Genomic DNA, 57,671 nt, shown 5'->3' on the forward strand with positions numbered 1-57,671 from the left:
TTTTTCTTCATTTGTGTTCCTCCTCATTTAACTCCTTTTATGGTAAATGTCCTACGACAACAAGCTTTTACTTCTATTCTTCTGTCATTAAATTATCAGAAACTTTAACTTATAATTTATTTAAGAACAGTTCCTTTGTTTATGATAGCTATAATTTGTCATTAGCTAATTCTCTTATAATTATAATGACGTAAAAGGAATACTAAATGTTTCAAAATTATTTTATTTTTTTTAATAAAATTTAAAAAAACTGTTAGTAAACAGCTTTTCAATGTTACAAATTATGAACTTTTCTATAATCATCATACTTGAATTCGTCAATATTCTTATAATATTTAACATTAATGTACTAGAATCAATCAAAACACCCCAATACCATTCTATACTTCTATTTTTTTAGCTAATCTGATATTATTAAAGTATCTTAATAAATTTAGACAGGGTGGTAATAATTATGGCTGTTAACATTACAAATGATTGGATGGAATTATTGAAGGATGAGTTTGAAAAAGATTATTATAAACAATTACGAATGTTTCTAATAAACGAATATGCTCATAACACAATCTATCCAGATAAGTATGATATATTTAATGCTTTAAACTTTACATCCTATAAGGACGTGAAAGTTGTTATACTAGGTCAGGACCCTTATCATGGACCTAAACAGGCTCATGGTCTCAGCTTTTCTGTTAAGCCTGGAGTACCTGCTCCGCCTTCCTTAGTTAACATATATAAGGAACTCCATGATGACCTGGGCTGTTTTATACCTAACAATGGATATTTAAAGAAATGGGCTGACCAAGGAGTGCTTTTGCTTAATACCTCGTTAACAGTAAGGGGTGGCCAGGCAAATTCTCACAGGGATAAAGGTTGGGAGATACTTACTGATAAAATTATATCTTTACTTAATAAAAGGGAGAAACCTATTGTCTTTATACTATGGGGAAGCAATGCCATTTCTAAGGAAAAGCTTATAACCAGCAAAGTGCACTACATAATAAAATCTGTTCATCCTAGCCCACTTTCTGCATACCGTGGTTTTTTTGGCAGCAAACCTTTTTCAAAGACTAACAAATTTCTACAATCTATAGGTGATAAAATCATTGACTGGCAGATTGAGAATATATAATTAAAATTTAATCTGAGTACATTATATCTTGTTATTTTAATAATTTAGTATTTAAAAATTAGCAATGTCAATATCAAGTTTCTCTATAAATGAATTGATAAAAAACTTCTAGCTGATGATGAGTCCTCTAAGCTTTCATCATTAACTAGAAGTTTTGTTTAGCTTGTGTTGTCTAAATGTTTAGTTTATTATTAACTCTAAGAACCTTTTTCGTATATAGAATTAATTAGCTTCTGCTATACCTACTCCTGTTTCACTACCTGCAAATCCTGTTAATTTCAATACATAGCCTAAATCTACTCCCTCTGCTGTTACTGTAACTGTCGATGATATTCCGGTAGACTTGCTTGTTATAACAATTTTTCCACCTACTGACTCTATATTGGCTATACTATTTAAAGCTTTAGACGAATCATTAATTGCTGTTCCGATAGCAGCTACTAAAGAGTTAATATCTAAAAACTCTGGATGATTATTTAGTGGTAATTTAAATGTATGAGCTGCGTCTGTGCCATCAACTTTTATAACTATTGAACCAGTTTTTGCAGTCATTGAAGTGGTTAAATCTGCTACATTTGTCGATGTTACTTTACCAGATGTAGCTTCCACATAATCTTTTACAACTGCTGCTGCATCAATAAATTTAATTGCCTTCCCACTAGTATCCACTTCAGCGATTCCAATATGCGTACCATTAGCAACTGGAATTGTAGTGCCATCTATAACAGTTATCCATGCTGATAAATTATCTCCTACTTTCGGAGTTGGAACTGGATTACCTGTTGTTGATACAATATATTTAAATATATCCGACGCGTTTACCTTTTGGACTCCATTTAAATTAAACAGTGTTTTTCCATTATTTGTAAAACCTACAGCATCAACTAAATACGCTCCTTCTAAAATACTTACATTTGTATTGGTAATCTTAGTAACTACAAAGTCTGTTGCTGCAAATTGAGCTTTTGTGAAAGTTCCATCAATCGCTGCTCCAAAAGTATTCGTTGCTGGATTAAAGGTTGAATCTATTCCTTTTACTTTTACTGTGTAGTTTTCTGGATCTGCAACATTTAATTTGAATGTTGCTATAGTTACATATGGTACTGAAGCCATATCAACTGCTAAAGTTGATAAATCAACTGAACCTACAGGCGTTACAACAGTGTTATTAGTTATATTTATAGTTCTCTTCCTTAAATCATCACTTGATGGTTCATAATCAGCATTATTTCCATCAGCATCCTTTTCAGTTCTAAGTGATACAGAACTTCTGGCTCTTATATCAAGTGTACTACTATTAAATGCTTTGTAATCTTTGTTATCAGTATCAAAGCCAAATATAAGAGTTGTTCCATCTACCCTAACTGAATCAGCCACAATAGTTGTTCCGTTGTTACCTACAAAAGTGAAATCGTCTGTCTTAATGCCGCTATTTGAATCAAGTATCGTATCAAAGGTTATATATACTTTTCCGCCATCTGCATCTTTTGTCGCAGTCCAATAATCTGCATCAGAATCTTCTGAGCAAGTAGTTCGTGGAGCAGCTTCGTAATCATATATTTTACTCTGATCATATGAAAGATCTATTGCGTTGTCATTCTCATCTCTAGATACTCTAGCGCCAATCTCATCTATGGTTCCAGTAGAAACTATATCTAGTCTAGCTCCTTGTCCTTGAGCTTTTACAAGTTCTATCTTAGTTGGATTTTCGTTCACCTTTCCATTAGCATAAATTAATGGATGCTCTTCTTTCTCCTCTGCTGTAGCTTTTGCTCCTTCTTTGAATATTAGTGTTACCTTATCTCCATTAATACTTGCAGTACTTGGTTTAATTCCACCTATGGTAAAATCTGATGAAGTAATTTCTTCTATTGCTTTATCGAATTGAACATCGGCCTTAAGGTCGTCTCCATCATAGTAAAGTCTAAGCGTTTTACTTTTAACTTTAGCTCCACCTATTGCATTATCAATTTTATTATCATTATTATATGCAACACCTTCTAATTCATTTCCTTCTTCATCTTCAACATTAAAGACTGTTACAGCAGTTACATCATTAGAAGATCCGGAAGTAGTCTTGCCATTGGTTTTTACGTGATAGTTTGATGGGAATTCGATTATAGCACTCTTATCGTCTCCTCCAGCTGAAATATTTGTGCCACTTGGTAACGGTTTAGTATCCCCTTCTCCATTTATAAATTTGTAGTTATCTTTATCTGTAATTGTTGCTGTGTCCATTGGTTCGCTAAAATAAATAATCACTTTATCTCGATTTGTTGAATCATCTCTAAGTTTTGCATATATACCTACTCCCTTTGGAGAAACATCGTCATTTCCATTTATTGTATATGTGTAATCATCCATTGTATTTGGAGAAGATGCTGTATCTATTATATTCTTTATTGTTAAGGTATACTTAGAGCCAGTTAATCTCCAATCATCATTTGAGTCATCAGGGTCATATTTATATAATTTTATATTATAGGTGTCTGTATTTCCGCTATCATCTTCACCGGAAGCGCTGTATATATCTTTAATGTGATTAGTTATATCTATGCCTTTGCTATCTTTTAATTTGTAATTTGATATATTAGTAGCATAGCCGTAATCAACATCTTTGCTGAATCTTACACGGATAGTCTCACTGTCCACGATTGAAATACTATCAACTTCAGGTTTAGTTTCATCTCTGACATCTTCAAAGCTTATTCTAGTATCTTCCTCAACTTTATTTCCAAAAGCATCTTTAACATCATCACTTATATATAGTATATTTGACCCAGTCTCAATGGTTCCATCACTTATATGCTTTAATTTTATTACAGTATCATCCTCATCTGTTTCAATATATGCTCCATCAATTTCGCTTAATTTCTTATTATTTATTTTATAATTTGAAAGTTCCTTTGCGGTTTGAATATCCATAGGTCTATCAAACGTAACATAAACTTTTCCACTGGATACTTCCTTTACAGATTTGACTCTTGGATTACTATCCATATCATCTACATCAAAATCTTCTGTTGTTTCCCTTAATGTAAATCCAGCTGCATCTGATAACACTCCATTATCATTGTCTCCTTCTGATATTGTGAGCGTATGACTTCCACTTTCAATAGATGAATCAAAGTAGAACACAACCTTATTTGACCATGTTCCAGTTGGTCCATAGGAACTGTTTTTTACTTTTACGCCATCTTTAATTTCGCTATACTGTGAATTTACTCCGTAGTTTCCAATACTATGTCCATCAATCTTAAATTTGCTTTTTAATTCACCTATAGTTTTCATATTAACAGCTTCTGAAAATTCTACTGTTAGTTGACTATTACCTTCTACAGATACTTTTTTTAAGGTAGGAACTGTAGTGTCTGAAAATGTAACATCTTCTTCAAATCCATCAATAGAATCCTCTTTATCTTCAGTCATAATACCTCTTTTAACTGTAACTGTGACATCATCATATTGCTTTCTTGGATTTGCAAGTGTTATTAAAACAGTATTATCATCAACTTTAGTAGCACAGGCTCCATTTTCATCTTCAGCCACACCATCATCAAGTTTAGTTAGCTGTGTTCCATCTATTTTGTAATTTGTTACATCTTCAGCTGAATCCTCATCAACATCTTCATTAAAGTGAATCTTTATTTGATTCAAGCTTATTGCTTCTATTGACTCGACTGTCGGATCATTGTCTCCAGAATTTATTGGACCTTTGTTACCAACCGCATCATTTATATCATACACTATTGATTCCGAAACAACACCAGTTCCTCCTAGAACATTTAGATCGGTTTCTTTAGTTGCCTTTGTCCTAATATAATCTATAGCATTATTTGTAGAGGAAGTCCCATCTTTATCAACTAATACTAATGGGGCAACCGATTTACCTGCTAAAGCTGATGCTACCAGTGCATCTGCGTATCCATCACCACTTGCGTTAGTAACAAACAACTTATCAGATTTTAAATCTGAATCAAATTCATGCAATACATTCATATTAGTTTCAAATCTATTAGATCCACCATTAACCCTATTAGTGGCATCTAGAGCATTATACATATAGTCATTTATGACATTGTCAGTTCCAACTACTGTAACTCTTGAATTATTAGTCTTTACAAAGTCTATTACTGGTCTCATCGAATTGATGTCATTGTTTCCTAATAATAATATTTGACCTTTAGCTGCTGCAACTGGAGCTACTGATAAAGCATCGGAAAATCCTCCGCCCCCAACTAAAAGAACATTGCTCGCATCTACTCCTAAATCAACTAATTTTTTGGCTACTGCTACGTTAGTTTCATATCTATTTGATCCTTGAAGCTCTATTAAATTATAGCCATAGTTTCGTAAACTATTTCTTACCCACTGACTTATAGAGGCATCTCCACCTATGATATATATATTTGCTGGTCTTAATGAATCCAATGCAGACTTAGCATCATCATTTAACACCTTAGAATTTGTTAAGATTATTGGTGCATCTAATTGTTTTGCTAGTGGTGATGCACTTATTGCATCTGCATAACCTTCACCTGAAACTAGTATTACGTCCTTCGCACCATCAGGCCAGTTTGCTTTTGCAACTTGAGCCGCAGTTGCATATCTATTTTCACCACTTGTCCTTGTAACTCGCCCTGCTGACGCATAAACAGGACTAGCTACTGAAGTTGAAGCTAACACTAAAGATGTTAGAGTAGCACTAGCAAGTGCTCTTGTACCTTTTTTACCCATATTACAGCATCCCCCCAGATACAAAAATTTTGATTTCTATGGTACAAAATCAAAAATATAACCAAGATTTTTTATATATTGCTTGGATTCTTTTCTAAATTATACCACTTAATCCACAATATATCTATATGGATAAAAAATCTTCTTTCTATGGCTTATCTTTTTCAGATTTTATTAAAGTTGAAGGCCGTGCTAATTAATTCAGCACAGCCTTCACATAATGATTTTTATTCAATCGTAATTAAAATATTCTCTTCATTACTATCAACAATTACAGTGCACCCATCATAGACTTCCCCAGCGATTATCTTTCTAGCAATGCTTGTTTCCAAAGTATTTTCAATATATCTTCTTAGTGGTCTAGCTCCATAAACCGGGTCATAGCCCTCTTCAGCTAAAAGTTCCTTTGCAGCTTCAGTAATCTTCATAGTGATATTTCTATCGTGGAGTCTCTTTCTCACATCTTGAAGGAATATATCTATTATTTTCTTAATTCCCTCACTATTTAACGGTCTAAATAGTATTATATCATCTAATCTATTTAAAAATTCAGGCTTAAATCTTCTCTTCATTTCATTCATTACATCAGTTCTAATATTTTCGTCTATAGAATTCTCGCTCTTGTTTTCAAGGAGATAGTTACTCCCTATATTAGAAGTCATGATTATTATTGTGTTCTTAAAATCTACGGTTTTTCCTTTGTTATCGGTCAGTCTTCCATCGTCCAATATTTGAAGAAATACATTAAACACGTCTTCATGAGCTTTTTCTATTTCATCAAATAGGATTACTGAATAAGGTTTTCTTCTAACCGCTTCTGTTAACTGTCCGCCTTCTTCATATCCTACATATCCTGGAGGCGCTCCTATAAGTCTTGATACTGAATACTTTTCCATGTATTCAGACATATCTATTCTTATAATATTTTCTTCACTATCAAAAAGGTTTCTAGCTAAGGTCTTTGCAAGTTCAGTTTTTCCAACTCCAGTTGGTCCAAGGAATATAAAGGAACCTATTGGTCTTTTTTCGTCCTTCATTCCAGCTCTTGCTCTAATAACTGCATTCGATACACTTCTTGTTGCTTCATCCTGACCTATGACCCTCTTTTGCAAATCTTCTTCTAGTTTTAATAGTTTTTCCCGTTCTCCTTCTACAAGCTTAGATACTGGAATTCCAGTCCATTTAGCTACTATTTCAGACACTTCATTCTCCGTTACTTCTTCTTTTAGTAGAGCTACTTCATAATTTTCCTTCATTTCTGTTTCTTTTTGACTTATTTCTGCCTCAAGTTTTGGTATAAGTCCATATCTTAATTCTGCTACTTTATTTAAATCATATTCTCTTTCATATTTTTCAATATTTCCTCTTGCCTCATCCAATTGTGCTTTTAGATTCCTTATCTCAAGAATATGGCCTTTTTCTTTATCATACTTAGCAGTCATTTCATCATTTTTTTCTTTAAGCTCTGCAAGTTCCTTATTTAACATTTCAAGTCGTGCTTTCGATGCATCATCAATTTCCCTTGACAAGGCTTCTTTTTCCGTTTCTAATTGGAATAGCTTTCTTCTAACCATATCTAATTCAGTTGGAAGGGAATCTATTTCACTTCTTATCATTGCACCAGCCTCATCTATTAAATCAATAGCCTTATCTGGCAGAAATCTCCCTTGAATATATCTATCAGAAAGTTTTGCTGCTGCTACAATAGCAGAATCATGTATTCTAATACCATGGTGTATTTCAAATCTTTCCTTTAAACCTCTTAGTATAGAGATAGTATCTTCTACAGTAGGTTCATCTACTGATACTTTTTGAAATCTCCTCTCTAATGCCTTATCTTTTTCAATATATTGCCTATATTCATCAAAGGTAGTTGCACCTATACAGTGAAGTTCTCCTCTTGCAAGTAATGGTTTAATAAGATTACCTGCATCCATGGCTCCTTCAGTTTTTCCCGCTCCAACTATTGTATGAATTTCATCTATAAATAATATTATTCTCCCGTTAGAGCTTTGTACCTCTTTAAGTACAGCTTTTAATCTTTCTTCAAACTCTCCTCTGTACTTAGCACCGGCAATTAATGCTCCCATATCTAATGAGAATATTATCTTATCTTTTAATCCCTCTGGTACATCTCCTCTTACAATTCTTTCAGCGAGTCCTTCTACTATAGCAGTTTTACCTACTCCCGGATCTCCAATTAATACTGGATTGTTTTTAGTTCTTCTCGAAAGGATTCTGACAGTCCTTCTTATTTCTTCGTCTCTTCCTATAACAGGATCTAATTTATGTTTCTTAGCTAACTCAACTAAGTTTGTTCCGTACTTAGATAATGCATCATAAGTTCCTTCAGGATCTTGAGTGTCAACTCTTTGACTTCCCCTCACTTGAGATAATATTTTCATAAACTCGGAATCTTTTATGCTAAATTTAGCTAATATACTTCCTACTACACCTTTTTTATCTATATCCATAATGGCTAACATAACATGCTCTACACTTATATAGGAGTCTTTAAATTTTTCAGCTATTAAGTTTGCATTAACTAAAACTTCTTCTATTCTTCTAGTTGCATATACTCCAGAGCTTTGCGCCCCTTCACCTAAAATCTTAGGTATTTTATTTAATTGAAGATGTATATCTTGCTTCAATTCTTTTAAATTTACACCCATTTTTTCAAATATATTAGGTACTAATCCATCTTCTTGATTTACTAATGCCGAAAATAGATGAATTACATCTAATTGTTGGTGATTGTATTTTACCGCTGTTAATTGAGCGTCATTTAAACTTTGCTGTACTCTTATAGTCATTTTTTCTATATTCATAATTCATCTTCCCTTCTTATGTAGTTATTTTACTTCTTAATTAGATAATAATACAAAAGTCAAAGAAAGTCAAAGTTCAATTTTTATTATCTATTTCTATTTTAATTTTTATGTTTTTGTGATTTTTAGTTTACTTTAGATTAACTTTACATAATATTATAATTGTAATCTTAAACTATAGTACGTGCTCTTCCTTTTTTAGTTTTGTGAGAAATGAAGAGTTTATACGTTTACCGGTAGTTATAAGTCTCATAGACTTAAAAACACCTAAAAAGCATACCATACTTTCTAGGTGTTTTTAATTTCGTAATCTAATTACCTTTGTTATTTTAACCAAAGAGGACACTCAATCCTATACCATTAATTTATAAGTATTTTTGAATCTCAGAATTCTATTTTTCCCCACTATACCATTTTTTAATAATTACTACACTTTCATCACTTGGATAATAAAGCTTATCAGTACTGTTATCTCCTATAGCAAAAATAGAGATTCCTAAAAGCCAAGGCTCATTTTCAAAGGTTTTTCTATAGGCTTCAAAGCAATTAGCTTGCTCAACGTTGTTTAAAACAGTATTTGATGTTGGATCCCAAGGGTGAAATGATGCATTATTAACCCTCGGAAAACCAAGTTCTCCAAAGAAAATTGGTTTTTTCCATTTATCATAGAAATTTTTTATTTCCTGTTTTACATTTTGCTTTCTATTATTTATTTGTGTACTTTCTATAGCACTTATTAGATTATCTACTGTATCTGTTCCTACAGTTGTATTATTGTCTGTAAGTTCAAAATAAGCTGCAATAGAGATAAAATCTAACTTTGAGAATAGTCTGTTATTTAGTTTGCTTTGATACTTACTAGTTAACTGTGGATCCCAATCAGCAGTATACCAAAAATTAGTTCTATACGTTACTAATCCTCTATAATTGCTTCTAACAAAATCTATGGTATCACACCAACTATTTTCTTCAGGCTCTATCATGACAAAGTTTGATCCTATATTTAATGCTTGTACATTATAGGGATTTGCAACATCATCTATTAGTGTTTTTAAAACACTTGTTTTCCAGTTAGAAAAGAACTTTTTCATGTCCTTTGGAGTCCATTCTGTTTCATTTTTATTTCCTCCATCTATCCATGGGTAGGGCTCTAGTATTACATTTATATTTTTATCCTTCAACTGATTAATTAAACTTATGGCTTTATCTTCGCTTAACTTATCAATAGTCATTTCACTTGTATCACTGCTGATATTTATAAATACAGGAATATTTAAGGTATTAAGCTGGAGCTTATCTATGTCACTTAATACCTGATCAATACTATAACCGTAAGACAAGTTACCAGATTTAATCTTAGTTTGAAATTTTTCATTTAAAGATTTACTATTATTTCTAATATTAAAATGTAATTTATGTTCGTTTTTTAATTGCTTGCCATTATTAGAATGAACTTCATTTCCTATATTTAATATGTAATCTTCACCTAAGGTATATCCACTTTCAGGAGCTGTTACCATAACTGTTTTATTATCCTGACCTAATTGAATTTCTGCATTGACTTTGCTACCTTTACTGTCGGTTACTGTAATAGCCTGCTTAGTTAAATCATCATAACCTAGTTCTTTACTAAATTTAATTGTCCAAGTTTTCTTTGAATCTACTGTTTGATTATCCGTAAAATCTGCAGCTTGTACCTTATTAAAAGAAAGTACAAGTACACTACAAATAACTGTAATTAAAATTTTATTTTTCAATTTTTTTATCCCCCTATTCCCTAAGTTCCATATATATTATAAATGTTTTAGTTAAATATGTCCATTTATTACAAGGTAATGCAATTAATCATAAATCCCTCAAGTTTTAAATTCATTACTTAATTCTATAAATTATTCAATTTGTTTTTATCTTGACTAAAAACACAAATGATTATTACTTATTAAATTTTCTATATCTAGCCTCTACCTTTAAATAATTTAACAGCTTTCTATTGAGCTATATACTATTACAAAAATGATCAAATTACTCTTTCTATCGAATATCTAATGTTTTTTAATTTTATTTTTGTTTACTTTTAAATTACTTTACATAATATTATAATTGTAAATATAATTCCGCGAATATTCTTATAGTAATTTTCTAAAAACACCTACAAGTCTCGCTACAGAGTATTTTCATGTAATTAGATTCATCTATTTTTATTATGTCTTCTTTACTATTAAAAGGTAACAAATTTGAAATATATACATAGAATAGAATTATAATTTTGTTCTAGGAGGATATTTATGTATCGATACCCTTACTTTGCTAGGACTCCTAACAGAAAAAGTTTTACTAAAGAAGAAGCTTTATGGATTGCCTGGTATCTTAATATAAAATTTGATAAGTTTGATGTTGAACAATTTAGAATTGGATTGAATGTTGAATTAGAGCACGGTACTGTCAACCCATTTACCAATATTACTAATGATGATCCGATTTTAACAGGCAAAATAACACTTGCTCATTTAAATGAATTCCCTGATTATTATAAAAGACTTACAAAGATGGAAGAAGAGGCAGAAAAATATTGGAAGCCTACAGATAAAGATAATTAAGTAATTTATAATCTATTACCCAACCTAATAAACAAGTGATTTTTATTAGGCGGTTAGTATATTTACTTAATAGGAGAATTAAAGTCTCAACAAATACACCAGTTATGGATATCATATTACTCTTCTAAATATTATAAAATGTAAATATAAAAAATTGACTTTGTATCTAAACAAAGTCAATTTTTTTCACATAATTATATTGAAGCAAATCTGCAAATATTTCATTTGATACTTTTCCCGAGGTCGATATTATTGTCATAGCAATTATAACGCTACTATTATCCTCTACGTTTATGTGAATGTCAGAAACTTCAAATCCCTTCTGAGCAATAGTTTCAAATATATCATTAACCTTACTCTTATCTTCTAAAATAGTATCTAATGTAATTTCTAATTCATAAACATTATCATTACTTCTCTGTTTCTTTATTTTCTTGTCTAGATTAAGTACATCTTTCAAAAAAAAGTAAATAATAAGAGTAGCTATTGAAGCTTGAATATAGAGGCCACTTCCCACAGCTAAACCTACGCAGGCTATAAACCATATAGTTGCTGCAGTGGTGAGCCCAACTACAGTTCTACCTTCCTTAATAATACTTGCAACTCCTAGAAAACCAATTCCTGATATAACCTGAGCACCTAATCTCATTACATCAACATTAGTTTCGTTTAATATATTGTAATCTATAGAGATTATTTGTACTAAGGCAGCACTTACGCAAACAACAATATGGGTTCTAAGTCCCATTGACATACCTTTTTTCTGTCTCTGATAGCCTATTAATCCACCTAAAAAACAAGCAATTATTATCTTTGCAAAATCATATAAATATATCATATTCTATCCATTCGTCACCTCCTATCTCAAGTATATTATTTATTATACCCATCATCGAAACTTAATCATTGTAAATTCCTTATTTTATAATATCAGTATTTTCAATATCATAATTAGAAAGGATGATTCTTATTCTTTCAAGAACCATCCTTCTAGTTAAAACGTTACTTTATTAATGATTTAATATCAACTGTTTTCTTAAGCATTCCATTTTCTTTTAAGAAATCTTGTGTTTTCTCTAATTCCTTAATATCATTATCTGTAATCTTAGAATCGAAATTATACCAGTTGTACATCTCTTTAACTTGATCTACAGTAAGCTTTGTTTCCTCCGCTGCTAACTTATATGTTTCTTCTGGATTTTCTTTCATAAATTTAAGACTTTTATCGTGAACAGACATATATCTTTTAACTATATCTGGGTGTTTTTCTATAAAGTCTCCTCCTGCTGCAATTACTATAGTAGCATCTAAAATTCCTTCTCCAGTCGTTATTATATGAGCCCCCTTTGAAACTGCCTGTTGAACAGCAGCACCAGCTACTAGAGCAGCATCAGCACTACCAGCCATTAAAGCTGAAACACCTTCTGGTATTCCCATATTAATGAATTGAACATCATTTACCTTCATATTACCATTTTTTAATGCTCCTAATAAAAGCTGATGTAGTATGGTGCCTTTCGGTCCCACTATTTTTTTTCCTTTTAAGTCAGCTACAGTTTTTATGTTTGGATCTTTACTTATAATTGTAAAAGCCTTTGGTGCCCTGCTATACATGCCTATTATTTTTATATTTACCCCATTAGCTGCAGCTAATATAACAGATGTTGCCCCTATTGCATTGCAAAAATCTAAAGAGCCTGCCGCAACTGCTTCAGTCATTTTTGACCCTTCTGTTATTTCAGGAAAAGTAACTTTTATATTGTCTTTTGAAAACTCATCTTCAAATAGATTTTTCTTCTTTTCTACAATTGAAGGAACATTTAAAGGTGCTTTAACATAGGATATATTTATGTTTGAAACCTTACTTTCTTGAGCCTTATTGCTTGAGGTTTCTGTTCCTGATGTTGATTTTGCTCCGCATCCAACTAGAGCTGTACTTGTAATAAGAGCAGCACTTATTAGTGCACATAATTTTTTAGATATTTTCATTATAAATCCCCCTAAATATTTAATTGGTTATTCATTGAATAATCGCCCTAATAATCTCCCAAACTCTATGAAAGCGATTCACACTTTCCTACTTTTCCTAAATTGGAAGTGAAGAGCTGCTACGTCCCTGAATAACGATTTTCCCTAAAAGATAATGGTCAAATACACTTAGAAACCTGTTAATAAGCATCAGATGTTGTAAAACTCAATCTAATGTCAAGAAATTTGTTTATGTAAAAAATAGATTTAAGATATCTTCTCTGATCTGTAAGAACTCTCTACTGTTAAAATCTCTATAGTAGTCCAAGTTTACTGGTACTTCTTTAACAATCCTTCCCTTATCCATAACTACTACCTTTTGTCCAAGGTACACTGCTTCATCTACATCATGAGTTACAAATACTATAGTTTTTTTGTTTTCCAAGAAAATGTCTATAAACTCTTTCTGAAGTTTCCTTCTATTAAAGGCATCTAGTGCCCCCAAAGGTTCATCCATAAGTATTATTTCTGAATCGTAACATAAGGCCCTGCCTAATGCCACCCTTTGTGCCATTCCTCCTGAAATTTGATGTGGATAAGCATCTTTAAAATTTTCTAAGCCTAACATTTTTAAATACTTATGAACTGTATCATATACTAAGTTTTTATCCTTCTCTTTTATAAAAGGAAAAGCCATATTTTGTTCAACAGTAAGCCATGGCATAAGCCTTGGTTCTTGAAAAACTATACCTATTTTATTTTTTAGTGAGCTACCTATAAATTCTATACTCCCTTCAGACTGTTTTTCTAGTCCACAAAGTACTCTCAAAAGTGTGGTTTTACCACAACCACTTTTACCAACAATAGTTACAAAACTTTTGTCTTGTATACAAATATTTATATCTCTCAATACATCTATTTTCTTATCATTTATATCAAAGCTCTTGCACAAACTCTGTATCCTTAGCCCTGCCATGCTCCACCTCTTTTCCATAAGAAGTCATAAACTTTCTAGTTATCTCAATAAAACAATAGTCCACTATATACCCAATAATACCTATTGAAAAAATTCCTACTATTATGATATCAGGTCTTGAAAGCTGCTCTGCATCCATTATCATGTATCCTATCCCTGAAGAAGCTGCAATAAGCTCTGCTCCCATTAAAGATCTCCAGCTGTAACCTAGGCCCAATTGCATACCAGTTATTATTGAAGGAACTGCTTGAGGAAGTATAATCCTAAAAAAATTCTCCTTGTTGCTAAAACCTAGTACCTGTCCAACTTCTAAAAGCTTTTTATCGTAATTAGTTACTCCATTTAAAGTGTTTAAAAATATTGGAAAAAAAGTCGCTAAAAATATAACAGCTAACTTTGAGGTTTCTCCAATTCCAAACCATAATATTAAAATAGGAATAACTGCTAGAGGCGGTATGTGCCTCATAAATTCTAAAAATGGTTCAAAATAGTGTATGGATTTTTCTTTAGAACCTATAATTATAGCTAAAGGAAACGCCACTACAAAAGTTATAAAGAAGCCTACGAACACTCTTAAAAAACTAACGGCCAAGTGTCTTACTAGTTCGCCACTTCTGATTAATTCATAGGCAGTACCCCAAATTTCCCAAGGACTAGGTATTATATAATCATTAAATAACCTCAAAAATGATCCCGTACTCCATATGACAATAATAATCAGGGGTATTATTAAACCTTTTATTCTCCGCATATAATCACCCTTATTCAAAATATGTTGATTTAATATCTTCAAGTTGTTCTAAACCTCAGGATAGATGATTATTTTTCATAATAAAACTTTATTTCAAGCTTAATCTATTTGATTTCGAAAAATAAAAAAACTTTCCTGAAACCTCTCAAGGAAAGTTTAAATTTATCATAGCAAAAAAGTTATGATTAATCCTAGCCTTCCCTTCAGATTAGATAATTCCTTTCTGTTGGGCGTTGCTCCAGTAATCGTCGCATTCTCCAGAACAATTCCAGAGTACATGACTTTTTAAAATTTTCCATTATACTATAATTTTATACACTATGTTTATATATGTCAAATTAAAAACTACAAATAGTATTATTCATTTAGCAAATTTCATTTATTTTAATAAATTTATATTTTCTATCTATGAACTTATTAATAACTTGATGAAGCACAGACTTATCCGAATACTGATAATAAGGGTAACCATCCTTGTCTCTATATAGTTTTATATCATCAAACTCAATATAGGGATGATAAAAAAAGCTTGCAAGAGTATTTTTATTAATGCTATCTATCCTATTTAACATGTTATTACAGTCCAGTTTACCATCTATGTAGTTAAGTGGAGTTGGAATATATGTTATTTTTCTCCCGTAGTTATCTTTTCTAACTATTCCTTTATACTCAGTTATTCCTCCATCAATTGAGTAAGGCTCGTATATTATATTAAAATTCTTTTCAACAACCTCTAATTGAGCTGGAAGTATAGCATAATGAGGTGCTTCAAAAAATCCACACTGAATATCTAGTTTTTTTGCAGTTTCTAAGGCTTTATTTATTCTGTTTTGTGCATATTCTTTATTCTCTGGTATATTATCATTTTTACCCATGTGAAATTCTATCCCATCTATACTTTCTGAGTTGCCATATTGATGAGTATAGCCATGTAATCCTACTATCCCAACTTTATCTATAAGATAATCCATAGTAAAAATAAACTCTGAATTATATATACTATACTTTTGTGAAGGATCATTATCAATCTTTAATGCTTGATTTATGTACCTAGGAACCCAGGCCATATGAAAAGGTACTCCTTCCATATATAAAAACTCTGCTACTACTCTTAATTTCTCTAATGCTTCAGACGATCCATATATGCCACCTGCTGTAATATCTTCTAGTCTAATTAATGCTGGTAACCCATTGGTTTTCATCGTTTTAGACTGTGAATGCTCCCTATTATTATAGACACATATAGTATTATTTGTATAATCCCAGTGAGTTTTCAAATTAAATAGCTTAACAAAATCAAACATAGAAATATAAACTACATTATCATTAAAGATAACTCTTTTCTTTAACTTAATTTGTTTTCCATCCTTATTTAAGCTATTATTGCTAACACTTACTATTGCATTAGACTCACCTAAATTCAAATTTAACCTGTCATCCTCTTTCCTTATTTGTCCACCTAATTCCTTGATAATCTCAGTAACTGGAACATAATATCTGTTGTTTTCTACATATATAGGTAATTTTAAAGCTAAATTCGTACCCTCATACTTTAGATTTATATTTACCTTATCCATAGCTAATCCTTTAAAATTGGAAAAATCAATATTATTATCCTTTGTAAACACCTTATTTCCAATGAATTTCAGAAGATAAATTATAATGATAAAAATCAATATAAATAAAACTTTAAGTTTGTTTCTTATAATATGTTCCATAAAGTATCTCCCTTTCTTACTAGAATATTGATATCATAAACATATTTTCACCCTGCTACTAAAATTAATTCATATCAAATAAAAATAAACTATTATTACATTACTCTGCAATAATAGTTTATTTATTATATAATATATTTATTTCCTGCTATAAACCCTTATTATATTTTCATTTAATGGCTTCTTATTATCTATTTACTCTCATCTCATCCACACCAATATTAGGATTTTTATATCTTCCCTTGCTTTTAGTGCCTTTACCGTATTGAATTGCTCTAACTGGACAAAGATGAATGCAAGCTAAGCATTGAGTGCACTCTTTTCCCCACTTAGGCTTTCCCTCTACCTTTATGGTCTTACAATTGCATACGCTCTCACAAATACCACAACCTGTACAGCTATCATCTGCATAAAATTTTTTCGTATTTGCAGCACCTTTGTTAAATAAAGGATTTATTACACCGGTTAAAATACTAGGCATAGCCCCTTTTACAATTTGGAATATATCCTTTTTTCTTCCTTCTATAACCTCGTTTATATTTTTTAAAGTTTCTTCTGTTGCTAGAAGTTTTTTTTCTTCTACTTCTTTTGAATCAACATTACCTATAATAATGTAATTATTAGGCATCGATATAGAAAAACCACTATTTAAATTTAGATTCTTTTTCTTTAAAGAAGTACTTACAACTTTCATTGTATTTCCTATATTTTCACCACAGGTTGCTACAGAAAAAATATAGTTGTCTCTATAATTATTAAGTTTTAGTTTTTTAATAAATTCAAGAACCATCTTTGGTGGCCCCCAAGCATATACCGGATAGACAAAACCGATAACTTCATTATCCTTGAGATCATACTCGAAATTGTCACACTTACTATTTAATTCTGATGCTATGGAAATCAATTTTCCATCATTATGTTCTGCAATATTTTTGGCTACTTGCAAGGAATTTCCTGTTCCAGAAAAATAAAATATCATACTATTCTCCTCTTATTTTATATTAATCATTCCCATTATAGCACATAATAGCACATATATTTCCATCAACTAGGGTTCTATTATTTTAGTTTTTATATTCCTCAATATTTCATTTCATATGCTTATTTTACTGGCAACCTAACCTCAAATACAGTTCTATCATTATTACTATAGGCTGATATCATTCCCTGATGAAGCTCTATAATATTTTTTGTAATGGATAGCCCTAATCCAGAACCACCTATATCGCTGTTTCTTGATTTTTCTACTCTATAGAATCTATCAAATATATGTGGCAAGTCTATTGATGGTATTGATTGTCCGTAATTTACAACTTGAACTACTGCCATATTCTCTTCAATTTTTGTTGTTACATCAACGTAAAGGCCATCTCTTCCATACTTAATTGCATTAGATAGTAAATTTTCGAAAGCTCTAACTAATTTCCCTGCATCTGCATTTACTATTAGCTTATCTTCTGAAAAATTAATTCTTGATTTCATATTTGCAATCTTAAATTGATATTCAAAATATGCAACCACTTGACCTAATAATTCTACTAAATTAATATCAGCTTTATCTAGATTTATAGTGTTATTTTGCATTTTAGTAAGTTCAAACAAATCATTAATAAGCAAATTTAAAGCTTTCGCTTTTTCAAATGCTATATTTGCATAATATCTCAGTTTCACTTCATCTTTATATTTATCGGTATCAATAATTTCTAAATAACCTATTATAGAAGTTAATGGAGTTCTTAAATCGTGAGAAACATTAGTTATTAAATCACTTTTAGTTTGTTGTGCTTTTCTTTCCTCTACTGTTATCTCTTTAAGCTGCTTTGAAATATTATTTATATTTTTCACCAAATCTTTAATATCACCTTTTGACTTAACTTCTATTAATCTATCCAAGTCACCGTTAGTCATTATTTCAGTTTCATCTATAATAGCTGCTAGACTTTTAGATTTTCTATATGTTATAAACAAGTATAGTAACGCAAATAATACTAATTCAATAATTATATATATATAATCTCCAAGCATCCGAAACTTAATAATTCTCCAAAACTTAAAAATATAATTAACAAGTTGAATTTTAGTGTTTATGTATAAATAAGATAATATTTTACTACTTACAACTAAAATTATGAAAGTTAACAATGCAGCAGTTACTGCCTCAACTAATGACGTTAGCCAAAATTTATAGAATCTTTTATTTTTCAATTTTATAACCAACTCCCCATACAGTGTGAATTACCTTATTACCTTCCATATGATGTTCTATCTTATCTCTAAGTCTGCTCATATGCACCATAACAGTATTATTAGATTGATAATATCTTTCCTTCCACACCTTTTCAAAAATTTCCTCTGCACTAAAAACTCTTCCTCTATTTGTAGCCAATAAATAAAGTATTTCGAACTCTCTTGCTGTTAAATCTACTTCTTTATTATCTACTATTACCTTGTGTTTGCTCTTATCTATAATCATTGATTCAATTCTTATTAAGTCGTCTGAAACCTGCATCTTAGTATTTAAGAAATATGCCCTTCTAAGTAATGCTCTTACCCTAACCGTAAGTTCCAATTGATTAAAAGGCTTACATACATAGTCATCCGCACCAGTCATAATACCTTGAATTTTATCCATATCCTCCGCTTTTGCACTTAACATAAGAATTGGTATGTTATACTTTTCTCTTACTCTTCTGCAAACTTCGAGTCCGTCAATGCCTGGCATCATTATATCTAAAACTATTATATGAATTTCTTCCCCATCTAATATTTCTAAAGCCTCTTCTCCACAGCCTGCCTTAAAAACACTGTATCCTTCATTTCTAAGATTTATTTCTAACAAATCTCTTATTTCTTTTTCATCGTCTACTACAAGAATATTGCTGTTCATTTACTCCTCCAATTGTATGATTATTTTCCTAAGTACTCCTCTAACGTAATTCTATTATCATAAATGTACCTAGCAGCTTCTTTCCCAACATATCTAATATGCCAAGGTTCATATTCGATACCCGTTATATTTTTCTTTCCATAAGGATATCTTATAATAAAACCAAATCTATAGCAATTTTCTTCAAGCCAATCTGCTTCTTTTGTTCCTTTTACAAGATATCCATTTTTATTAGTAACATCAATACATAGCCCTGTTTGATGTTCGCTAAATCCAGGTTTAGCTACATATGCATCTGCAAGCTTCTTTCCTTCTGATTTTACTCTATTGGTATAGGTGCTCACCTGTGATTTATATGATCTGTAACCTGAATTACCAAGTAATATGACCCCTTCATCTTTCGCCACACTTACTAATTTCTCCAAAGGATCTGCAATAATTCCTGCTACATGCTTTTCTTCCTGGCCTACTCCAGCGGTAAATGGTATATTTGGTATAGTTAAATCTTCTGGTTTAAAGTCTTTACTTAAAGCATGCTTGCTATTTACTAATATTAGTTCTGCCTTGGCATTAATGCTGCTTGAATTTACTAACAACTTATTTTTTTCATTTAAATTATGTTCACTTCCGTTAAAGTTTGTACCTTTTAATTCTAAAGCTATATACCCAATTATATACCATAGCCCACACATTACTATAACAAATGCTAAAACCCTTTTTAACCCTTTTTTCATACTCTCTACTCCTCTTCTAACAATCTAATCTCATTGTAGAAGATAGACTTTACAACAATTATAAGAATTTCTTAAGAATTCTTAAGTTTTTTTGAATCCAAATATTTCGATAGACATATTCTGTTAAACACCTTAAAATATAATATGGAATTACTACAAGAAAAAAGACGGAGGAAAATATTATGTTACAGTCACATTTAGGAGTATTTGCTGCACTTGCAACTGCAGTATGTTGGACAGTTACTGCAGTTGCCTTTGAATCTGCAGGGAAAAAAGTTGGTTCACTGAGTGTAAATTTAATAAGACTACTTATAGCCTTTGTATTACTTTCAGGCTTTAATTTCTTCACTAGAGGAATGCTTTTACCGGTGGATGCATCAGGCTTTGCATGGTTATGGCTTCTCTTATCAGGATTAATAGGCTTTGTTTTAGGGGATTTATTTTTGTTTCAAGCCTATGTAGAAATTGGTTCTCGTATATCTCAGTTAATAATGTCTATAGTACCACCGATAACTGCAATAACAGGTTATTTATTAATGGGAGAAAAAATAACACTATTAGGTTTTATAGGAATGATTACAACAATTGTGGGCATTGCTCTTGTTATACTAACTAAAGGCTCTGATGATAAGAAAATTACCTTTTCCCATCCTATAAAGGGATTGATATATGCCCTATTAGGTGCACTAGGACAAGCATTTGGACTTGTTTTCAGTAAATTTGGTATGGGTTCCTACAACCCTTTTGCCGCTACTCAAATTAGAATCATAGCAGCAATTGTCGGATTTTGTATTGTTATTACTGCCAGAAAATATTGGGGAAATGTGTTTACTGCGATAAAGGATAAAACTGCAATGAGAAATATAACTATTGGATCATTTTTTGGTCCATTCATTGGTGTATCTTTATCACTACTTGCTGTTCAGCATGCACCTACAGCTATTGTTTCAACAATAACCTCAATAACACCTATATTGATCATACCAGCTTCTATATTTATATTTAAAGAAAAAATTGTTCCTAGAGAAATCTTTGGATCTGTTATAGCCCTAATAGGTGTTGCATTACTATTCTTATAGATGCTATAAAAAGAATATCTACGATATTTCACAAGCTTGTTTTATATACAAGCAGAAATAATTTTAGACAACTAAAAACCCCTTAAATAAACTCTTATTTAAGGGGTAAAATATCAACCTATTTTATAATTGTAATATTTTCTGCTTGTGGTCCTTTTGGTCCGTTAACTACGTTAAAAGAAACCTTTTGACCTTCTTCAAGTGATTTGTAACCATCTGAATTTATTTGAGAAAAATGTGCAAAAACATCTTTTCCATCTTCTCCTGTAATAAATCCAAATCCTTTTTCTGAGTTAAACCATTTAACTGTACCATTCATTGATGTGTACCTCCGAAATTTTATTTTTCTTAAACTCTTTGTAATAATTCACGAATAAAATCTCGATACTGCAATACTATTTATTGTAAGTATTTGTTGAAATATATTTGTGTTAAAATTAATTACGATTTATTTAAGCTGTTTTTAACTATACCACTTTTTATCACATAAAGCAAGTTATTTTAATATTTTTTTATTTTAATATTTTTTATTTTAATCCACATAACTCACTGGCACACTAATTATTCCAAGTTCTTGCGCTGCTGCATACTGATCATGTCCCGAAACCATTACCATACTTTCTTTCTTCACAACAATTGGTTTATTGAATTTATTGTTACTTTTCATATAGCTTATCGCCTTGTTCCTTGCACGTTTTATAGACAAATCTTCATTTTCATTTATTATAGTCGATATATCTATTATTTCATCTGTTCCAGATGGTACTTCGTAATTTAGATCTATCTCCCCATTCTTATCCTTTGGTAAATTAAATATTTTTATCGATGTTGCCTCCACTGCTATAAAAGGGATGCCCTTACTATTTACGCAGGCTTTTAGTTTACCTTTAATTACAAAATAATTTACATCCTTCATACCTATTGATGCATTTTTCCAATATTCCTTTTTTACAATAACCTTACAAAATGATTCCTTGTTATCATAAGTGCCTACTTTAAATACTAAGCTAACATCTCCATTTTCTAATTTACTTGCCTTTGTAGATATTCCTTTAATAGTAATCTCGCCTTGATTCATAAATCGAATCCTCCTTTTAATTATCTATAATTTTTTAACTTCATTCTAAAGTTCCAAAAATAAAACACCTAGAAAGTATATCCTACTTCCTAGGTGTTGTTAACTAATGCTATATTTAACTCTATATTCATTTTTTGAAAAACTACGCAATTTATAGTAGTAGTAACACTACGTTCACTCTTAACGGATTCGAACATTTTAGAATGTGTTTCAAATGTACAAACTTTATCCTTATAAGTTAACATAGCCTTCACCACCATTCATTATATTTTAGATTATTCATTAGTATTTGATAATTTTTATTAAATTAAACACAGATTTTTGTCTTTTTTAAACTCTTTGCTTTTAAATACATTGTATCATTATACTTATAAATCTACAATGTAAAATTAATGAATATAGAATCTATATTCTAAAATCCAGTTTTATATTACTTTATCTTGCATTTTTTATCATGTTTTAGCTTGTTATCATTTTTAACTTATATAATGTTTAATTTATCGACTAGGCTAATCAGTTCTCTAATATACTTCATTGCCCTCTAATTATGCAATTAATCTTCCTCCCCTTATCTTATACAATATAATCCTTAAACATTTATAATTATTTAATGAGTGATTTTATTACAGAATATAAAAACTAATTTATTATAAATATTTTGTCTAAACTTTTTATACACCCCCCTAAAAATTCAGTTCATGTCGTAAATATATATAGAAAAACAGGATAAAAAATTTTAGGAGGAATTAACATGAAAAAAATAGCATTATTTGTTACAGCTCTTACTGTATCTTTAAGTTTAGGAGGAAGGGTATTCGCAGATACTAATACTGCAACACTTGCAGATGCGGCGGGTATAACACCTGATAATACTATATTGTACCCTATTGATAAAGCTGTAGATGATTTAAAGATCAGCCTAGCTTCTGGAGATGACAGTAAAGCTGAAGCCTTGGTAGATGTAGCGGAAGAGAGACTTGGAGAAAGTGAAGTAATGGCTGATAAGGGAAATACTGAACTTTCAACTCAAACATTAACAGAATATACCGATAAGATGACTGAAGCTCAGGATAAAATAGGTGAAGCTATAGATACTACTTCTAGTAATACTACAGGTAGTACTACAGACAGCTCTATAAAATTAGATGAGCTAGAAAAATTAGAAACAACAATAGCTGATAGACAAACAAAATCAATTGAAGTTCTAAAAAATATAGAAAGCAAACTTTCTGGAAATGCAAAAGAATCTTTATCACTTGTTATAGAAATGCAAACAAAAAAGAAAGAAGCAATTATAGCTGTTGCTAAAGAAAGACAAGCATTACTTGAAGTTAAAAAATCAGTAGAAACAGCTGAAAAGAACCTAGAAGAGGCTAAAAAAGCTGGTGACGAGCAAGCAATAAAAACTGCTGAAGATGCATTAAATCAAGCAAAGCAAGCCCTAACTACTCAAAATGAAAAATTTACTCAAGTAGTTACAGCAAAGAAAGAAGCCATGAAAGGTGGAGTAGGTCAGTTAAAGAAAGAAGCTAAAAAGGACCAAAAAGAACAAACTACTGATGAAGCAAGCTCCACAAATAATACTAGTTCAGAAAATCAAAGCACAACAGGAACTACTCCATCACAAAGTAACGAAACTACTACAAATACTAGCACAGATACAAATACTACTGATACTACAAATACTACTGATGCTACAAATACTACTGGTACTGCTAGCACTTCTACTCAAGAAACTCCTAGCAGCGCTACTACTACTACTACTACTACTACAAACAGCACTAAAACTGATGTAAAAGTAAAAGAGAACAATGGCCAAGAGGTAAAAGAGTCTAAAGAAGCTACTATTAAAGAAAACAAAGGTCAAGAAATAAAAACTAACAAGGATACTACAGTAAAAGAAAATAAGAGTCAAGAAGTAAAAGAGACAAAAGAAAATAATTCTAAACACTAGTGAATACAATAAAATGTTTTGTTTAAAGCAAATTAAAAATACCAATATCCTTTAATTAAGGGTATTGGTATTTTTTATAGCTATGAGTTTATCCGATGACTACCCGCTCTAATACTCCAATTACACTCTGTGAAAGCGATTCACACAAAATCAGAGATTTTGATTCTCTGATTTTCTTCAAGGTTGGAGTAAAGAGCGGCTACGCCCCTGGATAACGATTTCTAAGCATCAGGTGGAGTTAAAACTCCAGCTGATGCCAAGAACTCTGTTTATGACTCTTACTAAGAGACCTTTTCGTGCTTGCTTTATAGGTAACAAAATTTATAGGCATTTTTTCAATAAAAATAGTTCTAAGTATCGGATGAAGTAAATTCTACCTGATACTTAGAACTAGTTATCAAGATACATGGCGCTTTACATACACTTTAAGAAAAGAATCTGTAGCCGTAAATAGTCTATTCTGTAATTATCTTATGAATTAATACTGGTTTTTTAGCATCGCTGCTGATAGAAATATTTTCATAAATTTTAGTTTTTACACTCTCTACATCTTCACGATTTGCATAGATAGTTACAAGGCTTTCACCTTTTTCTACCTTGTCTCCTACTTTTTTACGAAGCATCAATCCTACAGCCAAATCAATTGTATCCTCTTTTGTAGCTCTGCCTGCGCCTAGAAGCATTGCTGCAATACCAATTTCATCAGCTACCATATTAGAAATAACACCACTTTCTAGTGCTGGAACCTCAATTTGATATTTTGCTTGTGGTAACTTTTCTGGGTTATCTACAACTGATGCATCTCCACCTTGGTTTTTAAGGAATACTTTAAATTTCTCTAAAGCCTTACCATTCTTTATTACTTCAACAAGTTTTTCTCTTGCTTCTTCTAATGTGCTTGCCTTTTTGGCTAATACAACCATTTGACTTCCAAGTGTTAAAACAAGTTCTGTTAAATCTTCTGGGCCTTCTCCCTTTAATGTATCAATAGCTTCTTTTACTTCAAGTGCATTACCGATAGCAAATCCTAGCGGTTGAGACATATCAGAAATTATTGCCATTGTATTTCTGCCTACATTGTTACCAATCTTAACCATTGCATGTGCTAACATTTCTGCATCTTCATCTGTTTTCATAAAAGCACCTGCACCAGTTTTAACATCTAGAACTATTGCATCAGCTCCTGCAGCAATCTTTTTACTCATGATAGAACTAGCGATTAATGGAATTGAATTAACAGTTCCAGTTACATCACGAAGTGCATATAATTTCTTATCTGCTGGAGTTAAGTTACCACTTTGACCAATAACAGCAACTTTATCACGATTAACTAATTCAATAAATTCATCTTTAGTAATCTCTACATGGAAACCATCAACAGATTCTAGCTTATCAATAGTTCCTCCAGTATGGCCTAAGCCACGACCAGACATTTTAGCAACAGGCACATCTAGAGCAGCAACAAGAGGCGCTAATACAAGTGTTGTTGTATCACCTACACCGCCAGTGGAGTGCTTATCTACTTTTATACCATCAATTGCTGATAAATCAATAGTTTCTCCAGAGTTAACCATTGCCATTGTCAAATCTGCACGCTCACGGTCATTCATATCTTGAAAATATACAGCCATTGCAAAGGAACTTGCTTGATAATCAGGAATTGTTCCTTTAGTATAGCCGTCTATGAAAAAATTAATTTCTTCTGTTGTTAATTCTTTTCCATCACGTTTTTTTGCAATTATATCTACCATTCTCATTTTTTATTACCACCCTTTTTATATTAATTTTTGTAAAAAGCTTTCGCCATACTTTGGCATTTGTATATTGAAGTTATCAGCGATTGTTGCACCTATGTCAGCAAAAGTTTTTCGTATTCCTAAATCTTTCCCTTCCTTGAATTGTTTTGAGTAAGCAAGTAATGGGACAAATTCTCTTGTATGATCTGAACCACGATAAGTTGGATCATTTCCATGGTCTGCTGTAATTAATAATAAATCATCTTCTTGTAGTTTTTCAAATACTTCTGATAATCTTGCGTCAAATTCTTCTAAAGCATCTCCATATCCAATTGGATCACGACGATGTCCATAAGCTGCATCAAAATCCACTAAGTTAATAAAACTAATACCATGGAATTCTTCATCTAATAATGCTATTAATTTATCCATACCATCCATGTTTGATATAGTTCTAATTGCCCTTGTAACACCTTCTCCGTCAAAGATATCTGAAATTTTTCCAATTGCAATAGAATCTAAGCCTGCTTGCTGTAAATAGTTCATTACTGTTTCTCCAAAAGGTTTTAATGCATAGTCGTGACGATTTGAAGTTCTCTTAAATGTATCTACAGTTTTTCCTACAAATGGTCTAGCAATAATTCTTCCCAGTGTATATGGTTCCTCTAGTGTTAGCTTACGGCAGTATTCACAAATTTTATACAGTTCATCTAAAGGTATAATTTCTTCATTTGCAGCAATTTGAAGCACAGAATCTGCAGAAGTATATACTATTAGCTCCCCTGTTTCAAGCTGTCTTTCACCGAATTCTTTTATAATTTCAGTTCCACTAGCAGGCTTATTTCCAATAACTTTTCTTCCAGAGAAAGTTTCTATTTTTCTAATTAATTCATCTGGAAAGCCATCTGCGAAAACACGAAATGGTTTATCAATATGTAAACCCATCATCTCCCAATGGCCTGTCATAGTATCTTTTCCACATGAGGCCTCTTGCATTTTTCCAAAGTAAGCTTTTGGTTGAACAGCCTTTTCTACACCCTTAATTTCATGAATATTTGACACTCCAAGTGTTGCTAGGTTTGGTATATTTAAACCATTTTTCTTCTCAGCAATATGTGCTAAAGTATTAACACCAAAATCATCAAACTCATTTGAATCTGGTGTTTCTCCAATGCCGACAGAATCCATAACGATAATATGTATTCTTTTAAATGCCTTCATTTTCATTCCTTCTTTCATTTATTTTATACAGTTTTTTATTTATTTTATACAATTAATCCAACGATAGTTGCTGTTAACACACTTACTAGTGTTGCACCATATAGTAATTTTAGCCCGAAACGAGCAACTACATTTCCTTGTTCCTCATGAAGTCCTTTTACTGCTCCTGAAATAATTCCGATAGATGAGAAGTTTGCAAAGGAAACTAAAAATACAGAAACAATTGCTGTTGTTCTTGCAGATAAATGTATAATTCCACTTGACAACAAGTTCATCGCAACAAATTCATTTGATACTAATTTGGTTGCCATTATACTTGCAGCTTTTATCGATTCATTAAAAGGTACACCCATCAAAAATGCAAATGGAGAGAATACATATCCAAGAAAGTCCTGGAATGAAATACCGAAAACACCTCTGAAAATTGCATTAATCATAGCAATTATTGCTACAAATCCAACTAGCATAGCACCAACTATAATAGCTACTTTGAATCCATCCATAATATATTCTCCAAGAACTTCAAAGAAAGTTTGTTTCTTTTCTTCTTGGACTACTAAAATATCTTCTTCTTCTGTTACAGTGTATGGATTTATAATTGACGATATAATAAATCCTCCAAATAAATTTAAAACAAGTGCTGTTACAACATATTTTGGTTTTAAAAGAACCATATAAGAACCAACAATAGACATCGATACCGTTGACATAGCTGATGCACAAAGAGTGTATAGACGATGTTTTGGTAGTAAACCAAGTTGTTTTTTTACTGAAATAAATACTTCTGATTGACCAAGAATGGCTGATGCAACTGCATTATAAGATTCTAGCTTACCCATTCCATTAACTTTGCTTAAAACTAAACCAATATATTTTACTACAACCGGAAGTACTTTCCAATATTGCAAAATACCAATTAAAGCTGAAATAAATACGATTGGTAAAAGAACCCCAATAAAGAATGTAAATTGGTTTTCATTAACTAGTCCACCAAATACAAAATTTACTCCTTCTGCAGCACACTTAAGCAATAGTTCAAACCCATTTGCTATTCCACCTACTAAAAAACTACCTACTTCAGTATTTAATAATATAAAACCTAGTATGAATTGTAAAATAACCATAGTTATTATAGGCTTATACTTCACCTTCTTCTTATCATAACTAGCAATCCATGCAAGTCCCAATACAACAACTAATCCTACGATTCCTATAATATACTTCATTTTGAAGTTCCTCCTTGTATGTTATAAGTTTATTATTACGATGTTATATAACGATTACAACAAAAAAAATTATGCTATAGATTTTTTTATTTATAACAATGACACTTAAATCGACTTTAACATCTAGCTTTGTATCTAAGATTAACAACTTATATACAAAGCTGGATGTTATTTTAAAATAGCAACTTCAAATAAGTTCTTAATATTTGCTATCACCGCTATTTGTTTCTCCAGTAACGATGGAAATACTTGCACTTGCACCTACACGACTTGCCCCAGCTTCAATCATCTTTATCGCATCTTCTCTACTACGAATACCGCCAGAAGCCTTAACTCCCATCTCTGTACCTACTGTTTTACGCATGAGTGCAATGTCTTCTGCAGTAGCTCCACCACTTGAGAATCCTGTTGATGTTTTTACAAAATCTGCACCAGCTTTTTTAGCGAGTTTACAAGCTCGTACTTTTTCTTCTTCTGTTAAAAGACAAGTTTCTATAATTACCTTCACCAATGCTTTTCCTTTTGCAGCTTCAACAACAGCCTTAATATCTTGCTCTACATAAACATCGTTTTTATCCTTAAGCTCACCAATGTTAATAACCATATCCACTTCTGTTGCTCCGTTTTTTATAGCATCCTTTGTTTCGAATGCTTTTGTTTCAGTAGTATTAGCACCAAGAGGGAACCCTATAACAGTACATACATCAACTCCGCTGCCCTTTAATTCCTCACTTGCTACTTTAATCCAAGTTGGATTCACGCAAACAGATGCAAACTCATACTTCTTTGCTTCCTCTACTAATTTTAGGATTTGTTCCTTTGTTGTGTCCGGTTTCAATGCTGTGTGATCAATCATTTTTGCAATATTCATTTTAAATCTCCTTTTACTCTTTTATTATAGTCCTATAATAAAACTTTTTTGAACATTTGTAAAGCACTCAATGAAATTTTGTTCAGAAAGTGATAAATTTTTTTACTTTCGTTTAAGTCTGTAAACTTTACAAAAAATATGCTTCTGTAATCCTTTTAGCTCAAACGATTACAGAAGCATACTTATAAATTTGATTACTATTTTCTTTGAACTATTTTGAAGTAGGTACTAGTCCATTTTCAATATTAGTAACTATTATAGTTAAAATCATATAGTACTCTTTTACTTTTCTAAGTCTTTTTTTGTAAAGGCTCCAGGTAAAATTTCTTCCATAGTTTTAACTATATATTCATTTTCATTTTTTCCTAAAACAATTGCAATATCATCTGAAGCAAATTCTGCTATTACTTGTCTACAAATACCACAAGGATATGTGTAGTCGTTTTCTACTCCTACTATGGCTATTGCCTTAATGGTTGTGTGCCCTTCAGATATTGCCTTAAATATAGCTGTTCTTTCCGCACAATTAGTTGCCCCATAAGATGCATTTTCTATATTACACCCTGTATATATTGTTCCATCTTCCATAAGTACAGCTGCTCCGACTTTAAAGTTAGAATAAGGAACATAAGCGTTCATTCTTCCTTGGAAAGCTTTAGAAACTAACATTTTATAATCCATATTAATTTATAACTCCTTTTCATTTTATTGTAGTTTTATAATAAAACCTTTTTGAACATTTGTAAAGTTATAAATGAAATTTTGTTCAAATATTATTCTAAAAGCTTCTTCGCAGTATATTGATCAGTAATTAAGATATTTGCATTTTTTCCACTTAATGCACCTCTAATTGCTTTTACTTTGTATTTACCACCTGCAACTAATATAGATTTTTCTTTTTGTTTAAGAGCATCTAGGGATATTCCTACCGTACGATTATCAATTTGTTCATCACAAATATCACCATTCTCATTAAAAAATCGAGCACAAATATCGCCTACACTTTTTTGTTTTAGGGTTTTTTTCTCTTTTTCACTTAAGTAACTTAAACGAAAGAGTAATGCTTCATCTTGAATTGCACCAACTGTAAAAATCGCCACGTTAGCCTTAGTTCCCATTTCCATAGTATTTTTAATGTGACGATCCTCTTCAACCATTTGCTTTACAACAGCATTGTCAAAAATTACTGGCAATGGTAAATATCTTGGAACAGTCTGGAAAGCCTCAGCAAAAAGAACGGTTGTTTCTGAAGCGTATGTGTTTACTTCCGAATGGCTAATCCCACCATTTAGCTGAACCACTTCTACATTTTTAACACTTTGAGGAGTAAGTCGTTTTGCCACCTCATACATTGTTGTTCCCCAACTTATTCCAAGAATATCTCCATTTTTTATGACTTCTTGTAAATATTCTGTTGCTTCTTTACTGATGTATCCCCTAATAGAAACATGGTCATCCTTTGGCGAAAAAACAACACGAACATCTTTTAACCCGTATTTTTCTTTTAATTGATGAGCTAACTTATCTAAATCGGCAAATGGGTCAACAATATCAATCTTAACGTAACCTTTTTCTTTTGCATACTGAAGAAGTCTTGAAATTGTTGGTCTTGATATCCCCAGTTGTGATGCAATCTGTTGTTGGCTGTAATCTGATTGATAATAAAGTCTTGCCACTTCCACACTTAATTGTTGTTTTTCATTATCCATAAGTTTCACTTCCTCTTACTTTTCTCTTATTCATATTATATAGTGCTTTACTCAACAAATCAAAGGACAACCTATTATTGTAGTACTTTCTGAGATTTTATTTTACTTCTATAGCTAATATTATTTCCCAGTTTAAGTATGAAATAAACAAAAAATACCAATATCCTTAGTTGAAGGATATTGGTATTTTTATGTTAAAACCCCTTTTATACCTGAAATTAAGCTTGTCTATTTATTATGCAATATAGAAATTAGTTCTAATATTCATAAACTAAGCTAACGTTTGCTTTTACTTTATAAGTCCCTGTTTGCACAGTCATACTTTGGCTATCTGAAATGCTCTTTGCTGGTGTATTATATAGAATTGGATATTCAGTAGGAACACCAGTAGAATTTTCTGTTATTTTTGTTGGAATAGATAGTTTTACATCTATGGAATCAGCTACCGTTTGTGCTTTAGCCTTTGCATTTGATATTGCATTTTTCAAAGCTAGATTATAATGCTTTTCATAATCACTAACACCAAAAGTTATTCCATTTGAGTTATTTGCTCCATTTGATATTGCTGTATCAATTATACTTCCAACTGAGCTTATATTTTTAACTGTAACACTTAAATTACTTGTAACTATGAAACCAACAATTGTGCTATTACCTGTCTTCTCATCATAATTGTATTTAAGATTAATACTATAACCAGATGTCTTAATATCCTCACTTGCCACCCCTGCTTTTTTAACAGCTGCAATAACGTTATTCATTGTTGATGAGTTAGCTTTTTGTGCTTCCTCAACGCTGCTCTTTTCTGTTACTACGCCAAAAGACACATATGCAGTGTCAGGTGCTACACTTACTTCACCTTCTCCAGTAACATTTATTGTTCTTGCTGCAGCTTCACTAGTCTTAACTTCTGCTGCGAATACCTTGCTATTTGCAATTGAAACTATCCCCATTAGAAAAATAAACATAGTCGCAGTCATAAATGCAAATGACAGTTTTGATTTTAATAAACTAATTTCCTTCAAATTTACCACTCCCTTTTTTATTAGTTGAAATCATTGAGACTTAACACAAACACTACTAGTCGCCAGTACTAATTAATATACATTTATTGGAAAAATCAATGTCAGTATTAATACATTTTTCCGGTTCATGTTTAAACCTCCTTAATTTAACTTTGTTGACTTCATAAATTTAGACGAGTAGCGATTAACTTTCGCTCCAAAATATTTTAAAAAATTTTATTGGCATAATCCAAAATATCAAACATTAGAAAAGCCAATGCTTATAAAACCAAGCAATTAATTGTGTTATTTCCTGTTTTATCAACATAATTATATTTTAGATCAATTTAAAATTTATATTATTTACTAGCAGGAAAATCACAAATGTTGTCGAATACTATAGCATGTTTATTATCTTCGTAGTAAACAACTTAATTGAAAGGATGTGTTATTATTAATATAGAAATTAAAAAAGAGGTTAAAGGTTATTTATATCAAAAGAATACTAAAGATATTTATATAAAAATGGAAAATAGAGGTGGATGCTGCTCAGGACCAGTTTATGTTCCTACAGTTAGGATAGGAAAACCACATGATAGTGATATTTATGACTGCTTTGTAAAAGACGACGTTACAATTTACTTACCTAAAAAAATGGAGAATGAAGATACTGAAAATATTACTATTAAAGTTCGTAATATTTTAGGATTTAAGTCCTTAGTAGTAAATGGTTTACTAGCCTATAAAGAAAAAAATTGGCAAAAGAAAAAGTACTAATTTTTTTCTGCAATTAACGTTAACAAACATAATATATTAGATCAACTATACTCTCTTGTATTAATTAATACAAGAGAGTATTTTTTTAAGATTTCTTTTATAATTACTATCACATAATTGAGCAAAAAAAGACAGGATTTACATGAAAAGCTAATATATAATATAGAAAAGAGATTAAATGAGATAGGTAGGTATGATAACATGAATTATGATATTTGTATCAAGAAATCTATTGAGTATATCGAAGATAATCTAAACAACAAAATAGAACTTAAAGAACTTGCAGAGAAAGTCTTTCTATCCAAGTACCATTTTCACAGGGTTTTTCATGCTATTGTTGGCGAACCTGTAGCTGAATACATAAGAAAAAGAAGGCTTTTAGAAGCAGCCAATGAACTGTTGAATACTGACGATAAAATTGTAGATATAGCATTGAGATATCAGTTTAGCTCTCAAGAATCCTTCACTAAAGCTTTTAAAAAACTTTATGGCATACCTCCAAGAGAATTTAGGAGAAATAGGATCAATGTATCCATGATAAATACTCCAACGACAAGCCAGCCTTCTATGGCAGCTTAATATTTAATAAAATTATATTTTAAGAGGTGATTTTAATGAGTTATGTACCAGTAGTTATCGAACAAACAAATTTAGGAGAACGTTCTTATGACATCTTCTCGAGATTACTTAAAGACAGAATAATTATGTTAAACGATCAAGTTACTGATGCATCTGCAAGCATAATTGTAGCACAGATGTTGTTCCTAGAAGCCGACAATCCTGATGCTGATATTCACTTTTATATAAATAGTCCTGGAGGTTCTACTACTGCTGGAATGGCAATATATGATACAATGCAATATATAAAGCCGGACGTATCTACAATATGCGTTGGCATGGCAGCAAGCATGGGCTCATTTCTTCTAGCAGCAGGCGCCTCTGGAAAAAGATACGCTCTTCCCAATAGTGAAATTCTCATTCATCAACCATCTGTATATGGAGGTTTTCAAGGCCAAGCCACAGATATAAAAATTCATACAGAATGGCTTCTCAGAACTAAGAGCAAGATAAATAAAATATATAGTGAAAGAACAGGTATCCCTATTGAAAAAATAGAAAGAGATATGGAAAGAGATTATTTCATGTCTGCAGAAGAAGCCAAGGATTATGGAATAATAGATAAAATCCTTTTAAGACATTAAGATAAATTCTTATAAAAAGATATATAATTTTAGGATGGGAAATGTGACATAAGGGACTCGCTAACATAGTCGGATAAATCCCACGTTAAGGAATAAAATGAATGATTATTTTATGAGTTACTCCCGTTAAGTTATAGTAACCCCTTGTACATTATTAGAATCTAAAAGTTTAATATAATCATCTGATGATAAATCAGGTACTAATTTATTTTTGGCAGCATCTGAAAATATAGCAAGCTCTGATGCCATATATATTGAGCTAATTCATCTGCTGTTTCTGCTATAGTAAGCACTAATGTATTAGTATCTAATGTATTTAAATACTCGTTCACTTTTTTAGTTGTTTTCTTACCACTTTCTGTTGAATCTAATAATTTTGACCGATTAACTGCAGAAATATCCTTTAATTTTTTAAAATGCTTTTTTTCTTTGATTTGTTCTGTTGTTGGGACTAAGCTCTTACTTTGTTCTACAGATGTTGTCACTGATGTTTGGTCATTTGTTGTAGCATAAACATGTATTTTATTACTTGAAATGCTTACAATAGAACAAATTACAACTACAGCAATAAGTCCGCTTATGTTTTTTTGTTCATTTACAATTCCCCCCCCATATTTCTTAATACTATACCAAAATAACACTATTGGTATAAACTTGTCAGTATAATCCCAATATACAAAAATATCGAATATTGCATATTGGGATTATACATTTTTGATATACATGCTTAAATAAAAGGAATGAAATGTAAAGATATCTAAGAGTAGTTTAAAAGGTCAACTCTCTTTTATATCGAAAACTTAAAGAAACCTATGAAAAATCAAATTAATTACATTTGACTTTTCATAGGTTTCTTGTACTTTAGTATTTATTTAATATAATTGTAATTTTTTATGCTTTCTCATGATACTAATTACAAATATTGCAAAGATTATAAATATTGCAGAAAGTAAAATTACAGATAAGAACCATTCTTTAAATGGTAATTTAAAAACTACATTTGACCCATATAATGGGGTTAAAAATACAATATCAAAAACAATACTTAACACATACAACTTATGAAACTTAGAAGAAGTATCCAATGCAACTTGAGCATTTTGTAATGTAATAATTAGGGCTATAGTAGCTAAAAACATCACCATTATCCAGTAACACACCATATATATATATGGTTAATCCTTTTTTATTATAAAAGTATATTCCAAAGCCAACCCATACAAATAAATAAAAAACTGAAAAAATAAAATTTAAATATGATGATGGGGCGCCTATTTCAATAGGAAGATTTATCATTATGCCCATAATATTTAGAATAATTAAAATTGAAATAGCAACTTTACTTCTCAAATATATCACTCCTTCTAAAACTACTTACTTAATTTTCTTTACAAAAAGTAATGGATACAGTTCTCTTAATCTTAAGTGTATTTATACTATTGAAATAATTCAATTTGATTTTCAATTAAGTATTTAATTCTAAATTCTACTATTTTTTTAGGATAAATATTTCATTCACTTTTCCCCTGGCGACACCTCCTCTTCCTTTTTCCATTTGTATCAAGGTTTTTTTAGATATCCCAAGAACATATGCCATTTTATCTTTAGTATAATTTTTTTCATTTCTTATAAGTCTAACTTCTGAATCTACCACTTTCACAAAATGTTCCATTACCACAATAGTCTCTTCGTAATTATATTTTTAAGTATATAGTTTTTTCACAATGTAATAAATCCATTATAGTGTAATTTTACACTATAATGGATAATTAATCAACTCAATTGCCTGTTTATCTTATATTAAATATCTTTGATTCACAGAAAAAAATGCAACGTAGATAACTAGTACATTGAATACTATTAGAGTTCCATAAACGGTCATTATTACGAAATTGCTACACTTACAGAACTTAAAAACAGAATACATTCAGGAGATGTATTCGTTGAAGGCAGTAAAAATTTTATGGACTTTGAAGAATATCTAATACCTCGTGATGAGTGGAGCATCGCTAAAGGTACAGGTGCAAGACTTGATGTAAATCTTCATGTAAGAGAATATTTTCAAGAAAGAATAGAATCCTTAGACAGTAGATTAAAATGGTTCTCAAAAAACCTTCATAAACTAGATGGTGCAACTATTGATAATTTTAAAATACACATAGATAGATCGGAGAAAGATACCTCTTCTGAAGCAGTGCAGTTAAGCCAAAAGCTTTATGAAATGATGCCTAGAATTAAACATCCTGATTTACTTTTAGAAGTATCAAAATGAGCAGATTTTGATAGAACTTTTATTCATACTTCAACTGGACATGCTAGTAAAGGAGAAGAAAAAACAATTTTAAAGGCAGCTCTTATGGCTATGGGTACTAATTAATTTACTTGAAGAGTATAATTTTGATGTTAAAAATATTCCTGAATACGATGAATTGAGACCGTTAAATACTAATAATCCATAAGATAGCTTAGAGTGGGTAAATTAATCACTTTTTACCCACTTTTCACCTTAGCGTGGGTATTGTCAGAAATGTTGACGATGCCTTATGAGTAATTAAACTATAGTAATGCAGCAAGCATTCTATACATTACTATAGTCTTGTTAAACATACTTCACATCATTAATTAAAAACAAGTAATCTAACACTAATTTCTTTTCTTATTTTCTTCGCAATTCGCACCACGTCTATCTTCAGGTATCACAAATTATTTTAATGTTAAATTTTTATCCCCATTAGAGAAGCCTTAAATATTCTTTCATCCATTAGCTTCAAATTTCTAGATAGTATCGGCTTAAATTCCATATGGGCTAATACATCCTTTTCTAAATCTATTCCTGGAGCTATTTCTTCCAATACTAACCCCTCTTTGGTCAATCTAAATACCGCCCTCTCTGTAACATAGAGCACTAGTTGACCAACGTCGTTTGCATACTCGCCGCTAAATGTTATCTGTTCTACTTTATCTATAAATTTATTAGATCTACCTTCATTTTCTATTATCAGCTTTCCATTATCAGCTTTTAATTTTAAACCTCCAGCAGTAAAGGTACCACAATATATTAATTTCTTAGCATTCTGAGTTATATCTATAAATCCTCCGCATCCAGGAATCTTTGGTCCAAACTTACTAACATTAATATTACCATACTTATCACACTGTGCTAACCCTAAAAATGCCACATCAAGTCCACCACCATCATAAAAATCAAACTGCTTGTCTTGGTCTAGTATAGCTTCTGGATTAATTGTAGCTCCAAAATTCAGCCCTGATGCTGGAACTCCTCCCACTCCCCCAGCTTCTACTGTTAAAGTCATTTCATGTGCAATTCCTTCCTCATTAGCTACATTTGCTATACCTTCTGGCATTCCCATTCCGAGATTTGTAGCTGCATTAGGAACAAGCTCCATAGCTGCTCTCCTTGCAATAATTTTTCTCTCGTCAAGTGGTAATGGTTCTATTGAATTTACTGGTACCCTAACCTCTCCGCAAAATGCTGGATTATAAACCTCTCCGTAAGTTTGCATATTGTTTTTTGGGTCTCCAACTACTATAGCATCAACATATAACCCTGGAATCTTTACTTTCCTTGGATCTAGAGAACCACTTGATACTACTTTTTCAACCTGAAGTATTACTATTCCTCCCGAATTTTTAGCTGCCTGTGCCATTGAAGTTGCATCTAAAACTGTTGCTTCTCTCTCTAGGGTTGCATTTCCATCCTCATCCGCATATGTGGCCCTTAAAATTGTTACGTTTATCGGAAAAGTTTTATAGAATAAATACTCCTCCCCATGTAACGTAATAACTTCTACTATGTCCTCCTTAGTAAATTTATTCAATTTACCTCCCTCTATCCTTGGATCAGCATAGGTTTTTAATCCTACGCGAGTAATTACACCAGGTCTTTTTGCAGCGATATCTCTGTATAAATGGCATATAACTCCCATAGGTAAATTATATGCTTTAATCTTATTTTCGAAAGCTAACTTTTGAAGCTTCGGTACCAATCCCCAGTGACCTCCTATTACCTTGGTTACCAATCCTTCGTGTCCCATATGATTTAATCCCGTATCTTTACTGTTTCCTTGACCTGCTGCGTAAACTAAAGTTAGGTTCTTAGGCCTTTGTTGTTCTAAATATATTCTTTCAATTTCAGAGGTGATATCTTCGGGGTGAGCACAGCCTAAAAATCCTCCTATAGCAATAGTATCGCCATCTTTAATTAGAGCAACTGCTTCTGTTTTTGACATGATTTTTGATCTCATTATCTACCACTCTCCATTCATTTTATAATCGATCTCCCAGGTACTTTTAGACGATAAATTATCTAGTTACGGACATAATGAATGTAGGGTTAAATTTGAAAATCCAGCTAAGAAACCTACGGCATGTTTTTGATACTAGCCGTAGGTAATTTAATCTGTCACTATTATTTTTAGTCAAATGCAATACCACAAAAATGGTTTTTACTATTGATAATTATATAGAAGCACTATAAAATTCTATTTGCCTACTTCTGGTACATCTTCGGTTATTCCAGCAATTTTCTTAGCGCATTCAGCAAATTTATCCATTGGAGTTAATGCTCTTACAACCATTCTAGCTCCATCTGGTGATCCACCGCCATGCATACAACCTGGAATTCCTCCACCTACTGTTAGGTATTCAGCTAAACGTGCAGCACGAGCTCTAGCCTCTGCAGATACTAATTTGCCTGCTTTAAAATACTTTTTAATTAATTCTCCGTTTTCTTCACTGTTAAAGTCTGCATAGGACGGCATACATCCAGTTTCTACAATACCACTCCCAATTTCTTGGCAAAGTCTTCTAGTTTCAGTTGGTAACTTAGCCACATTTACTTTGTTTGCATGTGCCGCTTTTGAATCCGCAATAAAAGTTCCTGATGGATGCTGTTTTCCAAGTACGATAGCACCTACTCCCGAGGAATAAGTAGTCTCATTGTTAAGCGCCATTTCAGTTATTTTATCGTGGAACTTTTTAACTGATAACCCATTAGCTCTTACGTTTAAAACTGCAGTACCAATCATGCAGTCCCCTTGTCCCGCAACACATGCACCTATACATGAACGATAGTTAGCAGTAAACCCACCTATGAATTTTCCTGCACCTTCAAATTCACCAGCCATAAACACTCTTTCATTAGGAACAAATACATCATTAAAGAATATCCATGATTGTGTTATACCAGTTTGAGGCATATCCCATCCATCTTCAAATCTTCTCTTGTCGCTTGGTCCACGGGATTCAATGATAGTTATTCCATCCATATCTCTAGGAACAGAAAAACATACTGCATAATCTTTAGCACCTTCTTTTAATCCAGTTGTAGGAACTACAAAAATTTCATGAGCAGCTGCTACTCCTGCGATTTGAGCTTTACATCCACGAACAACTATTCCATCTGGTCTTTTCTCAACTATATGAACATAAGCATCTGGATTCTCAGGTTGGTTATCTGGACCAAAGCTTCTGTCTCCTTTAGCATCAGTTAAAGCACCTGCTATAACCCAACCATTTTCCTGTGCCTTTAAAAAATATGCTTTTAATCTTTCTTGATAGTTTGTTCCATATTTCTTATCTATATCATGTGTTACAGACCACATTATGTTTGATGCTTGCCATCCAACACATAATCCAGCATGGCAATTTCCAGTTTCTAAAAACATATGCCTCTTGAATTTCATATTCATTATTAATTCTTCTTGTGACCACATTGGATTAGTCCAACGCATTACTTCTTCACCAGTAAAATGTGAAGTAGCAACTACCAATTCCTTTGTTTCTGCATTTTCTGCAAGTTCAAATGCGTGACTATGTGTATTTACAACTGCTCGTGTAGCAGGATGTGAAGTTACATCTTTAATTAATTCATCAAACTTGTAGATATTTGATTTCATCCTCCTTAAAGATTCTAAGTACTGTTCTTTTGATATAATCGCCATATATTTTCCAACTCCCCTCAAAACTGTTAATTATTCGGATATCATTTTAATCACAATTTTGTAATTGTTTACATACCCAATAATACATATGATTGTTTTTTGTCATATATGAATTTTTTTTGAACAAGAAATCTTAATTGCTTCATCCAAAAATCTATTTTAATTAACATTCACAACAGTAATTTTTTTTATATTTTTATCATAACTTTAATTAGACATAATTAATTACAAAACTATCAAACGATTAGGGGGAATTTTTTTATGGATTTTAAACTCACTTTAGAACAAGAAGCTGTAAAACAGATGGCTAAAGCATTTACTGAAAAGGAAATCAAGCCAATTTCGGCAGAAAGTGATAAAACAGGTATATTTCCAACGGAAAACTTTAAAAAAATGGGGGAAATGGGCCTTTTCGGATTGCCTTTCCCAAAAGAATATGGTGGATCAGGTGGAGATTACATGTCTTATATTTTAGCTCTTGAGGAAATATCAAAAGCATGTGCCTCTACAGGAATATCCTATTCAGTACACGTTTCCCTATGCTCATCTCCAATATATATGTTCGGAACAGAAGAACAAAAACATAAATATTTGCCTGATCTCCTTTCTGGTAAAAAAATTGGTGCTTTTGGTCTAACTGAGCCTAATGCTGGCACTGATGCGGCAGCTGGTCAAGCTACTGCTGTCCTAGATGGCGATTATTATATACTAAATGGTCAGAAGAAATTTACTACTAATGGTCCTATTGCTGATACTTTTCTAGTATTTGCAATAACAGATAAGAGTAAAGGAGCAAAGGGATTGTCCGCCTTTATAGTTGAAAAAGACTTTCCTGGAATTTCCGTTGGAAAAATTGAGGATAAAATGGGCTTAAGAGCAGCTCAGGTTTCTGAAACCTTCTTTACTGATTGTAAAATTCCTAAAGAAAATCTTCTAGGAAAAGAAGGGGATGGCTTTAAAATAGCTATGAAAACTTTAGATGGTGGAAGAATAGGAGTAGCTGCTCAGGCACTGGGAATTGCTGAGGGAGCTCTTGAAGAAACTATTAAATATGTTTCTCAAAGGAAACAATTTGGAAAAGAAATATATAAATTCCAAGGTCCTTCTTGGATGATGGCTGACATGGATGTTAAAATTGAACAGGCAAGATACTTAACTTATAAAGCTGCTTGGGATAAGGATAACAATCAACCTTACTCAGTATCAGCAGCTAGAGCAAAACTCACTGCTAGTGACACTGCTATGTATGTAACTACAGAAGGTGTTCAACTTTTTGGTGGGTATGGATATATGAAAGATTTCCCTCTTGAAAGAATGATGAGAGATGCTAAGATAACTCAAATATATGAAGGTACTAATCAGGTACAAAAAATGGTTATTTCCGGTTCACTGGTTAGGTAGCCTAAATTATTGTATTTTATTAAAGAGGACTATATAAAAGTGAACTTTCAGGCCAATGTTTAGCGTTATTAACATTGACTTAATAACACTAAACATTGGCTTTTGCTTACAGTTTCTTACTTACTGAAGTTGCTTTTTCCCTACTCCGCTTTACGTCTATTAGGATTCTCTATTATTTCTAACTGTCTGATATAATGAGTATTATGTTTATTTATAACTTTCTTAAAGTCTTCGTTGTCATTAATAAGTTCGTCAGATATATCAAAATAATCTACTTTTACATCTATTCTATCAATGATATCTTTAGGAGTAGGGAATTTTAAAGTTGTTGTTACATATCTTTTTATAAATATCTTCCTAATTTCTTCCTCTGATAATCCTTTTTCATTACGTTCTAGTAAAAGTAATCTATCCTTTTTATAGATTTCATTTTGAAGCTTTTTATCGTTTTCTGAAACCTTAAATAAATACTGCATTAAAAGCTCCCTGCTGTTATCAAGTATTGACTCTAGGTTATCTTCAGTTTTGCTGCTTTTAAACTCAATTAATTTGTAAAATCTATTATTCTTATTTTCTTTATTTTCTCCTTTGATGAATTCAAGAAATTCAGCTTTTAACTTATTAATTTCTTTATCAAATTCTTGTTTTTTATATACATTTAATATATAACCAAATCTTCCTGCATCTAAAAGATAACTTTCTATAATTTTTCTAAGCTCGGAATAAAATAATTTAGTGTCTTCAAGCTTTTTTAAATCCTCTGTAGTAAATATATTCCAGCTTCTTACTTCTCTCTCATCACGGTTTTCTAGCATTAATGTAAATGGTCTTAGACTAATTTTCTTATTCTTAATTCTAATACCAATAGACTGTATCTTTGCTAACTTATAATTATTTCTATAAAAATTCACTTTTCGAAGTCTAGAGAGGCCGATTGGAGGATTAATTCTTAGATTATTTATTGTTTTACATATATTTTCTTCAATATTAATGTAACTTTCTTTATCTGATTCTAAATTAAAAGAAATAAATAAATTTTCACCATTTATTAATGGTTGTTTTTCATTGCTATATAACTGTACATAAATTTGTTCAGTCACAGTGGAGTTTCCTAGAACTCCATTAGGAGTTTTCTTTCTTATGAAGTTTTCTTCTATCAATGAAATATCGGGAGTATATATCAAGGATTGGTTATCTACAATCACAATCGAAATTTTAATTTTGTCTATTAATTTAACCTTAAGAATATCAAAGTTTTTTCGTATCAAATTTAAGGCTTCTATATCCCCTAGCCCGTTTCTGATAGATTGTTCACCCAAATCTAGATAAACCTTACATTTCACCTTCTTGTTTTCTACTACATCAAGTATAGTTTCAACTTCCCATAAATTATACGCCGGTTTAGCAATAATTACCCTTTCTTTTGCTTCTTTAATAAAGGATAATAAATAGTCATCTGTTACGCTAACAAATTTAATTTCTTCGTCTCCTAACATATCAAAACTCCCCCAATTCATAGATATAAACAATAAAGCCTATATTATTTAGTTTATATATTTCCATATTCTTCAAATAATTTCAATTTCCTCCTATTATTTTTGTTATTTTATCTTAAGTACTAATAAAGCATTATATGAAAAAAATTAAATTATTCATTTGAGTCTCAACAAAAATTTAATATCCTAGTATGCTATGTAACACTCTACTTGTTTCAAGAAATAACCTAAGATTGAAAAAGTTACTAAGCATGATATTATTATTCTAAGGTTACCATTCCATTTACCATTGAAAGGAGATAAAAATATGGATTATAGAGTAATTCAAAAAGAAGCATTTAAAGTTATAGGCAAGGTATTTACTATATCTACAAAGGATAATGAGCATGAAAGGAGAATTGCTGAACTTTGGAATGAATGCACTATCGACGGAACACTAGAAAATTTTTTTTCGATAGATGTTAGTCAAAATTTACTAGGCATATGTATAAATTATGAGCATGATAAAGAACAACTTACTTACATGGTTGCAATAGAAAATATGAATAATTCAATAGCTACCGATTTTGAAACCAGAGAAATCCCAACTGCTACTTGGGCTGTATTTACGTCAGTAGGCCCAATGCCTCATACAATACAAAATGTATGGACAAGAATCTACCAGGAATGGTTTCCTACAACGGATTTTAAGCATGCTAATGCACCTGAGCTTGAAGTTTATCTTCCTGGAGATCCGTCAGCACAGGATTACAAATGTGAAGTGTGGATACCAATAGTAAAAAATAACGAGCGCAAATAAATACATTGAGTGTAATTTTTAGTCTGAATTAGTATTCAGCTAAAACATAAAGCATAATGGAACCTTTTAATCATAAAATCACAATATAATTATGCACTTATGTCCAATGAATCCTCTTTTACACGGTGTTCAAACATGTAATATGTCCTGCCTCTATTAATTTAAAAAGGGGCTGTCGCATTAAGAATAAATACTACAATATATTGTATATAAATTCCTTAGTGCGACAGCCCCTTTTTAGTTTAATAATGTAAAATAAGATCTTACTCAAAACTCACTTTATTTCCAAGTTATATCCGCTTCTTTTCTTGGTACAGTTCTAAAATACTTCACATCAGGATATCCTACTATCATGCATGTTACTATTTTTTTACCTTCTTTAACTCCAATAAAATCTAAAATCTTTTTGTTATCTTGTGCAGCTAGTACAAAAAATCCGCTAAAAAATGTTCCTAGTCCTAAAGCATTCGTCATAAGTTCCATATTTGAAGAGGCCAATGCACCATTTACATCTGAATTAGCCGTAACTACTATTAATGCTGGGGCATTAAAAAATAGTTTGTCATTTTCATTAAAATTTTTATTAGGATTCGCTTTAAAATCTTCATACATTTTTATCCACATCTCTGCGTATTTTTTAAATCTCATAGTTTGTGGAGTCAGGTTTGCTAGCATAACCTCTCCTTTTTCCTTTAAGCTTTCTAAGGTTAAAGCTCTTAGTTCTGATAGCCCCTCTCTCACTACTGTAAAAGATACATCTTGCATGTTACTACCAGTTTGGGTATATCTACCAGCTTCTATAATTTTAGAAATCTTCTCTGCTTCTACTGCTTTATCCTTAAATTGTCTTACAGTTCTTCTGAATTTAATAAAATTTAATAAGTTATCAGATTCAACTAGAAACTCCTCTTTATTATAATTCTTTACATCTTCCATGTTATATTCATCTGTTGATACCGCATCTTTAGGACATACAGCAATACAGTGTCCACATTTAATACAGGTTATGTTATTAATCTTAGCTTTTCCATCAACTATTTCAATATCTCTTGGAAAGCAATCCTTAACACATAGTCCACAGCCAATACACTTTTCAGTATTTACATTCATCATAAAATAATCCACTCCCTAATATTTCTATAGTTTATATACTTTTGACTTATATATAAATAAAATTTATAATAAACTTATATAATTATATGTCCCCTTTTCAACATATTAGGATTATATCATCATATAATCGATTGTGTCCAATTAATATTATTCACACAACTATAACTTAAAGTTATATATCGATAGCATTTTATTTTCTTAAAATAAATAATAAGGAGTTTGTACATGAATTTACAGCAATTAGAGTATTTTAAAAAAATAGCAGAAACTGAAAATTTCACCACTGCTGCAGCTTTAGTCTCAGTGACTCAACCAGCTTTAAGTAAAGCAATTTCTAAGCTAGAAACCGAATTAAATGTGCCTCTATTTGAAAGAAATGGTCGCAATGTGAAACTTACTTCTTTTGGAGAAGCATTTTTAAAGCATGCCGATATAGCTTTACTAGAAATCGAAAAAGGAATTCGAGAGTTACAGGATATGGTAAACCCTGATAAAGGGATTATATCTATTGCATCCACTTATTGTATTGGTACATATTTTATGCCTTTTATAATAAGTGATTTTTTAAGCAGCTGTCCCTGTACTAAATTTCAATTTAATCATGAATCTACACCTGAAATATTAAATGATTTAAAGAATGGTAAAATAGATCTGGGGTTTTATGATAGTATTGATGATATTCATAAACATGCGGAAATTAAATCAATACCAGTAAGAAAAGAGGATTATGTGTTAATTGTTCCTAAAAATCACCCTCTCTCAACTAAAACAGAAGTTTCTTTAAATGACTTAAAAGAAGAATCCTTTATTGTATTTTCAGAAGAAAATAAAGATACAATGCTTTCTTATTCTGAATTTATAGGCTATACCCCTAAGATTTCTATACAACCGAGTGAAGCTAGCATGCTAGGAGGATTAGTAGCTGCTGGTGCTGGAATTACTATAGTTCCAAATACTCCTCTTATCAATACAAACACACTATCTATTTTAAAAATAAAAGAAGATATAGGATATAAAACTATTTATATGGGTTGGCATAAAGATTCATATATGTCTCCTATAGCAAAGAAATTTAGAGACTACGTAATATCGATAGCTAGAAATTAAGATATGTTTTAAATTTTTAAGTAGAAATCAAATAACCGCTCATAAATTGAATTCAGGTGAGCGGTTAAATATATTTTAAGTTTCAACGCATCAATTGAAAAATCACTTAACTGTGATAAATTATACCTACAACAGCTGATTATTAAACTGCCTTAATATCTTAAATTTATCGAGATTTGATATTATTGAACCATTCAATCGTTGCTTTTCCTTGCTCTTTGGGAATCTTATTATACACTTGTTCATGCAACCATCCTATAGTCTTATTATTCAAATACTGTCTCATCTGTTCTTCTGCTTCTAACATTACAACTTTTATTAGACAAGGACATTTTGTATATGTATCAGGTAAATTATTTTTATCTAATAAGATATTATTCTGCCTAATCTCTGCACACTGAAATAATGGCGAAGCACCTTCTACTGCTTCAACTATGTGCCAAAAGGTTATGCTTTCAGGATCACGTGCTAACTCATATCCCCCATTAACACCTGGGATTGACCTCACAATACCTGCTTTTCTTAATTTTGTATATACTTTTGATAGATAGGTTTCTGATACTCCCTGAAATGTTGCTAAATCTTTAATTCCAACAGCTTTTCCTGATGGGATATCTACCATATATAATAAACAATGTAATGCATACTCTACTCCTATGGAAAATTGCAATACAACCACCCTCCTAAACAACAAGATAATCTTTCAACATAATACTTCATTATTCTTTTGTAGTCAATACACTTGATGTAATCTCCAAGTATTATTTCCTCTGAAAAGCATCATTAATTATTGTTGACTTTTAAAAAAAATCATTATATAATAATCGTAGATAACATGTATCGACGATATACGGTATACACGATATATGTATTGTCTAACAAAATTAGAGGAGGAATTATACAATGCTTACAGAGAAGTTTTTTGAAGTAATAAATAAAGAAGGTGTAGTTTCAATAGTATCCTGGGGTATAGATGAACCCCATGTTGTCAACACTTGGAACTCATATTTAAATGTAACATCCGATGAAAGAATTTTAATTCCTGCCGCAGGGATGCGTAGAACACAAAAAAATGTAAATGAAAATAATAAAGTAAAATTAACTTTGGGTAGTAAAGAAGTTATGGGTTATAACTACCCAGGAACAGGTTTCTTAATTGAAGGGACTGCAAGATACGTTGAATCTGGTTCAGAATTTGATATGATGAAGGAAAAATTTCCTTTCCTAAGCAGAGTATTAGAGATAACAGTTACATCTGCAAAGCAAACACTTTAGATGTTATATTATCTGTACAAGCACTAACCTATCTAACAAAACAAGCCTTCGAGATATACTGATGAACGTATATCTCAAAGGTTTATTTTATTAACTCAAAATATAATTAGTTTTACAAGCTACTCATTTAAATGAAAGCTAATTATATCACTTTTATTACAAATACATTAGGGGTCAAGCCACCGCTTTCAATCTTTATAGTATCAATAACCTCAAGATACTCATTACCTATTAAACTTTGCTTAAGTAGATTTTTTTCTACAGTATAAAGAAATGCCATCCCTCCTGGTTTTATAAGACTAGGAATCTTATCTACAAATTCACTATATAATTTCGCACTAAAGCCACTAGCTCCTGCTTTGCTTTCAAAAGGCATATTTGATATCATTTCATCAAATAGATTTTTTGAGTGAAATTCTAATATATCTTCAGATATTAATACTATATCCATATTAGCTAAATCAGAATTTATTGCTGCATATGTAATACCTGTGTTAAATATATCAACTCCTGTTAAGGTTTGAAAATCTTTTAATTTTGCTCTTTCTATTAACATAGTACCCACACCGCAAAATGGGTCTATAACTTTAGCATTAGGTTTTAGCCATTTTTCTATAGATTTCATTACAATTGCAGCTGTTACAGGATTTATGGATGCAGGTAGATCCTTCTCTCTGTAATCAAATCTATTATCCTTTAATGTGTATAGCTTAATAAATACACTACATAAATTATCTTTCTCAACTATTCTAATTTCAATTTCATAGGAGGATGGGCTATTTTTCAAATTTCCAACTGAAATTTCATCTAATTCTCTAGATAAGTTTTTTACAAACTCTGATCTTTCCTTGCTATAGTTCATGGTTTTAAATTCAACTCTATACCAAAAGGCAGAGTTATCATCTTCTGCATGACACTGATTTAAAAAGCCCACAACATCTGCATTTATAATTGAAGTAGCTATTTTCTTAGGATTAAGCTCCAAATTATTGCAGGACTCTAAAGGAAAAAGAAGTTCATAAAAAGTTCTACAGCTATATACTTTTTTAAAATCTTTTTCGTTAATATGTATACCTTCAGTTACGAGTGTACCTTCAATTGATTTTTCTTTAAGGTCTATTAAAGTAATCTGAGACTGGTCATTCATAGTTGTTAGTATCATAGGCACAGGATTTTTAAAACCTATAAATTCATGCGGTATAGGAGGAGATAACTTAGATATAGCACTTGTAAGTGCACGCTTTTCTTCGTTTATATGCTTCTCATCCTTTTTAGACTCGCTTTTAAAAGCCTTAGCTTTTTCTTTTATTATTAATTCTTCATATATTGACCTAAGCCTTTCTGCATCTAAAACTCCACCACAGTTTCCTATTGCAAGTATGTATGAAGCTTTTACGAATAATTGCTCCTCAGAACTATAAGCACTATATAAAGCCTCTAGATATTCAGCATCACCTAATTCACTAATAATACCACAAACATTTTTTCTAACTTTCGGATCTGAATGCTTAAGAAAATCAGCAAGTTTTTGCTTAGAATTTCCCATAGCTCTTTTAAATATACCTCTGGGTTTTTCTTTTTTTATAATATCCCTTATAACAGAAAGTATTGCTCTAGGATTCTCCTGATTTAAAGCTTCCGACCATAATAGTGGCATTGCATTATTATAATCCTTTGAAAGTTTATCTATTATTTCAGCTCTCTGCTTATCATCAGAAGTTTTTAGATCTTCTATTAAATTTGTGTAATTTACATCTTTCATTTGATTCACCTCTTATGCTTAAATTTCATAGCTTTCATTATACCCTATATTCTGAAATACTTACAATTTCACTTTATTTCCATTACTTCTTCAGCTGTAAGTTTGCGCCACTTACCATTATCTATTCCATCAATTTTTATATTAGCAATTCGAATACGTTCTAAACGTATAACTCTATATCCAAAAGTTTTGCTCATTCTGCGAATTTGTCTATTTAACCCTTGTGTAAGAACAATACAGAAAGTATCTTCGTTAACTCTGGTTACCTTGCAAGGTTTTGTTATAGTACCACAAATTTCAACTCCTCTAGACATCCCTTCCATGAAAAAATCATCAAAGGGCTTGTTAACAGTTACTATATACTCTTTTTCATATCCAATTTTAGATTCTAAAATCTTATTGTGGAACTCCCCATCATTTGTTAACAATATTAATCCTTGAGAGTCTTTATCAAGCCTTCCAATGGGAAAAATATATTCTGGATAGTTTACAAAATCTATTATATTCTCTTTGACTTCTTTTGAAGCAGTACAGGTAATGCCTACAGGTTTATTTAAGGCTATATATATTCTATCTTTTACTGGAATGGGCTTATTATCAAAAAGAATAATATCGCTCTCTTCTACCCACTGACCAAGTTGAGGAATTTGTCCATTTACTGTTATTCTATTTTGCTCAATAAGTCTATTAGTTTCTCTTCTTGAACAAAAACCAAGATTACTAAGAAGCTTATTTATTCTCATTTTCAAATTTTATCCTTTCATGAATACTTTTATTTTTAAATCTAAAGCAAAGTTTATATATTTTCTTCTACATAAGAAATATTACCGTCAAAGATGTAATTCAAAGAAGTTTTTGAACCTTCTAGTACAAACATCATTTTTTCAATTATAACTTGCTCTTCCTTGTTAGTTGTTATAGACAGTTTACCATCTTCATTTACTTCAGACTTTAGCCCAAATTCATATATAAAGTCATTTATAATTCTTATCCACTCAGATATGTCATGAGACTCTATCTTTTCCTTCTTTATAAAGTCCTTTAGTGTTTTATCTAATTGTTTTTTTGAGTATTTCAATATATTTGCCATCTCTTCCTCCTAATTTTAGTCCTAATAAAGTATACCACAAAATTTGAAATCATATTGTGTAACCTAATCATTACTTGAAAAATCAAATTAAGTGAGTTCAACTATTCAACAACCTGAGACTTTTTACAAAAAATTTGTATGTTATAATTATAAAAACTAACTGTCTTTGGAGGATTATTATGAAATACGAGATTATAACATTTGATGCAGATGAGACTTTGTTTGATTTTAAAAATCTGAGAAAGATGCTTTTAAAAATGATATGCTTGAATTTGATCAGGATAACAGAATAAGAAAATCAATTATCGCAAAATATTTTCAGGATATAGTAGTATCTGAAGAGGTTCAGGTGTCAAAACCTGATTCAAAAATATTTGAATTCACTTTAAACAATATTAAACATACAGACAATAGCAAGATTTTGATAGTCGGAGATAGCCTAACCTCTGATATACAAGGTGGAGTAAATTCTGGTATAGATACCTGCTGGTTTAATCCTAATAAAACTGTAAATAAAGCAGAAACAAAACCTACTTATGAGATTTCTAATTTGATGGAGCTGAAAGATATACTTGAAAAATAGCATGACAAATTGGTATAATTAGTAATAAAAATTAACTTTAACATGTTTGTATAGGGGGCTGTGAATGAAGCACACGCCATTTTAAGTTTTGAAATGGTTCTTGTGTCTTACAGTATTTCACAAAGCTTAAAACGCACTATAAAGCTTAATTAGAATATTTTATTATAAAAAACAAACAATAAATCTATAATATAAGTTTTGAGATGTACTAATAAAATGTTAGGTGGTGATTACAAATGAAACCCATAATAATGCTTATTACTAGTTGGTGACCTTACTGCAAAACTGCGGCTTCTTGGATAGAAGAAATAAAAAACGAAAACCCAAAGTACGCAAACATTGAGGTCAAAATAATAGATGAAGAGCTTGAGCCGTCGATAGCTAAGCAATATGATTATTATTACGTGCCTACATATTTTGTTGATGGAGTTAAAATCCATGAGGGAGCTACCTCTAAGAAGCAGCTTATAGATGCTTTCGAAGTTGCTTCTAGATAGAAATCTTTGAAATTAAGCCAATGCTTATGTTTTATTAAGCATTGGCTTTTTATTATAAGATGTTTTTAATTGTGAGTAGTAATTTAAGTCATAGTATTTATTAGTAACTAGCTTAATTAGGCTAGTATAAATTTATCCATTCTGAGTATTTGTCAATATATTTGTTTTTTATTAGTCTAAAGAATTCATCTATAACACCTAATTTTTTTAGTCCACTTAGCATTTCTAATGGATATCTTTCAATAATGCGATAGCTTCTTCTAGGGTCAATTATTTTAACAGACTCATCAGCTAGTACAAAAATATGGTGAGTGCGTATATCTAATCGTGTAAATCCAAGTTTTTCAAAATCACATATTAATTCTACTAATTCAAATGCTAGTTTTTCACTAAGTGGATTGTTTGCCAAATATTTTTTAAGGGTCATTCCAGGTATAAAATCCATAATAATAGAATAATGATCATACCCATATACTTTTGTAAAAAACCTACTTTTGCTTGCACTATTCAAAATAAATAGCTGATCTTGACAGGAATGCCTGCTGTGAAAAATTTTTATTACTTTATCAGGCGGTAAAAAATATACTTTTCCTTGTTTACCCTCTCCGATAAATTTTAAAGCACTAATGTCAACATCTCTAGAATAGTTAGGATAACTAGATTTATATTGGCTAGTCATAATAATTACCTCACTTTGTAATTATTTGTTTGTCATTCGTTAAACTACATTATAGTATATTATATTAATAATTAAGCTGTGAGGTTACTTAACATTAATGCCTGGGTTATATAGGTTAATATGTGTCTAAATTAAAGTAAATTTTACTCCACTAAAAATTAGAGTACCGGCATAAAAATACAAAATTATCCCCAAACAGAAGCTATTCTCTGTTTGGGGATAATTTTTCTTAATATTAACTTTTTTAGCCATCATATTCAACTAAAGGCATCTTAAAATTTCTTATTCCACCTCTAGGATTGCCTACATCTCCTTTATACCTTGGTATAAGGTGGACGTGAAGATGCATTACAGTCTGTCCTGCGTAATATCCAACGTTTACTCCTATGTTATATCCTGATGGTTCATACTGAATACCCATCATTTCCTTTACTTCATGCATGAGAGAATAAATAGCCTTTATCTCTTCTTCTGACGCTTCAAAGAAGTCTTGAAAGTGTCTTTTAGGTATTATAAGTGTATGACCTTCGTTTACCGGAAACTTATCTGTTATAGCAAAAGCTAGTTTATTTTCTGCTATTATTTCTGATTTATTGTAGTTACAGAAGATGCAATCGTTCATTTGTTATTCTCCTTTTCTAATTACAATGAATGTCTTCAGTTTTCAAGTTTAGTTCCTGTAAGCTCATAAATCTATATTTTTGCCCTGTTGGGTTTTCTTTTTCTTCCGGTACTTCTTCTAAAAACATATTTAAGGGTCTAGCAAAGGTTCCTTTATTTCCATATAAAGGTGTGTATATTACTAGTTTTTCTCCTGTTTCAGTATGTTCTGCTATATACATAACTTTGTACCAATGGTTTTTGAAGTGCCTATAGTATTGTTCTATTTGAAGTTTTCTTTCCATTTTAAATCTCCTATTCTCTTTAGTTTCTAAGTGTAAACTAGGCATTTTTGAGTATTTATTATTTATAAGATGTTAAATTTAATTATTATAAATTAGCAAACCTGTACTTTTAACCAGTAGGATTTTACTTTTTTAAATCTAGGATATAAAAATTGACTTGTTATTCACTTGTTATAGCATCTATAGTTCTCTGCATTTTTTTGCTTAACTTCTCATCCTCTAATAATACCATTGATATTACATCCATGAGATACATTGCAGAAAATTGACTGTTTATAAACCTCTTTTTATCTACAAACAAAGTGTTATAAATTATAAAATTTATATCTGCCAATTTAGTCATTGAACTATCTTGAAAACTAGTTATAGCCACTATTTTAGCCCCATTATTTTTCGATATTCTTAATGAATTTACAACCTCTTCAGTTTCTCCTGAAATAGATATTCCTATAACTAAATCCTCCTCTGATACTATAGAACTATTTATTATCATCATATGAGGATCTGAAATACTATGTACATTGAATCCCATACGCAGCAATCTTTGCATACTTTCTATGGCAGTCAAACCAGAACTTCCTACTCCATATATGTATATTTTATTTGCTCTCTTTATCCCATCTACTACCTTTAATATTTGTTCCTTACTAATCGATTGTTTAGTTCCTTCAATAACCTTATTATAATAGGAGTATACTTCGGAAAGTATCCCCTCTTCTTTATCTTCCTGCTCATCTCTTTTAATAGAATTAAGTTTTATTTTCATATCCACAAAGCTATCACATTCTATTTTTTTGCAAAATCTAGTAATAGTCGCACCTGATGTATTTGTAAGCCTGGCTAAATCAGCAATATTTATATTATTAATTGTATTACTTTGCTGCAATACATAATCGGCTATATTTTTCTCTTTATCAGAAAAGGAATTATATTTCTTTTGAATCTCCAATAAAACATCCACTTCTATCCCACCTTATACTAAATATTATCCTATATCTATAATACTATAGAAAAAAGATACTCTAAAATTTTAAATCTTAGAGTATCTTCTTGATTATAACGCTTTTTTAACTTCTTCTGCAAACCTTTTAGTAATTAATTGTGGTCTTGTTATAGCTCCACCTACCACTACTGCGTAGGCACCCATTTCCATTGCCTTTCTAGCTTTCTCTGGTAAATCAAAATTTCCTTCTGCTATTATTAGCTTTTGACAAACTTTAATTAAACCTCCAAGGACTTCAAAGTTATTTTTGTCCTTTGATTGAGAAGTATATCCTACTAAAGTAGTCCCGATATAGTCGAATCCTAATTCCTCAGCTCTAATCCCTTCTTCTACCGTAGAAACATCGGCCATAAACTTTTGGTTTGGATATAACTTTTTTAAAGATCTTAAAAATTCTATATCTTGATCAAATGTACCATCTACCGCTAAAATCTCAACTCCTACATTAACTAAACCTTCCACTTCCTTCACAGTTGGTGTGATATAGGGAATCATATCTGTATAATTCTTTTTTATAATCCCTATAATAGGCAAATCAACTTCTTCCTTAATAGCTTTTATATCTTCAATAGTATTAGCACGAATAGCAACAGCTCCACCTTGTTTTGCTGCTAAAGCCATCTTACTCATTATAAATGAACTATGCAATGGTTCATCCTCTAATGCTTGGCATGATACCACTAATCCTCTTTCCATAAGCTCCTCCTTATTGCACATCTAAATTTTGTCACCCGAGCGTTGTTCAAGCACATCTTTTATTCAGCACCAATCATATCATTGATTTTTTGCTTAATTGGGTCAGCCATAGCTCCAAATATTGCTTGAACTCCACCTTGAACCTCTAATACTGCTGTAGCACCTAATGCCTTTATGGCATCCTTATTAACTTTACTTACATCCTTAACAGAAACTCTTAATCTAGTGATACAAGCATCTACATCATTGATATTTTCTTGCCCTCCTAGCGCTGCCAATACCTGTACAGCAGTTTCTTTTAAGGACTCCTTAGTAATAACCTTAATTTCTTCACCTTCATTTTCACGTCCTGGTGTCATAACATTAAACTTAGTTATTAAAAATCTAAATGAAAAATAATACAAACAAGCCCAAGCAAGACCAACTGGTATTACGTATATCCAATTTGTTTTTGCATTTCCTTGTAAAATACCAAAGAGAGTAAAGTCTATAACTCCACCTGAGAATGTATTTCCTATAGAGATATTTAATAAATCAGCTATTAAAAATGATAGTCCATCAAAGAATGCATGTACTACATATAGCCATGGTGCAACAAATAAAAACATAAATTCAATTGGCTCAGTTATACCAGTAATAAATGAAGTTAGCGCAGCGCTTAGAAACAATCCACTAACTAAATGTCTCTTCTCCTTTGGTGTACAGTGATACATCGCTAAACAAGCTGCTGGTAATCCAAACATCATTGTATCAAAACGGCCTGCAAAGAAACGAGTTCCTTCATGGAATAATCCAACATGATTAGGATCAGCTAGTTGCGCGAAGAAAATATTCTGGGCTCCAACTACAGTTTTTCCAGCTACGGTTGCGACTCCACCTAACTCGGTCAACCAGAATAGCGGATAAATCATGTGATGTAACCCAACTGCACCAGTCAATCTTAATAGGAATCCATATAAAAAAGTACCAAAAACACCTAGATCAGCAATTGCTTTCCCTGCAGATGTTAGCCACCCCTGGAATGTAGGCCATGTTAAAAAGAAGATTGCTCCAATGCCAATTGCAGCGAAAGAGGATACTATTGGGACAAATCTTGAACCTCCAAAGAACCCCAAAACAGCAGGTAATTGAATGTTGTGATACTTATTGTGCAAATATGAAACAATGCATCCAATGGCAATTGCCCCAACAACCCCAGTATCGATTGATTTAACTTGTAAATGAAAAACCCCAATCATCGCTTTTATAGACGCATTCATTACTAAGAAAGCAACAACTGCAGCTAGACCAGCGGTACCTTTATCTTTTTTAGCTAAGCCGACAGCTAGACCAATACACATAATAAGTGCTAAATTACCAAAAACCACGCTTCCAGCTTCCGCCATAATTGCAAATATTCCCTGCAGCCAAGCAACGTTTAAAAGTGGATAGGCCCTAATAGTGTTTGGATTAGATAAAGCTCCACCTATACCTAACAACAAACCTGCTGCAGGTAATATCGCTATTGGCAGCATAAAGGATTTTCCGATTTTTTGTAAATTCTTAAACATTTTTCATCCCCCTCTATTTTATATTTTAAAATGATTTTCACTCAACTTTAGTTTTTGAAAACGATTTTTAGTTCTTACCCATATAATATCATATGAAATTAATTTTATCAATATGTATATCGATGAAATTTTTTTTCACAAACGTAATGGCAAGGATATCTTTTATTTAATATCCTTGCCATCTAAAATATAACTTATATTGTACAAACACTACTCCCTTTTATCGACTTACTATTATTTTAGATATCATCCTTTAAAATATTGCCTTCTACATTTTCTTAATTCTCTCAATAGCCTCTAAGGTATTTTCGTAAGTACCAAATGCAGTAAGACGAAAATATCCTTCTCCTTCTGGCCCGAACCCGACTCCTGGCGTACCTACAACATTTGCATTTTCCAGTAAATAATCAAAAAACTCCCATGATGCCATATTATTGGGTGTTTTCCACCAAATATAAGGTGCATTTACACCACCATACACTGAATAACCTGCTGATTTTAATCCTTCTAGTATTACTTTTGCATTGTTCATATAATAGTTAACTGTTTGTTTTAACAGCTCTTTTCCAGCTATAGAATAGACCTCTTCTCCTGCTCTTTGAATTATATATGGCGCGCCATTATATTTAGTTCCATGACGTCTAGACCAAAGTGCATTCAATGAAACATTAAAACATTTTAGATCCTTTGGAACGACTGTATATCCAAGCCTTACCCCTGTAAAACCAGCATTTTTTGAAAAACTCTTGAGCTCAATGGCACAGGTTTTTGCACCTTCACATTCGTAAATTGTATGAGGTACATTATCCTCTGAAATATATGCCTCATATGCTGCATCATATATAATAACGGCTCCTACCTTATTTGCATAATCAACCCATACTTGAAGCTGATCTTTTGTAATTGTTGCTCCTGTTGGATTGTTTGGAAAACATAAATATATAATATCTGGTGTTTCCTTTGGAAACTCTGGTGCAAAATTATTTTCAGCAGTACATGGCATATAGATAACCTTACTCCATCTTTGGGTAATAACATCATAGGTTCCTGTTCTTCCAGCCATTGCATTTGAGTCTACATATACAGGGTATACAGGGTCACAAACAGCAATTTTATTATCATCACTAAAGATCTCTTGAATATTAGCCGCATCACACTTTGCTCCATCACTTACGAATATTTCATCTATTGAAACATCAACACCACGTGATTTATAATCGCCTTCTACAATTGCATTTCGTAAAAATTCATAACCTAACTCTGGTGCATAACCTTTGAAAGTATCTACTCGTCCCATTTCATCGACTGCAGAATGTAACGTATCAATAATAGTTGGCACTAATGGTTGAGTTACATCACCAATTCCCATAAGAATAACTTTCTTATCTGGATTCATCTCCCTAAAGGCAGCTACTTTTTTTCCTATGCTTGAGAACAAATATCTTCCTGGTAGCTTCAAATAATTATCATTAATTTTGTACATAATAGAGCCTCCTTGTTGCGCTATAAGATAATTATACTCAGCTAAGTCATATTATGTTACTCTCATTTCTTGATTATTAAACAA

The 57,671-nt window shown here is 31.3% G+C and carries 53 protein-coding genes and 1 pseudogene (1 of these 54 running past the window's edge); 13 read left to right on the top strand and 41 right to left on the bottom strand.

Going from position 1 to position 57,671, the window contains the following annotated elements; all coding sequences use genetic code 11:
• A protein-coding gene (locus AC0N0V_RS10835) for a VanW family protein (RefSeq protein WP_474464075.1) crosses the window boundary here: on the bottom strand, nucleotides 1-11 show its start. Its footprint begins 1,327 nt before the window's first position; 11 of the gene's 1,338 nt are visible here — the first part of the coding sequence; it begins with the start codon at nucleotides 9-11; its stop codon lies beyond the left edge, outside the window.
• A 443-nt stretch (nucleotides 12-454) separates the two neighbouring features.
• Between AC0N0V_RS10835 and AC0N0V_RS10840 the strand changes: the two genes are divergently transcribed.
• Entirely contained in the window at nucleotides 455-1,132 is a 678-nt protein-coding gene (locus AC0N0V_RS10840) for a uracil-DNA glycosylase (protein ID WP_474464077.1), read from the top strand.
• A 222-nt stretch (nucleotides 1,133-1,354) separates the two neighbouring features.
• Here the strand turns inward: AC0N0V_RS10840 and AC0N0V_RS10845 are convergent, their stop codons facing one another.
• The 3 genes from AC0N0V_RS10845 to AC0N0V_RS10855 all read right to left on the bottom strand — a co-directional run bounded on the left by AC0N0V_RS10845 (nucleotide 1,355) and on the right by AC0N0V_RS10855 (nucleotide 10,454).
• A complete protein-coding gene (locus AC0N0V_RS10845) occupies nucleotides 1,355-5,869 on the bottom strand; it encodes a cell wall-binding repeat-containing protein (protein WP_474464080.1) in 4,515 nt (1,504 codons plus the stop codon).
• A 227-nt stretch (nucleotides 5,870-6,096) separates the two neighbouring features.
• Nucleotides 6,097-8,697, bottom strand: a complete 2,601-nt coding sequence (gene clpB / locus AC0N0V_RS10850) for an ATP-dependent chaperone ClpB (protein ID WP_474464082.1) — start codon at nucleotides 8,695-8,697, stop codon at nucleotides 6,097-6,099.
• A gap of 392 nt (nucleotides 8,698-9,089) precedes the next feature.
• The gene (locus AC0N0V_RS10855) at nucleotides 9,090-10,454 is read right to left on the bottom strand and encodes a glycoside hydrolase family 113 (RefSeq protein ID WP_474464084.1); all 1,365 of its coding nucleotides are present in this window, start codon (nucleotides 10,452-10,454) and stop codon (nucleotides 9,090-9,092) included.
• Nucleotides 10,455-10,982: 528 nt separating this feature from the next.
• On the opposite strand from AC0N0V_RS10855, the gene AC0N0V_RS10860 reads away from it, so the two are divergent.
• Nucleotides 10,983-11,294, top strand: coding sequence for a DUF5661 family protein (locus tag AC0N0V_RS10860; RefSeq protein WP_474464086.1), 312 nt, complete (start codon nucleotides 10,983-10,985; stop codon nucleotides 11,292-11,294).
• A 166-nt stretch (nucleotides 11,295-11,460) separates the two neighbouring features.
• Here AC0N0V_RS10860 and AC0N0V_RS10865 read toward each other — a convergent pair whose 3' ends face one another.
• The 9 genes from AC0N0V_RS10865 to AC0N0V_RS10905 form a co-directional block, all read right to left on the bottom strand.
• Nucleotides 11,461-12,132 (bottom strand): MgtC/SapB family protein, encoded by a 672-nt coding sequence (locus AC0N0V_RS10865; RefSeq protein ID WP_474464088.1) that lies wholly within the window; start codon nucleotides 12,130-12,132, stop codon nucleotides 11,461-11,463.
• A 164-nt stretch (nucleotides 12,133-12,296) separates the two neighbouring features.
• Nucleotides 12,297-13,283 carry an ABC transporter substrate-binding protein gene (locus AC0N0V_RS10870; protein ID WP_474464090.1) on the bottom strand — a complete coding sequence of 329 codons (987 nt, stop codon included), beginning with the start codon at nucleotides 13,281-13,283 and terminating at the stop codon, nucleotides 12,297-12,299.
• 229 nt (nucleotides 13,284-13,512) lie between these two features.
• The gene (locus AC0N0V_RS10875) at nucleotides 13,513-14,238 is read right to left on the bottom strand and encodes an ABC transporter ATP-binding protein (RefSeq protein ID WP_474464092.1); all 726 of its coding nucleotides are present in this window, start codon (nucleotides 14,236-14,238) and stop codon (nucleotides 13,513-13,515) included.
• The gene (locus AC0N0V_RS10880) at nucleotides 14,198-14,923 is read right to left on the bottom strand and encodes an ABC transporter permease (RefSeq protein ID WP_474464094.1); all 726 of its coding nucleotides are present in this window, start codon (nucleotides 14,921-14,923) and stop codon (nucleotides 14,198-14,200) included. Before AC0N0V_RS10880 ends, AC0N0V_RS10875 begins: the two co-directional genes overlap by 41 nt.
• A gap of 431 nt (nucleotides 14,924-15,354) precedes the next feature.
• Complete coding sequence (locus AC0N0V_RS10885) at nucleotides 15,355-16,707, bottom strand: DUF2334 domain-containing protein (protein ID WP_474464096.1); 1,353 nt, start codon at nucleotides 16,705-16,707, stop codon at nucleotides 15,355-15,357.
• Nucleotides 16,708-16,894: 187 nt separating this feature from the next.
• On the bottom strand, nucleotides 16,895-17,686 hold the full coding sequence (locus AC0N0V_RS10890) for an EFR1 family ferrodoxin (protein ID WP_474464097.1): 792 nt from the start codon (nucleotides 17,684-17,686) through the stop codon (nucleotides 16,895-16,897).
• Between the two features lie 122 nt (nucleotides 17,687-17,808).
• Complete coding sequence (locus tag AC0N0V_RS10895) at nucleotides 17,809-18,912, bottom strand: sensor histidine kinase (protein WP_474464099.1); 1,104 nt, start codon at nucleotides 18,910-18,912, stop codon at nucleotides 17,809-17,811.
• Nucleotides 18,902-19,594 (bottom strand): response regulator transcription factor, encoded by a 693-nt coding sequence (locus AC0N0V_RS10900; RefSeq protein ID WP_474464100.1) that lies wholly within the window; start codon nucleotides 19,592-19,594, stop codon nucleotides 18,902-18,904. Before AC0N0V_RS10900 ends, AC0N0V_RS10895 begins: the two co-directional genes overlap by 11 nt.
• A 20-nt stretch (nucleotides 19,595-19,614) precedes the next feature.
• Nucleotides 19,615-20,328, bottom strand: coding sequence for a M15 family metallopeptidase (locus AC0N0V_RS10905; RefSeq protein ID WP_474464101.1), 714 nt, complete (start codon nucleotides 20,326-20,328; stop codon nucleotides 19,615-19,617).
• Nucleotides 20,329-20,510: 182 nt separating this feature from the next.
• Here AC0N0V_RS10905 and AC0N0V_RS10910 point away from each other — a divergent pair, with 182 nt between their 5' ends.
• Nucleotides 20,511-21,407, top strand: coding sequence for a DMT family transporter (locus AC0N0V_RS10910; RefSeq protein WP_474464102.1), 897 nt, complete (start codon nucleotides 20,511-20,513; stop codon nucleotides 21,405-21,407).
• Between the two features lie 118 nt (nucleotides 21,408-21,525).
• Here AC0N0V_RS10910 and AC0N0V_RS10915 read toward each other — a convergent pair whose 3' ends face one another.
• The 3 genes from AC0N0V_RS10915 to AC0N0V_RS10925 all read right to left on the bottom strand — a co-directional run bounded on the left by AC0N0V_RS10915 (nucleotide 21,526) and on the right by AC0N0V_RS10925 (nucleotide 22,730).
• Nucleotides 21,526-21,726, bottom strand: coding sequence for a cold-shock protein (locus tag AC0N0V_RS10915; RefSeq protein ID WP_474464103.1), 201 nt, complete (start codon nucleotides 21,724-21,726; stop codon nucleotides 21,526-21,528).
• 213 nt (nucleotides 21,727-21,939) lie between these two features.
• Complete coding sequence (locus AC0N0V_RS10920; RefSeq protein ID WP_474464104.1) at nucleotides 21,940-22,485, bottom strand: ParB N-terminal domain-containing protein; 546 nt, start codon at nucleotides 22,483-22,485, stop codon at nucleotides 21,940-21,942.
• A gap of 89 nt (nucleotides 22,486-22,574) precedes the next feature.
• Nucleotides 22,575-22,730 (bottom strand): hypothetical protein, encoded by a 156-nt coding sequence (locus tag AC0N0V_RS10925; protein WP_474464105.1) that lies wholly within the window; start codon nucleotides 22,728-22,730, stop codon nucleotides 22,575-22,577.
• A gap of 506 nt (nucleotides 22,731-23,236) precedes the next feature.
• Between AC0N0V_RS10925 and AC0N0V_RS10930 the strand changes: the two genes are divergently transcribed.
• Nucleotides 23,237-24,439: a DUF5667 domain-containing protein gene (locus AC0N0V_RS10930; protein ID WP_474464106.1), complete on the top strand. Its 1,203-nt coding sequence runs from the start codon at nucleotides 23,237-23,239 to the stop codon at nucleotides 24,437-24,439.
• Nucleotides 24,440-24,894: 455 nt separating this feature from the next.
• Here the strand turns inward: AC0N0V_RS10930 and AC0N0V_RS10935 are convergent, their stop codons facing one another.
• The 7 genes from AC0N0V_RS10935 to AC0N0V_RS10965 all read right to left on the bottom strand — a co-directional run bounded on the left by AC0N0V_RS10935 (nucleotide 24,895) and on the right by AC0N0V_RS10965 (nucleotide 32,236).
• Complete coding sequence (locus AC0N0V_RS10935) at nucleotides 24,895-26,196, bottom strand: pyrimidine-nucleoside phosphorylase (protein WP_474464108.1); 1,302 nt, start codon at nucleotides 26,194-26,196, stop codon at nucleotides 24,895-24,897.
• 18 nt (nucleotides 26,197-26,214) lie between these two features.
• Entirely contained in the window at nucleotides 26,215-27,396 is a 1,182-nt protein-coding gene (deoB, locus tag AC0N0V_RS10940; RefSeq protein WP_474464110.1) for a phosphopentomutase, read from the bottom strand.
• A gap of 44 nt (nucleotides 27,397-27,440) precedes the next feature.
• Nucleotides 27,441-28,622 (bottom strand): NupC/NupG family nucleoside CNT transporter, encoded by a 1,182-nt coding sequence (locus AC0N0V_RS10945; RefSeq protein ID WP_474464112.1) that lies wholly within the window; start codon nucleotides 28,620-28,622, stop codon nucleotides 27,441-27,443.
• 199 nt (nucleotides 28,623-28,821) lie between these two features.
• Nucleotides 28,822-29,493: a deoxyribose-phosphate aldolase gene (gene deoC, locus AC0N0V_RS10950; protein WP_474464114.1), complete on the bottom strand. Its 672-nt coding sequence runs from the start codon at nucleotides 29,491-29,493 to the stop codon at nucleotides 28,822-28,824.
• A gap of 282 nt (nucleotides 29,494-29,775) precedes the next feature.
• Nucleotides 29,776-30,174 (bottom strand): cytidine deaminase, encoded by a 399-nt coding sequence (locus AC0N0V_RS10955; RefSeq protein ID WP_474464116.1) that lies wholly within the window; start codon nucleotides 30,172-30,174, stop codon nucleotides 29,776-29,778.
• A 92-nt stretch (nucleotides 30,175-30,266) separates the two neighbouring features.
• On the bottom strand, nucleotides 30,267-31,202 hold the full coding sequence (locus AC0N0V_RS10960) for a sugar-binding transcriptional regulator (RefSeq protein WP_474464118.1): 936 nt from the start codon (nucleotides 31,200-31,202) through the stop codon (nucleotides 30,267-30,269).
• Between the two features lie 257 nt (nucleotides 31,203-31,459).
• Entirely contained in the window at nucleotides 31,460-32,236 is a 777-nt protein-coding gene (locus tag AC0N0V_RS10965; protein ID WP_474464120.1) for an SIMPL domain-containing protein, read from the bottom strand.
• 405 nt (nucleotides 32,237-32,641) lie between these two features.
• Here AC0N0V_RS10965 and AC0N0V_RS10970 point away from each other — a divergent pair, with 405 nt between their 5' ends.
• The 3 genes from AC0N0V_RS10970 to clpP all read left to right on the top strand — a co-directional run bounded on the left by AC0N0V_RS10970 (nucleotide 32,642) and on the right by clpP (nucleotide 34,185).
• The gene (locus AC0N0V_RS10970) at nucleotides 32,642-32,983 is read left to right on the top strand and encodes a CC/Se motif family (seleno)protein (RefSeq protein WP_474464122.1); all 342 of its coding nucleotides are present in this window, start codon (nucleotides 32,642-32,644) and stop codon (nucleotides 32,981-32,983) included.
• A 201-nt stretch (nucleotides 32,984-33,184) separates the two neighbouring features.
• Nucleotides 33,185-33,562 (top strand): helix-turn-helix transcriptional regulator, encoded by a 378-nt coding sequence (locus tag AC0N0V_RS10975; RefSeq protein WP_474464507.1) that lies wholly within the window; start codon nucleotides 33,185-33,187, stop codon nucleotides 33,560-33,562.
• Nucleotides 33,563-33,597: 35 nt separating this feature from the next.
• Nucleotides 33,598-34,185 (top strand): ATP-dependent Clp endopeptidase proteolytic subunit ClpP, encoded by a 588-nt coding sequence (gene clpP, locus AC0N0V_RS10980; protein ID WP_474464124.1) that lies wholly within the window; start codon nucleotides 33,598-33,600, stop codon nucleotides 34,183-34,185.
• A gap of 200 nt (nucleotides 34,186-34,385) precedes the next feature.
• On the opposite strand, the gene AC0N0V_RS10985 is transcribed toward clpP, so the two are convergent.
• The 3 genes from AC0N0V_RS10985 to AC0N0V_RS10995 form a co-directional block, all read right to left on the bottom strand.
• Nucleotides 34,386-34,826 (bottom strand): hypothetical protein, encoded by a 441-nt coding sequence (locus AC0N0V_RS10985; protein ID WP_474464126.1) that lies wholly within the window; start codon nucleotides 34,824-34,826, stop codon nucleotides 34,386-34,388.
• Between the two features lie 231 nt (nucleotides 34,827-35,057).
• Entirely contained in the window at nucleotides 35,058-35,330 is a 273-nt protein-coding gene (locus AC0N0V_RS10990) for a hypothetical protein (protein WP_474464128.1), read from the bottom strand.
• A gap of 344 nt (nucleotides 35,331-35,674) precedes the next feature.
• Nucleotides 35,675-35,863: a hypothetical protein gene (locus AC0N0V_RS10995; RefSeq protein WP_474464130.1), complete on the bottom strand. Its 189-nt coding sequence runs from the start codon at nucleotides 35,861-35,863 to the stop codon at nucleotides 35,675-35,677.
• Nucleotides 35,864-36,148: 285 nt separating this feature from the next.
• Between AC0N0V_RS10995 and AC0N0V_RS11000 the strand changes: the two genes are divergently transcribed.
• A complete protein-coding gene (locus AC0N0V_RS11000; protein WP_474464132.1) occupies nucleotides 36,149-36,457 on the top strand; it encodes a hypothetical protein in 309 nt (102 codons plus the stop codon).
• A 442-nt stretch (nucleotides 36,458-36,899) separates the two neighbouring features.
• Here the strand turns inward: AC0N0V_RS11000 and AC0N0V_RS11005 are convergent, their stop codons facing one another.
• Nucleotides 36,900-38,450, bottom strand: a complete 1,551-nt coding sequence (locus AC0N0V_RS11005; RefSeq protein WP_474464134.1) for an acyl CoA:acetate/3-ketoacid CoA transferase — start codon at nucleotides 38,448-38,450, stop codon at nucleotides 36,900-36,902.
• A gap of 237 nt (nucleotides 38,451-38,687) precedes the next feature.
• Nucleotides 38,688-40,148 (bottom strand): 4-hydroxyphenylacetate 3-hydroxylase N-terminal domain-containing protein, encoded by a 1,461-nt coding sequence (locus tag AC0N0V_RS11010; protein WP_474464136.1) that lies wholly within the window; start codon nucleotides 40,146-40,148, stop codon nucleotides 38,688-38,690.
• Between the two features lie 261 nt (nucleotides 40,149-40,409).
• On the opposite strand from AC0N0V_RS11010, the gene AC0N0V_RS11015 reads away from it, so the two are divergent.
• The gene (locus AC0N0V_RS11015) at nucleotides 40,410-41,549 is read left to right on the top strand and encodes an acyl-CoA dehydrogenase (RefSeq protein ID WP_474464138.1); all 1,140 of its coding nucleotides are present in this window, start codon (nucleotides 40,410-40,412) and stop codon (nucleotides 41,547-41,549) included.
• A 140-nt stretch (nucleotides 41,550-41,689) separates the two neighbouring features.
• Here AC0N0V_RS11015 and AC0N0V_RS11020 read toward each other — a convergent pair whose 3' ends face one another.
• Nucleotides 41,690-43,045 carry a hypothetical protein gene (locus AC0N0V_RS11020; protein WP_474464140.1) on the bottom strand — a complete coding sequence of 452 codons (1,356 nt, stop codon included), beginning with the start codon at nucleotides 43,043-43,045 and terminating at the stop codon, nucleotides 41,690-41,692.
• A gap of 307 nt (nucleotides 43,046-43,352) precedes the next feature.
• Between AC0N0V_RS11020 and AC0N0V_RS11025 the strand changes: the two genes are divergently transcribed.
• Nucleotides 43,353-43,844 (top strand): GyrI-like domain-containing protein, encoded by a 492-nt coding sequence (locus AC0N0V_RS11025; protein WP_474464141.1) that lies wholly within the window; start codon nucleotides 43,353-43,355, stop codon nucleotides 43,842-43,844.
• Nucleotides 43,845-44,123: 279 nt separating this feature from the next.
• On the opposite strand, the gene AC0N0V_RS11030 is transcribed toward AC0N0V_RS11025, so the two are convergent.
• Nucleotides 44,124-44,957, bottom strand: coding sequence for a nitroreductase family protein (locus AC0N0V_RS11030; RefSeq protein ID WP_474464143.1), 834 nt, complete (start codon nucleotides 44,955-44,957; stop codon nucleotides 44,124-44,126).
• 225 nt (nucleotides 44,958-45,182) lie between these two features.
• On the opposite strand from AC0N0V_RS11030, the gene AC0N0V_RS11035 reads away from it, so the two are divergent.
• Nucleotides 45,183-46,064 carry a LysR family transcriptional regulator gene (locus tag AC0N0V_RS11035; RefSeq protein ID WP_474464144.1) on the top strand — a complete coding sequence of 294 codons (882 nt, stop codon included), beginning with the start codon at nucleotides 45,183-45,185 and terminating at the stop codon, nucleotides 46,062-46,064.
• A 166-nt stretch (nucleotides 46,065-46,230) separates the two neighbouring features.
• On the opposite strand, the gene AC0N0V_RS11040 is transcribed toward AC0N0V_RS11035, so the two are convergent.
• The gene (locus tag AC0N0V_RS11040; RefSeq protein WP_474464146.1) at nucleotides 46,231-46,734 is read right to left on the bottom strand and encodes an RrF2 family transcriptional regulator; all 504 of its coding nucleotides are present in this window, start codon (nucleotides 46,732-46,734) and stop codon (nucleotides 46,231-46,233) included.
• 233 nt (nucleotides 46,735-46,967) lie between these two features.
• Here AC0N0V_RS11040 and AC0N0V_RS11045 point away from each other — a divergent pair, with 233 nt between their 5' ends.
• Nucleotides 46,968-47,339 (top strand): pyridoxamine 5'-phosphate oxidase family protein, encoded by a 372-nt coding sequence (locus AC0N0V_RS11045; protein WP_474464148.1) that lies wholly within the window; start codon nucleotides 46,968-46,970, stop codon nucleotides 47,337-47,339.
• A 142-nt stretch (nucleotides 47,340-47,481) separates the two neighbouring features.
• On the opposite strand, the gene AC0N0V_RS11050 is transcribed toward AC0N0V_RS11045, so the two are convergent.
• The 3 genes from AC0N0V_RS11050 to AC0N0V_RS11060 all read right to left on the bottom strand — a co-directional run bounded on the left by AC0N0V_RS11050 (nucleotide 47,482) and on the right by AC0N0V_RS11060 (nucleotide 50,191).
• Nucleotides 47,482-49,101, bottom strand: coding sequence for a methyltransferase domain-containing protein (locus tag AC0N0V_RS11050; RefSeq protein ID WP_474464150.1), 1,620 nt, complete (start codon nucleotides 49,099-49,101; stop codon nucleotides 47,482-47,484).
• A 68-nt stretch (nucleotides 49,102-49,169) separates the two neighbouring features.
• On the bottom strand, nucleotides 49,170-49,844 hold the full coding sequence (locus tag AC0N0V_RS11055; protein ID WP_474464151.1) for a pseudouridine synthase: 675 nt from the start codon (nucleotides 49,842-49,844) through the stop codon (nucleotides 49,170-49,172).
• A 53-nt stretch (nucleotides 49,845-49,897) separates the two neighbouring features.
• Nucleotides 49,898-50,191: a hypothetical protein gene (locus AC0N0V_RS11060; RefSeq protein WP_474464153.1), complete on the bottom strand. Its 294-nt coding sequence runs from the start codon at nucleotides 50,189-50,191 to the stop codon at nucleotides 49,898-49,900.
• A gap of 277 nt (nucleotides 50,192-50,468) precedes the next feature.
• Between AC0N0V_RS11060 and AC0N0V_RS11065 the strand changes: the two are divergent.
• Nucleotides 50,469-50,774: pseudogene (locus tag AC0N0V_RS11065) on the top strand (HAD-IA family hydrolase); the annotation flags it as partial.
• A gap of 618 nt (nucleotides 50,775-51,392) precedes the next feature.
• On the opposite strand, the gene AC0N0V_RS11070 reads toward AC0N0V_RS11065, so the two are convergent.
• The 7 genes from AC0N0V_RS11070 to AC0N0V_RS11100 form a co-directional block, all read right to left on the bottom strand.
• On the bottom strand, nucleotides 51,393-51,950 hold the full coding sequence (locus AC0N0V_RS11070) for a BUD32 family EKC/KEOPS complex subunit (RefSeq protein WP_474464155.1): 558 nt from the start codon (nucleotides 51,948-51,950) through the stop codon (nucleotides 51,393-51,395).
• A gap of 244 nt (nucleotides 51,951-52,194) precedes the next feature.
• Nucleotides 52,195-52,572 (bottom strand): HIT family protein, encoded by a 378-nt coding sequence (locus AC0N0V_RS11075; protein WP_474464156.1) that lies wholly within the window; start codon nucleotides 52,570-52,572, stop codon nucleotides 52,195-52,197.
• Nucleotides 52,573-52,588: 16 nt separating this feature from the next.
• The gene (locus AC0N0V_RS11080; RefSeq protein ID WP_474464158.1) at nucleotides 52,589-52,855 is read right to left on the bottom strand and encodes a DUF1653 domain-containing protein; all 267 of its coding nucleotides are present in this window, start codon (nucleotides 52,853-52,855) and stop codon (nucleotides 52,589-52,591) included.
• 160 nt (nucleotides 52,856-53,015) lie between these two features.
• Entirely contained in the window at nucleotides 53,016-53,816 is an 801-nt protein-coding gene (locus AC0N0V_RS11085) for a MurR/RpiR family transcriptional regulator (protein ID WP_474464159.1), read from the bottom strand.
• Between the two features lie 93 nt (nucleotides 53,817-53,909).
• On the bottom strand, nucleotides 53,910-54,554 hold the full coding sequence (locus AC0N0V_RS11090; protein ID WP_474464160.1) for an N-acetylmannosamine-6-phosphate 2-epimerase: 645 nt from the start codon (nucleotides 54,552-54,554) through the stop codon (nucleotides 53,910-53,912).
• Between the two features lie 59 nt (nucleotides 54,555-54,613).
• The gene (locus AC0N0V_RS11095) at nucleotides 54,614-56,104 is read right to left on the bottom strand and encodes a PTS transporter subunit EIIC (protein ID WP_474464161.1); all 1,491 of its coding nucleotides are present in this window, start codon (nucleotides 56,102-56,104) and stop codon (nucleotides 54,614-54,616) included.
• Between the two features lie 268 nt (nucleotides 56,105-56,372).
• A complete protein-coding gene (locus AC0N0V_RS11100; RefSeq protein ID WP_474464162.1) occupies nucleotides 56,373-57,587 on the bottom strand; it encodes an LL-diaminopimelate aminotransferase in 1,215 nt (404 codons plus the stop codon).
• Between the last annotated feature and the right edge of the window lie 84 nt (nucleotides 57,588-57,671).

It is taken from the genome of Clostridium sp. CS1-1, assembly GCF_056135525.1.

What these genes read in the sequence shown, in the direction of transcription:
- AC0N0V_RS10840 (WP_474464077.1), top strand. Translation starts at nt 455, where the DNA reads ATGGCTGTTAACATTACAAATGATTGGATGGAATTATTGAAGGATGAG.
- AC0N0V_RS10845 (WP_474464080.1), bottom strand. Translation starts at nt 5,869, where the DNA reads ATGGGTAAAAAAGGTACAAGAGCACTTGCTAGTGCTACTCTAACATCT.
- clpB (WP_474464082.1), bottom strand. Translation starts at nt 8,697, where the DNA reads ATGAATATAGAAAAAATGACTATAAGAGTACAGCAAAGTTTAAATGAC.
- AC0N0V_RS10860 (WP_474464086.1), top strand. Translation starts at nt 10,983, where the DNA reads ATGTATCGATACCCTTACTTTGCTAGGACTCCTAACAGAAAAAGTTTT.
- AC0N0V_RS10865 (WP_474464088.1), bottom strand. Translation starts at nt 12,132, where the DNA reads ATGATATATTTATATGATTTTGCAAAGATAATAATTGCTTGTTTTTTA.
- AC0N0V_RS10870 (WP_474464090.1), bottom strand. Translation starts at nt 13,283, where the DNA reads ATGAAAATATCTAAAAAATTATGTGCACTAATAAGTGCTGCTCTTATT.
- AC0N0V_RS10875 (WP_474464092.1), bottom strand. Translation starts at nt 14,238, where the DNA reads ATGGCAGGGCTAAGGATACAGAGTTTGTGCAAGAGCTTTGATATAAAT.
- AC0N0V_RS10885 (WP_474464096.1), bottom strand. Translation starts at nt 16,707, where the DNA reads ATGGAACATATTATAAGAAACAAACTTAAAGTTTTATTTATATTGATT.
- AC0N0V_RS10890 (WP_474464097.1), bottom strand. Translation starts at nt 17,686, where the DNA reads ATGATATTTTATTTTTCTGGAACAGGAAATTCCTTGCAAGTAGCCAAA.
- AC0N0V_RS10900 (WP_474464100.1), bottom strand. Translation starts at nt 19,594, where the DNA reads ATGAACAGCAATATTCTTGTAGTAGACGATGAAAAAGAAATAAGAGAT.
- AC0N0V_RS10905 (WP_474464101.1), bottom strand. Translation starts at nt 20,328, where the DNA reads ATGAAAAAAGGGTTAAAAAGGGTTTTAGCATTTGTTATAGTAATGTGT.
- AC0N0V_RS10910 (WP_474464102.1), top strand. Translation starts at nt 20,511, where the DNA reads ATGTTACAGTCACATTTAGGAGTATTTGCTGCACTTGCAACTGCAGTA.
- AC0N0V_RS10915 (WP_474464103.1), bottom strand. Translation starts at nt 21,726, where the DNA reads ATGAATGGTACAGTTAAATGGTTTAACTCAGAAAAAGGATTTGGATTT.
- AC0N0V_RS10920 (WP_474464104.1), bottom strand. Translation starts at nt 22,485, where the DNA reads ATGAATCAAGGCGAGATTACTATTAAAGGAATATCTACAAAGGCAAGT.
- AC0N0V_RS10925 (WP_474464105.1), bottom strand. Translation starts at nt 22,730, where the DNA reads ATGTTAACTTATAAGGATAAAGTTTGTACATTTGAAACACATTCTAAA.
- AC0N0V_RS10930 (WP_474464106.1), top strand. Translation starts at nt 23,237, where the DNA reads ATGAAAAAAATAGCATTATTTGTTACAGCTCTTACTGTATCTTTAAGT.
- AC0N0V_RS10935 (WP_474464108.1), bottom strand. Translation starts at nt 26,196, where the DNA reads ATGAGAATGGTAGATATAATTGCAAAAAAACGTGATGGAAAAGAATTA.
- deoB (WP_474464110.1), bottom strand. Translation starts at nt 27,396, where the DNA reads ATGAAGGCATTTAAAAGAATACATATTATCGTTATGGATTCTGTCGGC.
- AC0N0V_RS10945 (WP_474464112.1), bottom strand. Translation starts at nt 28,622, where the DNA reads ATGAAGTATATTATAGGAATCGTAGGATTAGTTGTTGTATTGGGACTT.
- deoC (WP_474464114.1), bottom strand. Translation starts at nt 29,493, where the DNA reads ATGAATATTGCAAAAATGATTGATCACACAGCATTGAAACCGGACACA.
- AC0N0V_RS10955 (WP_474464116.1), bottom strand. Translation starts at nt 30,174, where the DNA reads ATGGATTATAAAATGTTAGTTTCTAAAGCTTTCCAAGGAAGAATGAAC.
- AC0N0V_RS10960 (WP_474464118.1), bottom strand. Translation starts at nt 31,202, where the DNA reads ATGGATAATGAAAAACAACAATTAAGTGTGGAAGTGGCAAGACTTTAT.
- AC0N0V_RS10975 (WP_474464507.1), top strand. Translation starts at nt 33,185, where the DNA reads ATGAATTATGATATTTGTATCAAGAAATCTATTGAGTATATCGAAGAT.
- clpP (WP_474464124.1), top strand. Translation starts at nt 33,598, where the DNA reads ATGAGTTATGTACCAGTAGTTATCGAACAAACAAATTTAGGAGAACGT.
- AC0N0V_RS10990 (WP_474464128.1), bottom strand. Translation starts at nt 35,330, where the DNA reads ATGGTGATGTTTTTAGCTACTATAGCCCTAATTATTACATTACAAAAT.
- AC0N0V_RS11000 (WP_474464132.1), top strand. Translation starts at nt 36,149, where the DNA reads ATGGACTTTGAAGAATATCTAATACCTCGTGATGAGTGGAGCATCGCT.
- AC0N0V_RS11005 (WP_474464134.1), bottom strand. Translation starts at nt 38,450, where the DNA reads ATGAGATCAAAAATCATGTCAAAAACAGAAGCAGTTGCTCTAATTAAA.
- AC0N0V_RS11010 (WP_474464136.1), bottom strand. Translation starts at nt 40,148, where the DNA reads ATGGCGATTATATCAAAAGAACAGTACTTAGAATCTTTAAGGAGGATG.
- AC0N0V_RS11015 (WP_474464138.1), top strand. Translation starts at nt 40,410, where the DNA reads ATGGATTTTAAACTCACTTTAGAACAAGAAGCTGTAAAACAGATGGCT.
- AC0N0V_RS11020 (WP_474464140.1), bottom strand. Translation starts at nt 43,045, where the DNA reads ATGTTAGGAGACGAAGAAATTAAATTTGTTAGCGTAACAGATGACTAT.
- AC0N0V_RS11025 (WP_474464141.1), top strand. Translation starts at nt 43,353, where the DNA reads ATGGATTATAGAGTAATTCAAAAAGAAGCATTTAAAGTTATAGGCAAG.
- AC0N0V_RS11030 (WP_474464143.1), bottom strand. Translation starts at nt 44,957, where the DNA reads ATGATGAATGTAAATACTGAAAAGTGTATTGGCTGTGGACTATGTGTT.
- AC0N0V_RS11035 (WP_474464144.1), top strand. Translation starts at nt 45,183, where the DNA reads ATGAATTTACAGCAATTAGAGTATTTTAAAAAAATAGCAGAAACTGAA.
- AC0N0V_RS11045 (WP_474464148.1), top strand. Translation starts at nt 46,968, where the DNA reads ATGCTTACAGAGAAGTTTTTTGAAGTAATAAATAAAGAAGGTGTAGTT.
- AC0N0V_RS11050 (WP_474464150.1), bottom strand. Translation starts at nt 49,101, where the DNA reads ATGAAAGATGTAAATTACACAAATTTAATAGAAGATCTAAAAACTTCT.
- AC0N0V_RS11055 (WP_474464151.1), bottom strand. Translation starts at nt 49,844, where the DNA reads ATGAGAATAAATAAGCTTCTTAGTAATCTTGGTTTTTGTTCAAGAAGA.
- AC0N0V_RS11060 (WP_474464153.1), bottom strand. Translation starts at nt 50,191, where the DNA reads ATGGCAAATATATTGAAATACTCAAAAAAACAATTAGATAAAACACTA.
- AC0N0V_RS11070 (WP_474464155.1), bottom strand. Translation starts at nt 51,950, where the DNA reads ATGACTAGCCAATATAAATCTAGTTATCCTAACTATTCTAGAGATGTT.
- AC0N0V_RS11075 (WP_474464156.1), bottom strand. Translation starts at nt 52,572, where the DNA reads ATGAACGATTGCATCTTCTGTAACTACAATAAATCAGAAATAATAGCA.
- AC0N0V_RS11080 (WP_474464158.1), bottom strand. Translation starts at nt 52,855, where the DNA reads ATGGAAAGAAAACTTCAAATAGAACAATACTATAGGCACTTCAAAAAC.
- AC0N0V_RS11090 (WP_474464160.1), bottom strand. Translation starts at nt 54,554, where the DNA reads ATGGAAAGAGGATTAGTGGTATCATGCCAAGCATTAGAGGATGAACCA.
- AC0N0V_RS11095 (WP_474464161.1), bottom strand. Translation starts at nt 56,104, where the DNA reads ATGTTTAAGAATTTACAAAAAATCGGAAAATCCTTTATGCTGCCAATA.
- AC0N0V_RS11100 (WP_474464162.1), bottom strand. Translation starts at nt 57,587, where the DNA reads ATGTACAAAATTAATGATAATTATTTGAAGCTACCAGGAAGATATTTG.